58 protein-coding genes (2 of these 58 cut by a window edge) are annotated in these 54,306 nt (G+C 68.8%); 31 read left to right on the top strand and 27 right to left on the bottom strand.

Annotated features, from left to right (window positions below):
• Together ACFWN2_RS29595 and ACFWN2_RS29600 are read left to right on the top strand one after the other, a co-directional pair.
• Positions 1–369, top strand: the 3' portion of a protein-coding gene (locus tag ACFWN2_RS29595; protein WP_382432889.1) for a molybdenum cofactor biosynthesis protein B. 111 nt of this gene lie to the left of the window's left edge; 369 of the gene's 480 nt are visible here — the last part of the coding sequence; its start codon lies off the left edge, out of view; its stop codon occupies positions 367–369.
• Complete coding sequence (locus ACFWN2_RS29600) at positions 366–791, top strand: molybdenum cofactor biosynthesis protein MoaE (RefSeq protein ID WP_382432891.1); 426 nt, start codon at positions 366–368, stop codon at positions 789–791. Before ACFWN2_RS29595 ends, ACFWN2_RS29600 begins: the two co-directional genes overlap by 4 nt.
• 380 nt (positions 792–1,171) lie before the next feature.
• Here ACFWN2_RS29600 and ACFWN2_RS29605 read toward each other — a convergent pair whose 3' ends face one another.
• The gene (locus ACFWN2_RS29605; protein WP_382432893.1) at positions 1,172–1,807 is read right to left on the bottom strand and encodes a transglycosylase family protein; all 636 of its coding nucleotides are present in this window, start codon (positions 1,805–1,807) and stop codon (positions 1,172–1,174) included.
• Positions 1,808–2,254: 447 nt separating this feature from the next.
• Between ACFWN2_RS29605 and ACFWN2_RS29610 the strand changes: the two genes are divergently transcribed.
• Positions 2,255–4,720 carry an ATP-binding protein gene (locus tag ACFWN2_RS29610; protein WP_382432895.1) on the top strand — a complete coding sequence of 822 codons (2,466 nt, stop codon included), beginning with the start codon at positions 2,255–2,257 and terminating at the stop codon, positions 4,718–4,720.
• On the opposite strand, the gene ACFWN2_RS29615 is transcribed toward ACFWN2_RS29610, so the two are convergent.
• A complete protein-coding gene (locus ACFWN2_RS29615) occupies positions 4,684–4,950 on the bottom strand; it encodes a MoaD/ThiS family protein (RefSeq protein WP_382432897.1) in 267 nt (88 codons plus the stop codon). The two genes, ACFWN2_RS29610 and ACFWN2_RS29615, sit on opposite strands and share 37 nt — an antisense overlap.
• A complete protein-coding gene (gene moaA / locus ACFWN2_RS29620) occupies positions 4,947–6,005 on the bottom strand; it encodes a GTP 3',8-cyclase MoaA (protein ID WP_382432899.1) in 1,059 nt (352 codons plus the stop codon). Before moaA ends, ACFWN2_RS29615 begins: the two co-directional genes overlap by 4 nt.
• Positions 6,006–6,120: 115 nt before the next feature.
• On the opposite strand from moaA, the gene ACFWN2_RS29625 reads away from it, so the two are divergent.
• The 5 genes from ACFWN2_RS29625 to ACFWN2_RS29645 all read left to right on the top strand — a co-directional run bounded on the left by ACFWN2_RS29625 (position 6,121) and on the right by ACFWN2_RS29645 (position 10,312).
• The gene (locus ACFWN2_RS29625) at positions 6,121–6,567 is read left to right on the top strand and encodes a MarR family winged helix-turn-helix transcriptional regulator (RefSeq protein ID WP_382432901.1); all 447 of its coding nucleotides are present in this window, start codon (positions 6,121–6,123) and stop codon (positions 6,565–6,567) included.
• A gap of 4 nt (positions 6,568–6,571) precedes the next feature.
• Positions 6,572–7,363, top strand: a complete 792-nt coding sequence (locus ACFWN2_RS29630) for an HAD-IIA family hydrolase (protein ID WP_382432903.1) — start codon at positions 6,572–6,574, stop codon at positions 7,361–7,363.
• Positions 7,364–7,416: 53 nt separating this feature from the next.
• Positions 7,417–8,202, top strand: coding sequence for a metallophosphoesterase (locus ACFWN2_RS29635; RefSeq protein ID WP_382433306.1), 786 nt, complete (start codon positions 7,417–7,419; stop codon positions 8,200–8,202).
• 14 nt (positions 8,203–8,216) lie between these two features.
• Positions 8,217–9,812, top strand: coding sequence for an AMP-binding protein (locus tag ACFWN2_RS29640; RefSeq protein ID WP_382432905.1), 1,596 nt, complete (start codon positions 8,217–8,219; stop codon positions 9,810–9,812).
• A gap of 107 nt (positions 9,813–9,919) precedes the next feature.
• Positions 9,920–10,312 (top strand): VOC family protein, encoded by a 393-nt coding sequence (locus ACFWN2_RS29645; RefSeq protein ID WP_382432907.1) that lies wholly within the window; start codon positions 9,920–9,922, stop codon positions 10,310–10,312.
• A 57-nt stretch (positions 10,313–10,369) separates the two neighbouring features.
• Here ACFWN2_RS29645 and ACFWN2_RS29650 read toward each other — a convergent pair whose 3' ends face one another.
• Complete coding sequence (locus ACFWN2_RS29650; protein ID WP_382432909.1) at positions 10,370–10,744, bottom strand: YccF domain-containing protein; 375 nt, start codon at positions 10,742–10,744, stop codon at positions 10,370–10,372.
• Between the two features lie 22 nt (positions 10,745–10,766).
• Between ACFWN2_RS29650 and ACFWN2_RS29655 the strand changes: the two genes are divergently transcribed.
• On the top strand, positions 10,767–11,723 hold the full coding sequence (locus tag ACFWN2_RS29655) for a Gfo/Idh/MocA family protein (RefSeq protein WP_382432911.1): 957 nt from the start codon (positions 10,767–10,769) through the stop codon (positions 11,721–11,723).
• Here the strand turns inward: ACFWN2_RS29655 and ACFWN2_RS29660 are convergent.
• Positions 11,702–12,907, bottom strand: coding sequence for an Nramp family divalent metal transporter (locus tag ACFWN2_RS29660; RefSeq protein ID WP_382432913.1), 1,206 nt, complete (start codon positions 12,905–12,907; stop codon positions 11,702–11,704). The two genes, ACFWN2_RS29655 and ACFWN2_RS29660, sit on opposite strands and share 22 nt — an antisense overlap.
• Before the next feature lie 55 nt (positions 12,908–12,962).
• Positions 12,963–13,505, bottom strand: a complete 543-nt coding sequence (locus ACFWN2_RS29665; RefSeq protein ID WP_382432915.1) for a TetR/AcrR family transcriptional regulator — start codon at positions 13,503–13,505, stop codon at positions 12,963–12,965.
• A 52-nt stretch (positions 13,506–13,557) separates the two neighbouring features.
• Between ACFWN2_RS29665 and ACFWN2_RS29670 the strand changes: the two genes are divergently transcribed.
• Entirely contained in the window at positions 13,558–14,175 is a 618-nt protein-coding gene (locus tag ACFWN2_RS29670) for an HAD family hydrolase (protein WP_382432917.1), read from the top strand.
• Here the strand turns inward: ACFWN2_RS29670 and ACFWN2_RS29675 are convergent.
• Complete coding sequence (locus ACFWN2_RS29675; protein WP_382432919.1) at positions 14,147–14,350, bottom strand: hypothetical protein; 204 nt, start codon at positions 14,348–14,350, stop codon at positions 14,147–14,149. The two genes, ACFWN2_RS29670 and ACFWN2_RS29675, sit on opposite strands and share 29 nt — an antisense overlap.
• A 124-nt stretch (positions 14,351–14,474) precedes the next feature.
• On the opposite strand from ACFWN2_RS29675, the gene ACFWN2_RS29680 reads away from it, so the two are divergent.
• Both ACFWN2_RS29680 and ACFWN2_RS29685 read left to right on the top strand, forming a co-directional pair.
• On the top strand, positions 14,475–14,864 hold the full coding sequence (locus ACFWN2_RS29680; RefSeq protein ID WP_382432921.1) for a cold-shock protein: 390 nt from the start codon (positions 14,475–14,477) through the stop codon (positions 14,862–14,864).
• A gap of 13 nt (positions 14,865–14,877) precedes the next feature.
• Complete coding sequence (locus ACFWN2_RS29685; protein ID WP_382432923.1) at positions 14,878–15,462, top strand: HD family hydrolase; 585 nt, start codon at positions 14,878–14,880, stop codon at positions 15,460–15,462.
• Here ACFWN2_RS29685 and ACFWN2_RS29690 read toward each other — a convergent pair.
• Genes ACFWN2_RS29690 through ACFWN2_RS29700 form a run of 3 tightly spaced genes read right to left on the bottom strand, consistent with a single transcriptional unit; the run spans position 15,459 to position 18,181 of the window.
• Complete coding sequence (locus ACFWN2_RS29690) at positions 15,459–15,893, bottom strand: DUF2771 family protein (RefSeq protein WP_382432925.1); 435 nt, start codon at positions 15,891–15,893, stop codon at positions 15,459–15,461. The two genes, ACFWN2_RS29685 and ACFWN2_RS29690, sit on opposite strands and share 4 nt — an antisense overlap.
• 31 nt (positions 15,894–15,924) lie before the next feature.
• The gene (locus ACFWN2_RS29695; RefSeq protein WP_382432927.1) at positions 15,925–17,424 is read right to left on the bottom strand and encodes an MFS transporter; all 1,500 of its coding nucleotides are present in this window, start codon (positions 17,422–17,424) and stop codon (positions 15,925–15,927) included.
• A 4-nt stretch (positions 17,425–17,428) separates the two neighbouring features.
• On the bottom strand, positions 17,429–18,181 hold the full coding sequence (locus ACFWN2_RS29700) for a glutaminyl-peptide cyclotransferase (RefSeq protein ID WP_382432929.1): 753 nt from the start codon (positions 18,179–18,181) through the stop codon (positions 17,429–17,431).
• Between the two features lie 58 nt (positions 18,182–18,239).
• Between ACFWN2_RS29700 and ACFWN2_RS29705 the strand changes: the two genes are divergently transcribed.
• A complete protein-coding gene (locus ACFWN2_RS29705; protein WP_382432931.1) occupies positions 18,240–18,977 on the top strand; it encodes a DUF3027 domain-containing protein in 738 nt (245 codons plus the stop codon).
• The gene (locus ACFWN2_RS29710) at positions 18,974–21,748 is read left to right on the top strand and encodes a sacsin N-terminal ATP-binding-like domain-containing protein (RefSeq protein ID WP_382432933.1); all 2,775 of its coding nucleotides are present in this window, start codon (positions 18,974–18,976) and stop codon (positions 21,746–21,748) included. Before ACFWN2_RS29705 ends, ACFWN2_RS29710 begins: the two co-directional genes overlap by 4 nt.
• Before the next feature lie 353 nt (positions 21,749–22,101).
• On the opposite strand, the gene ACFWN2_RS29715 is transcribed toward ACFWN2_RS29710, so the two are convergent.
• Complete coding sequence (locus ACFWN2_RS29715) at positions 22,102–23,385, bottom strand: D-arabinono-1,4-lactone oxidase (protein WP_382432935.1); 1,284 nt, start codon at positions 23,383–23,385, stop codon at positions 22,102–22,104.
• Positions 23,386–23,471: 86 nt separating this feature from the next.
• Between ACFWN2_RS29715 and ACFWN2_RS29720 the strand changes: the two genes are divergently transcribed.
• Positions 23,472–24,653 carry an amino acid deaminase/aldolase gene (locus ACFWN2_RS29720; protein WP_382432937.1) on the top strand — a complete coding sequence of 394 codons (1,182 nt, stop codon included), beginning with the start codon at positions 23,472–23,474 and terminating at the stop codon, positions 24,651–24,653.
• Here the strand turns inward: ACFWN2_RS29720 and ACFWN2_RS29725 are convergent.
• Complete coding sequence (locus ACFWN2_RS29725; protein WP_382432939.1) at positions 24,650–25,294, bottom strand: TetR family transcriptional regulator; 645 nt, start codon at positions 25,292–25,294, stop codon at positions 24,650–24,652. The two genes, ACFWN2_RS29720 and ACFWN2_RS29725, sit on opposite strands and share 4 nt — an antisense overlap.
• Positions 25,295–25,376: 82 nt before the next feature.
• On the opposite strand from ACFWN2_RS29725, the gene ACFWN2_RS29730 reads away from it, so the two are divergent.
• From ACFWN2_RS29730 to ACFWN2_RS29740, 3 genes are read left to right on the top strand one after another with little or no spacing between them, the layout of a single operon-like run.
• Positions 25,377–26,624, top strand: coding sequence for a GH1 family beta-glucosidase (locus tag ACFWN2_RS29730; protein WP_382432941.1), 1,248 nt, complete (start codon positions 25,377–25,379; stop codon positions 26,622–26,624).
• Between the two features lie 40 nt (positions 26,625–26,664).
• Entirely contained in the window at positions 26,665–27,825 is a 1,161-nt protein-coding gene (locus ACFWN2_RS29735; RefSeq protein WP_382433308.1) for an MFS transporter, read from the top strand.
• The gene (locus ACFWN2_RS29740; RefSeq protein WP_382432943.1) at positions 27,825–28,607 is read left to right on the top strand and encodes an SDR family NAD(P)-dependent oxidoreductase; all 783 of its coding nucleotides are present in this window, start codon (positions 27,825–27,827) and stop codon (positions 28,605–28,607) included. The genes ACFWN2_RS29735 and ACFWN2_RS29740 overlap by 1 nt, the downstream gene beginning before the upstream one ends.
• A gap of 244 nt (positions 28,608–28,851) precedes the next feature.
• Here ACFWN2_RS29740 and ACFWN2_RS29745 read toward each other — a convergent pair whose 3' ends face one another.
• A complete protein-coding gene (locus tag ACFWN2_RS29745) occupies positions 28,852–29,211 on the bottom strand; it encodes a hypothetical protein (protein WP_030480258.1) in 360 nt (119 codons plus the stop codon).
• A 13-nt stretch (positions 29,212–29,224) separates the two neighbouring features.
• Complete coding sequence (locus ACFWN2_RS29750; RefSeq protein ID WP_229905106.1) at positions 29,225–29,500, bottom strand: hypothetical protein; 276 nt, start codon at positions 29,498–29,500, stop codon at positions 29,225–29,227.
• 207 nt (positions 29,501–29,707) lie between these two features.
• On the opposite strand from ACFWN2_RS29750, the gene ACFWN2_RS29755 reads away from it, so the two are divergent.
• Entirely contained in the window at positions 29,708–31,090 is a 1,383-nt protein-coding gene (locus tag ACFWN2_RS29755; RefSeq protein ID WP_382432946.1) for a helix-turn-helix domain-containing protein, read from the top strand.
• A 99-nt stretch (positions 31,091–31,189) separates the two neighbouring features.
• Positions 31,190–31,522 carry a hypothetical protein gene (locus tag ACFWN2_RS29760; protein WP_382432948.1) on the top strand — a complete coding sequence of 111 codons (333 nt, stop codon included), beginning with the start codon at positions 31,190–31,192 and terminating at the stop codon, positions 31,520–31,522.
• Positions 31,523–31,613: 91 nt separating this feature from the next.
• Here ACFWN2_RS29760 and ACFWN2_RS29765 read toward each other — a convergent pair whose 3' ends face one another.
• Positions 31,614–32,324, bottom strand: a complete 711-nt coding sequence (locus tag ACFWN2_RS29765; protein WP_382432950.1) for an SDR family oxidoreductase — start codon at positions 32,322–32,324, stop codon at positions 31,614–31,616.
• An 87-nt stretch (positions 32,325–32,411) separates the two neighbouring features.
• Here ACFWN2_RS29765 and ACFWN2_RS29770 point away from each other — a divergent pair, with 87 nt between their 5' ends.
• Entirely contained in the window at positions 32,412–33,239 is an 828-nt protein-coding gene (locus ACFWN2_RS29770; protein WP_382432952.1) for a LysR family transcriptional regulator, read from the top strand.
• Here the strand turns inward: ACFWN2_RS29770 and ACFWN2_RS29775 are convergent.
• The 4 genes from ACFWN2_RS29775 to ACFWN2_RS29790 are packed head-to-tail and all read right to left on the bottom strand — an operon-like array spanning position 33,232 to position 36,077.
• On the bottom strand, positions 33,232–34,251 hold the full coding sequence (locus ACFWN2_RS29775; protein WP_382432954.1) for a copper resistance D family protein: 1,020 nt from the start codon (positions 34,249–34,251) through the stop codon (positions 33,232–33,234). The two genes, ACFWN2_RS29770 and ACFWN2_RS29775, sit on opposite strands and share 8 nt — an antisense overlap.
• On the bottom strand, positions 34,248–34,778 hold the full coding sequence (locus ACFWN2_RS29780) for a copper resistance CopC family protein (protein ID WP_382432956.1): 531 nt from the start codon (positions 34,776–34,778) through the stop codon (positions 34,248–34,250). The genes ACFWN2_RS29775 and ACFWN2_RS29780 overlap by 4 nt, the downstream gene beginning before the upstream one ends.
• A complete protein-coding gene (locus tag ACFWN2_RS29785) occupies positions 34,775–35,509 on the bottom strand; it encodes a YcnI family protein (protein ID WP_382432958.1) in 735 nt (244 codons plus the stop codon). The genes ACFWN2_RS29780 and ACFWN2_RS29785 overlap by 4 nt, the downstream gene beginning before the upstream one ends.
• Before the next feature lie 52 nt (positions 35,510–35,561).
• Positions 35,562–36,077: a hypothetical protein gene (locus tag ACFWN2_RS29790; RefSeq protein ID WP_382432960.1), complete on the bottom strand. Its 516-nt coding sequence runs from the start codon at positions 36,075–36,077 to the stop codon at positions 35,562–35,564.
• 59 nt (positions 36,078–36,136) lie between these two features.
• On the opposite strand from ACFWN2_RS29790, the gene ACFWN2_RS29795 reads away from it, so the two are divergent.
• On the top strand, positions 36,137–37,786 hold the full coding sequence (locus ACFWN2_RS29795) for a BCCT family transporter (RefSeq protein WP_382432962.1): 1,650 nt from the start codon (positions 36,137–36,139) through the stop codon (positions 37,784–37,786).
• On the opposite strand, the gene ACFWN2_RS29800 is transcribed toward ACFWN2_RS29795, so the two are convergent.
• Entirely contained in the window at positions 37,764–38,198 is a 435-nt protein-coding gene (locus ACFWN2_RS29800; RefSeq protein ID WP_382432964.1) for a DUF6474 family protein, read from the bottom strand. The two genes, ACFWN2_RS29795 and ACFWN2_RS29800, sit on opposite strands and share 23 nt — an antisense overlap.
• Positions 38,199–38,281: 83 nt before the next feature.
• Here ACFWN2_RS29800 and ACFWN2_RS29805 point away from each other — a divergent pair, with 83 nt between their 5' ends.
• On the top strand, positions 38,282–39,925 hold the full coding sequence (locus tag ACFWN2_RS29805; RefSeq protein WP_382432966.1) for a TM0106 family RecB-like putative nuclease: 1,644 nt from the start codon (positions 38,282–38,284) through the stop codon (positions 39,923–39,925).
• Positions 39,926–39,961: 36 nt separating this feature from the next.
• On the opposite strand, the gene ACFWN2_RS29810 is transcribed toward ACFWN2_RS29805, so the two are convergent.
• A complete protein-coding gene (locus ACFWN2_RS29810) occupies positions 39,962–40,720 on the bottom strand; it encodes an SDR family NAD(P)-dependent oxidoreductase (protein ID WP_382432968.1) in 759 nt (252 codons plus the stop codon).
• A gap of 337 nt (positions 40,721–41,057) precedes the next feature.
• Here ACFWN2_RS29810 and ACFWN2_RS29815 point away from each other — a divergent pair, with 337 nt between their 5' ends.
• Entirely contained in the window at positions 41,058–42,839 is a 1,782-nt protein-coding gene (locus tag ACFWN2_RS29815) for a gamma-glutamyltransferase family protein (protein ID WP_382432970.1), read from the top strand.
• On the opposite strand, the gene ACFWN2_RS29820 is transcribed toward ACFWN2_RS29815, so the two are convergent.
• The 3 genes from ACFWN2_RS29820 to ACFWN2_RS29830 form a co-directional block, all read right to left on the bottom strand.
• Positions 42,836–43,048: a hypothetical protein gene (locus ACFWN2_RS29820; protein ID WP_382432972.1), complete on the bottom strand. Its 213-nt coding sequence runs from the start codon at positions 43,046–43,048 to the stop codon at positions 42,836–42,838. The genes ACFWN2_RS29815 and ACFWN2_RS29820 overlap by 4 nt on opposite strands.
• A 130-nt stretch (positions 43,049–43,178) precedes the next feature.
• Positions 43,179–43,523: a hypothetical protein gene (locus ACFWN2_RS29825; RefSeq protein ID WP_382432974.1), complete on the bottom strand. Its 345-nt coding sequence runs from the start codon at positions 43,521–43,523 to the stop codon at positions 43,179–43,181.
• 65 nt (positions 43,524–43,588) lie between these two features.
• Entirely contained in the window at positions 43,589–43,846 is a 258-nt protein-coding gene (locus tag ACFWN2_RS29830; protein ID WP_382432976.1) for a hypothetical protein, read from the bottom strand.
• A 73-nt stretch (positions 43,847–43,919) separates the two neighbouring features.
• On the opposite strand from ACFWN2_RS29830, the gene ACFWN2_RS29835 reads away from it, so the two are divergent.
• Both ACFWN2_RS29835 and ACFWN2_RS29840 read left to right on the top strand, forming a co-directional pair.
• Entirely contained in the window at positions 43,920–44,729 is an 810-nt protein-coding gene (locus ACFWN2_RS29835) for a helix-turn-helix domain-containing protein (protein WP_382432978.1), read from the top strand.
• 7 nt (positions 44,730–44,736) lie between these two features.
• Entirely contained in the window at positions 44,737–44,925 is a 189-nt protein-coding gene (locus ACFWN2_RS29840; RefSeq protein WP_382432980.1) for a DUF397 domain-containing protein, read from the top strand.
• Between the two features lie 66 nt (positions 44,926–44,991).
• Here the strand turns inward: ACFWN2_RS29840 and ACFWN2_RS29845 are convergent, their stop codons facing one another.
• Entirely contained in the window at positions 44,992–45,366 is a 375-nt protein-coding gene (locus ACFWN2_RS29845) for a hypothetical protein (protein ID WP_191302224.1), read from the bottom strand.
• A 348-nt stretch (positions 45,367–45,714) separates the two neighbouring features.
• Here ACFWN2_RS29845 and ACFWN2_RS29850 point away from each other — a divergent pair, with 348 nt between their 5' ends.
• Both ACFWN2_RS29850 and ACFWN2_RS29855 read left to right on the top strand, forming a co-directional pair.
• The gene (locus ACFWN2_RS29850; RefSeq protein ID WP_382432982.1) at positions 45,715–46,458 is read left to right on the top strand and encodes a class I SAM-dependent methyltransferase; all 744 of its coding nucleotides are present in this window, start codon (positions 45,715–45,717) and stop codon (positions 46,456–46,458) included.
• Between the two features lie 20 nt (positions 46,459–46,478).
• On the top strand, positions 46,479–49,634 hold the full coding sequence (locus ACFWN2_RS29855; RefSeq protein ID WP_382432984.1) for a glycosyltransferase: 3,156 nt from the start codon (positions 46,479–46,481) through the stop codon (positions 49,632–49,634).
• Positions 49,635–49,704: 70 nt separating this feature from the next.
• On the opposite strand, the gene ACFWN2_RS29860 is transcribed toward ACFWN2_RS29855, so the two are convergent.
• Positions 49,705–50,559, bottom strand: coding sequence for a class I SAM-dependent methyltransferase (locus ACFWN2_RS29860; protein ID WP_382432986.1), 855 nt, complete (start codon positions 50,557–50,559; stop codon positions 49,705–49,707).
• Positions 50,556–51,722, bottom strand: coding sequence for a hypothetical protein (locus tag ACFWN2_RS29865; protein WP_382432988.1), 1,167 nt, complete (start codon positions 51,720–51,722; stop codon positions 50,556–50,558). The genes ACFWN2_RS29860 and ACFWN2_RS29865 overlap by 4 nt, the downstream gene beginning before the upstream one ends.
• Positions 51,723–51,911: 189 nt before the next feature.
• On the opposite strand from ACFWN2_RS29865, the gene ACFWN2_RS29870 reads away from it, so the two are divergent.
• The 3 genes in view from ACFWN2_RS29870 to ACFWN2_RS29880 are tightly spaced (at most 28 nt apart) and all read left to right on the top strand, a layout consistent with a single transcriptional unit that may run on beyond the window.
• Positions 51,912–53,018, top strand: coding sequence for an acyltransferase family protein (locus ACFWN2_RS29870; RefSeq protein ID WP_382432990.1), 1,107 nt, complete (start codon positions 51,912–51,914; stop codon positions 53,016–53,018).
• Positions 53,019–53,030: 12 nt separating this feature from the next.
• Entirely contained in the window at positions 53,031–53,996 is a 966-nt protein-coding gene (locus ACFWN2_RS29875; RefSeq protein WP_382432992.1) for a hypothetical protein, read from the top strand.
• A 28-nt stretch (positions 53,997–54,024) separates the two neighbouring features.
• Positions 54,025–54,306, top strand: partial view of a hypothetical protein gene (locus tag ACFWN2_RS29880; protein ID WP_382432994.1) — the 5' portion only. 168 nt of this gene lie beyond the right edge of the window; the window shows 282 of its 450 coding nt (coding positions 1–282); its start codon is at positions 54,025–54,027; its stop codon lies off the right edge, out of view.

Consider the following 54,306-nt stretch of genomic DNA (forward strand, 5'->3'; position numbering starts at 1 on the left):
TCGGTCGCCTCGCCGGTCGTCGTGCCGGACGGGGAGCCGGTTCGGCTGGCCTTGGTGGACGCGGTGGCGTCCGGTGCCGACCTGGTGGTGACCACCGGCGGTACCGGGATCAACCCGACCGACGGGACGCCCGAGGCGACCCGTGCCGTCGTCGACTACGAGGTGCCCGGGCTGGCGGACGTGATCCGGATGTCCGGGTGGCCGCGGGTGCCCGGCTCCGTGCTGTCGCGCGGGGTGGCCGGCGTCGCCGGTCGGACGTTGATCGTGAACCTGCCCGGCTCGACCGGTGGCGTGCGGGACGGGCTGGACGTGCTGGCTTCCGTTGTCGAGCACGCCCTCGACCAACTGCGTGGAGGTGACCACCGATGAGCGTCGTGCTGAGGGCCGTCGTGACTTCGGAGCCGTTGTCGGTGGAGGAACACGCTTCGCTGGTCGAGTCCGACCGGGCAGGGGCCGTCGTCACCTTCTCCGGCGTGGTGCGGGACCACGACGGCGGGCGTTCGGTGGTGGAGCTGGAGTACCACTCGCACCCGTCCGCCGGGGACGTGGTGGCCGAGGTGGTCGCTTCCCTCGCCACGAAGTACTCCGGGGTGCACGGGATCGCCGTGTCGCACCGGGTCGGGCCGTTGAAGATCGGGGACGTCGCGCTGGCCTGTGCGGTGGCCGCGGAGCATCGGGGGGAAGCGTTTTCCCTCTGTGCTGACCTGGTGGACGAGGTCAAGGCCCGGTTGCCGGTGTGGAAGCGGCAGGTGTTCGTCGGGGGCGACGACGAGTGGGTCAACTGCCCCTGAGGGGTTGGTCGCGTTTCGCGGGGTGGGTCGCCTTGCGTTGCCGGCTGTCCGGTCGGCACCGCGCGCCGGGCCTGCGTGCGCGGCCACCTTGCTCGGGGCGACTGCGGACGGAACCGCGTCCGGCGCTGCCCGACACGGGCTCCGCGCCTCGTTCTGCCGCGCCGCTCTCCGTCGCGGCCGCCCTGCTCGCGTTCGCCTGGGTTCTGCCGCGCCCGCCCCGCTCGCGTTCGCCTACCTGAGCCCCGCCCGCTCCACCTGACCCGGAAACCCAGGCAGGGACCTCACCGTCGGGGGGTAACGGTGAGATCCCTGGTCCTGTGTCAGCCCACGTCAGAAGGGCCGGCGGTCATGCGGCCGATCCGGTCCGAGCCTGAAGAGGCTCAGATCAGGATCTTGTGGCCCGGGAAGATCAGGTCCGGGTTCGTGAGGAAGCCCTTGTTCTTCTCCACGATGGCCTGGTAGCCGCCTTCGACCTTGTTGGCGTCGGCGATCTTCGACAGGGTGTCGCCCGCCTTGATCTCGTAGTTGCCGTCCGGGTTCGTCTTCGACGCCGGGGCGGCGGGGGCCTGCTGCACCGGGGCAGCGGCCTGGCGCTGCTGCGGCTGGGCCTGACGCTGCTGCGGGGCCGGGGCGGTCTTCGGGGCGGTGCCCGACGTGGCGCCCAGCTTGCGGCTGCAGGCGGGCCAGGCGTTGCTGACGCCCTGGCCGGCGGCGACGCGCTCGGCGACAGCGATCTGCTGTTCGCGGGAGGCGTTGGCCGGGTTGCCCTGGCCGCCGTAGGCGTTCCAGGTCTGCTGGGTGAACTGCAGGCCGCCGTAGTAGCCGTTGCCGGTGTTGGCGCCCCAGTTGCCACTCGCCTCGCACTGCGCGAGGGCGTCCCAGTTCACGGGGGCCGCGTTGGCGGTGCCAACGGCGAGGCCCAGAGGGGCGCCGGCGATGATGCCGGCGACCGCGACCTTGGCGATAGTGCGAGCTGCGGAACTCTGCTTGCCCTGCTTGCCTCGGTTGAAAGCCATGTGCCTCTCGGTCCACCACACCTGCTGCCAGGAACTCGGGTTCGGGGCCCGGTGCGTTCCTGCGTCCCAGTCCGGCGGTTTCTCTCGCTCGGGGTTGTTCCGGAGGACCCGTCGGACTGGGTTCGGTGCTGGGTCTTCCGGTGGAGCTCGTGGCTGGTTCGGGCCAGCCGAGGAGCGACCGTACGTAACCGCCGAGGCCGAATCCAAATGTTTCGAGCTGTGATGCGTGCCACAGTAACAGTTCGGAAAGTTGTGCTGGGGCTACAAAACGGCAGCTCAAAGGCTTCGTTATCGGTCCGTTTCCAATCTGAGATCGGCCGAGATCTATCACGGAAAGTGAGGCGTGGCTCACGCGTGTTGGGCCATCGGGGACGCCTCGCTCACGGTCGAGCGACGCCTCGCGGGCCGCGATCTGACCGCCGGCGCGGGCTGGTTGATGATGGCCGGATGAGCAGGGAGTCCCGGCAGGCCGCACTGCACCGCGCGCTGCTCGCCCGAGCGGGCGAGCCCGTGTTGTTCGGTGATCTCGTCCGCGAGGTCTGGGGTGACGAGCCGCCGGTGAGACCGCTGCCCGCGCTGCGCAACCTCGTGCGGCGGCTGCGGCAGTCGGTCGGGGACGAGATCGTCACGGACGCCTCCGGCTACCGGCTCGTCGTGCGCAGGCCCGGTCCGGCGCAGCTGCCCGCCGACCTGCCTGACTTCGTCGGACGGGAGCGGGAACTGGCCGCGCTGGCCGGGTCGGACGCCCGCGTCCTCGCTATCACCGGGCCTCCCGGCGTCGGCAAGACCGCGCTCGCGGTGCGGCTCGCCCACCGGATCCGCGACCGGTTCCCCGACGGGCAGCTGCACGTCAACCTGCGCGGGTTCGCCACGGGGCCGCCCGTCACGCCCGAGCAGGTCCTCGGCCGGTTCCTGCGCGCGCTCGGCGTGGCTCCGGAGAACGTTCCGCTCGACCTCGGCGAGCAGGTCGCGCTCTACCGCGAGACGTTGCGCGGACGGCGTGTGCTGGTGCTGCTCGACAACGCCGTCGAACCGGGACCGCTCGTGCCGGACGTCGAGGGCTGCACGGCCATCGTGACCAGCCGAAACGCGTTGCGGGCCGACGAGGTGAGGCTCGACGTCCTGACCGGTGGGGAGGCCGCGCGGCTGCTCGACCGGCTCGGAGTCGCCGGCTCACCGCACGAGCGCGCCGACCTGATCGGGCTCTGCGCGCACCTGCCGCTGGCGTTGCGCATCGCGGCCGCGCACCTCGCCGACCGTTACCTGCCCGACTACCTCGCCGAGCTGCGGGGCGGAGGCAGGCTCGACGCGCTGGAGATCGAGGGCGACGCGGCGGTCCGGGCGACCTTCGAGCTCTCCCACCGGACGCTGCCCGAGCGCGCCCGCGAGCTGTTCGGACTGCTCGGCCAGGTCCCCGGACCGGACTTCGGCGTCGAGGCGGCCTCCGCTCTGCTCGGCGAGGACGCGCACGGACCGCTCGACCAGCTGGTCGCCGCGAGCCTCGTGCACCGCGCCGGCACCCGCCACAGCCTCCACGACCTGCTCAGGGAGTACGCCCAGGGCCTCGGCGCTCCCGTGACGGCGAGGCTGGACGAGTACTACCTCCTCAACGCCGACGCGGCCGCCCGCAGCCTGAACCCGGAGCTGCACCGCCTGCCGGTGCCCGCACTGCCGGCCGACCTCCCCGCCCACGACCTGAGCGACATGCCGGGCGCCCTCGCGTGGTTCGAGGCGGAACGGGCCAACGTCGTCGCGGCCGTGCTCTCGGCGGGCGCCCGTCCGATCGCCTGGCAGCTCACCGACGCCATGCGCGCCTGCTTCCTGCACCACACCGGCAACGTGATCGACTGGTTCACGACCGTCCGCGCCGGGCTGGCGGCCGCCAGAGCCCTCGGAGACGTCGGCGCGGAAGCGGCCATGAGCGGCTCCCTCGGTCTCGCGCACTGGCGATCCGGCCAGTTCGCCGAGGCCCTGCCCGAGTACCGGCGGGCCGTGGAGCTCACCAGGCAGCGGGACGACCCCGAGGCGCTCAAGTCGTTCCTCGGCAACCTCGGGATCATCCACTGGGAGCTGGGCGACCTGGCCGAGGCGGCGGAGGCGATGCGCGCGTCGCTCGCCATCGAGCCGAGCCCGAACGCGCTGTACAACCTCAGCTGCGTCCTGCTGGACCTGGGGCCGCTGGACCTCGCCGTGCACTACGCGGAGGAGGCGCTGCGGGTGTCGACGGAGCTGGGGCTGACCGCGGGCATCGTGTTCTGCCTGCGGGGCCTCGCCGTCACGCACCTGTTCACGGGCCGGTTCGACCTCGTCGCCGAGTACCAGGACAGGGTGGCGGCGACGGCGACCGCCGAGCTCGGCCCGGTGTTCTTCGCCAGGGGCACCGAGACGCAGGCGTTCCTCCGCCTCGAACAGGGCCGCCTCGACGAGGCCGAGGCCCTGGCACGCAGGACGGTCGAGCTGGCCGTCGAGTGCGCGGACGACATGGTCGAGGTGGACGGACGCATCACGCTCGGCATGGTCCTGGAGCAGCAGGGCCGTGCGGAGGAGGCGGTCGAGCAGCACGACCAGGCCCTGGCGATCAGCAGGAAGTCGGCCTTCGCGAGGGGCGAGGTCCAGTCGCTCACGTGCCTGGCAGCCGACCACCGGGCGCTGGGCGACCTGGCCCTGTCACTGCGGTGCGCCACCGAGGCCGACGAACGCGCCGAGCGGGGGCAGCTGCGCGTCCGCCAGGTGCAGGTCGCGGGGGAGCTCGCACTGACCTACCAGGCGCTGGGAGACCGCGAGGAGGCCGAACGCCAGCGGCTGCGGGCGGTGGAACTGGCGCTCGCGACCGGCCGCCGGGGAGTGGGGGCGACGGTCGCCCGGCTCGGCCTCGCTCAGCCGCCCGCGAACGGCGGCAGCACGTCGAGCTGAGAACCGGCGGGCACGCGCGTCGAGGTGTCGCGCACCGCGACGCCGTCCAGCAGGAAGCTCGACGCGGCGAGGACCTTGCCGAGCTTGTCGCCGTGCCGTGCGCCGATGGTGCTCACCACGAGCGCCACGGTCGGTTCGGACGAGTCGAGCAGCAGGTCCTCGTCGGCCACCCCGGCCGCGGCCCGCGCACCCGCGAAGTAGCGGATGTTGACGGCGGTGCTCACTGTCATCCTCCGATGGCGCTCATGGGGCGGTCGGGCTGCGAGAAGCCCGCGTCGTTGATGCCGTGACCGGCCGCCTTGGCCCACATCGTGGCACGCCAGGCGTCGGCGATCGCGGCGTCGGGGGAACCGTCGCGCAGCAGCGCGCGCAGGTCCGTCTCGCCATTGCTGAACAGGCAGTTGCGGATCTGGCCGTCCGACGTGAGCCGGGTGCGGTCGCAGGCGGCGCAGAACGGCCTGGTCACCGACGCGATCACCCCGACGACCGCGGGACCGCCGTCGACCAGCCAGCGCTCGGCCGGAGCGCCGCCGCGAGGGGCCTCCGACGGGGTCAGCGTGAACGCCGACGAGAGCATCGTGAGGATCTCATCGGCCGTGACCATGTTCTCGCGCGTCCAGCCGTGCTGCGCGTCCAGCGGCATCTGCTCGATGAACCGCAGCTGGTAGCCGTTCTCGACGCAGAACCGCAGCAGCGGGACGGCCTCGTCCTCGTTCATGCCGCGCATCAGCACCGAGTTGACCTTCACCGGCTCCAGCCCGGCCTCGCGGGCGGCGTCGAGGCCGTCCAGCACGTCCGTGATGCGGTCGCGCCTGGTCAGCGTGGCGAACCGGTCGGGGTCGAGGGTGTCGAGCGAGACGTTGATCCGGTTCAGGCCGGCGTCCTTCAGCGACCGCGCGCGCCGCTTGAGTCCGATGCCGTTCGACGTCATCGACATGCGCGGACGCGGTTCGAGCTCGGCCGTCGCCGCGATGACCTGCTCCAGGCCGCGGCGCAGCAACGGCTCGCCGCCGGTGAACCTGATGTCCGTGACGCCCAGGTCGACCACGGCGATGCGCATGAGCCTGATCAGCTCGGCGTCGGTGAGGAGCTCGTCCTTCTGCAACCAGTCGAGGCCCTCGGCGGGCATGCAGTAGGTGCAGCGCAGGTTGCAGCGGTCCGTCAGCGAGACCCGCAGGTCCTTCGCCACCCGTCCGAACCTGTCGACGAGCAGAGGCGAGTCCGGTCGTGCGGACGCGTCAGGCGTGCCGCGCACGACGGGTAGTCCCAACTCCACTGCTGTCACCTTATTTAGCTTAATGAACAACCCGTTGTAGATGACTCCACAAACGAGGAATCTCACGTTCCGCCCGTTTGGAGCACTCTCACAAGGAATTGTCTTACTGGCTAAGATGTTCGACATGGAACCAGAAGTGCTGGAGAGGTTCACCTGGTACATGCGGGAGCAGAGCGCTCTGACCGTCATGTTCCACGCGCGGGTCGCCGAGCAGATGGGCCTGTCCGCGACCGACGAGAAGTGCCTCGATCTCGCCATGCGGGCGGACGGACCGCTCACCGCCGGCCGGATCGCCGAGCTCTCCGGCCTCTCCACCGGTGCCGTCACGGGCGTCATCGACCGCCTCGAACGCGCCGGATATGTCCGCCGTGTCCGTGACCCGCACGACCGCCGCAAGGTCCTGGTCGAGGTCACGGTGGGGGACGTCGACAAGTTCGGCGCGCCGTTCGAGAAGGCCCGCGACAGCCTCGTCGAGGTCCTCGGGCACTTCGACGCCGCCGAGCTCGACGTGATCGAGCGTTATCTCAAGCTCCAGATCGGTACGTTTCGCAAGCGCGTGATCGATACTTAGACCCATGTGGCACTACTTGATGGACATGGACGGCGTCCTCGTGCACGAGGAGCACCTGATCCCGGGAGCGGACGAGTTCGTCGCGGAGCTGCGCGCGTCCGAGACGCCGTTCCTCGTGCTCACGAACAACTCCATCTACACGCCACGGGACCTGCGGGCACGCCTGCAGCGCACCGGCCTGGACATCCCCGAGTCGTCCATCTGGACGTCCGCGCTGGCCACGGCCCGGTTCCTCGACTCGCAGCGCCCGAACGGCTCGGCGTTCGTGATCGGCGAGGCCGGCCTCACCACCGCGCTGCACGAGATCGGCTACGTGCTGACCGACCGCGACCCGGACTACGTGGTGCTCGGCGAGACCCGCACCTACAGCTTCACCGCGATCACCAAGGCCATCCGGCTGGTCGAGGAGGGCGCGAAGTTCATCGCGACCAACCCCGACGCCACCGGGCCGTCGAGGGAGGGCTCGCTGCCCGCGACCGGTGCCGTCGCGGCGCTGATCGAGCGCGCGACCGGCCGTGAGCCCTATTACGTCGGCAAGCCGAACCCGTTGATGATGCGCTCGGCCCTGCGCGCCCTCGGCTCGCACTCCGAGCAGGCGCTGATGATCGGCGACCGCATGGACACCGACGTGCGATCGGGCCTGGAAGCGGGCCTGTCGACCATCCTCGTGCTGTCCGGGGTCTTCAGCGCGGAGTCCGCCGAGATGTACCCGTACCGGCCGACGCGCGTGCTGAAGTCGATCGCCGAGCTCGTCGGTCATTCCCAGGAACCTTTCGGCGAGTGGACGAACCACTGACGCGCGACGTTTCATCACCTATCGTCGCGGAGGTGGACACGGATCGACGCCCGATGTACGTCGTGGGTGACGTGCACGGGCACCTCTCGGAACTGATCAGAGCCCTGCACGTCGCCGAACTGTGCGACGAGGAAGGGCACTGGATCGGCGGAGAGGCCGAACTGTGGTTCCTCGGCGACTTCGTGGACCGCGGGCCCGACGGCGTGGGCGTGATCGACCTGGTGATGCGCCTCGGTGACGAGGCCGCGGAGGCCGGTGGCTCGGTCAACTCGCTGATCGGCAACCACGAGGTGCTGCTGCTCGGCATGTACCGGTTCGGCGACGAGCAGGTGCCGGACAGCCTCGGGCCGCGGTCGTTCGCGCGCAGCTGGCTGCTCAACGGCGGCCTGCGCAGCGACCAGGACCGGCTGACCGAGGCCCACGTCGAGTGGCTCACCAGCCGGCCCGTGCTGAAGCTGCGCGACGACCACCTGCTGATGCACTCCGACACGGTGGCCTACCTCGAATGGGGGGCCTCGATCGAAGAGGTCAACGAGTCCGTCCGGCAGGTGCTCAAGGGCGACGACCTCGTCGACTGGTGGGAGTGCTGGCGGAAGATGACGACCCGGTACGCGTTCCGGGGTCCGCAGGGACCGGAGATCGCGGACGAGCTGCTCGCGACCCTCGGGGGCGGCCGGATCGTGCACGGGCACAGCGTCATCGCCGACCAGCTCGGGGTGCCGCCGGACCAGATCGACGGGCCTCTCGTGTACGCCGACGACAAGGTGCTGGCGATCGACGCGGGCCTCTACAGCGGCGGTCCGTGCCTGGTCGTGCCCTTGCCATACGCCGAAGCCTGACTACCGTCTGGGGGATGACCTCCAGCTACTCCTCGGGCACGTCCGCCGCCCCGCTGCTGGGCGACACGATCCACGCGAACCTCGCGGCCACGGTCGCGCGGTTCGGCGACCGCGAGGCACTTGTCGACAAAGCCACAGATCGACGGTGGACGTACGCGGAGCTCTCGCAGGAGGTCGACAGGGCCGCCGCCGGGCTGCACGCGCTCGGGGTGCGCAAGGGCGACCGCGTCGGGATCTGGGCGCCGAACTGCGCCGAGTGGGTGTTCGTGCAGTACGCGACGGCCCGGATCGGCGCGATCCTGGTCAACGTCAACCCGGCGTACCGCGTGCACGAGCTGGAGTACGTGCTCAACCAGGCCGGCATCCACACGCTGGTGTCCGCGCGGTCGTTCAAGACGTCGGACTACGCGGCCATGATCGAGGAGGTCCGACCGCGCTGTCCTGAGCTGAAGAACGTCGTCTTCACCGACGATCCGCAGTGGACTCCGGGTGAGCTGCCCGTCGTCGAGCTGGACCGCGACGACCCGATCAACATCCAGTACACGTCCGGCACCACGGGCTTCCCCAAGGGCGCGACGCTCTCGCACCACAACATCCTCAACAACGGGTACTTCGTCGGCGAGCTGATCAACTACACCGAGCACGACCGCGTCTGCGTCGTGCCGCCGTTCTACCACTGCTTCGGCATGGTCATGGGCAACCTCGCCGCCACCAGCCACGGCGCGTGCGTCGTGATCCCGGCGCCGACGTTCGACCCGGCGAAAACCCTTGCGGCCGTTCAGGAGGAGCGCTGCACCTCGCTCTACGGCGTGCCGACGATGTTCATCGCGATGCTGGACCTGGTCGACGGCTACGACCTGTCGTCGTTGCGCACCGGCATCATGGCGGGCTCGCCGTGCCCGGTCGAGGTGATGAAGCAGGTCGTCGAACGCATGGGCATGAGCGAGGTGTCGATCTGCTACGGCATGACCGAGACCTCACCTGTGTCAACGCAAACGCGCGTGGACGACTCCCTCGACCGTCGCGTCGGGACGGTCGGCCGAGTCGGCCCGCACCTCGAAGTCAAGATCGTCGACCCGGAGACCGGCCTCACGGTGCCGCGCGGCGAGCCGGGGGAGCTGTGCACGCGCGGCTACTCCGTCATGCTCGGCTACTGGAACGAGCCGGAGAAGACCGCCGAGGCCGTCGACCGCGCCGGCTGGATGCACACCGGCGACCTGGCGGTGATGGACGACGACGACTACGTCAACATCACCGGCCGCATCAAGGACATGGTGATCCGCGGCGGCGAGAACGTGTACCCGCGCGAGATCGAGGAGTTCCTCTACACCCACCCGGACGTGCTCGACGCCCAGGTGATCGGCGTGCCCGACGCCCGCTACGGCGAGGAGCTGATGGCCTGGGTGCGCCTGCGCGACGGTGTCTCCGGGCTGACCGCCGAGGCCGTCCGCGAGTTCTGCACCGGCAAGCTCGCCCACTACAAGATCCCGCGGTACGTGCACGTGGTGGACGAGTTCCCGATGACGGTCACCGGCAAGATCCGCAAGGTGGAGATGCGGGCCAAGTCCGTGGAACTGCTGAACCTGGACGACAGCGCGAAACACGCGTAGCCGGACGGAACGTGTCCGCCGCGCTACAGCACGATGAGGCGTAAAGACCCTGGTGAACGGGAGTGCGACGGGCGCAGCATCAACAGTCCCCGTCGAAGGAGGCGAGCATGCTCACCGCCACCAGGACCACGACGATGCTCCCCGTCGAAGACCCCGAGCGCGCCGGCCGCTTCTACGCGGACGCGCTCGGCCTCAAGCCCCTCGGCACTGCCCCGGACGGCACGCGGATCTTCGCCCTGGGCCAGGGCGACGCGCTGGGACTGAGGCCTGCGGAGAAGGGTGCGCAGAGCAAGCAGACGGCCCTCAGCTTCGAGGTGCCCGACCTGGAAGCCGAGATCCGCGAACTGGAGAGCAGGGGCGTGCTCTTCCAGGACTACGACCTGCCCGACTTCAAGACCACCGGCCACATCGCGGTCATGGGCGACGAGCGCGCCGCGTGGTTCACCGACACCGAGGGCAACATCCTGTGCCTGCACGAGCTTCTGGGCGACGAAGCCTGAAGGCCGTGCTGCCGAGGAAACCTCCCGCGTCTCGCCCCGACGGGGCGCGGGAGACCCTCACGGGACCTCGACGATCTCCTTGCCCAGCGGCACCAGCGAGACCTTGACGAGCTTGAAGTTCGCGACGCCGAGCGGGATCCCGATGACGGTGATGCAGAGCGCGATGCCGGTGACGATGTGGCCGATCGCGAGCCACAGACCGGCCACGATGATCCAGATGACGTTGCCCAGCAGCGAGCCGGTGCCCGCGCCCGGCTTCTCCACGACGTCGCGTCCGAACGGCCAGAGCGCGTAGTTCGCGATCCGGAACGACGCGATGCCCCACGGGATCGTGATGATCAGGATGCAGCAGATGATGCCGGCGACCGCGTAGCCGACGGCCATCCAGAAACCGGCGAGCACCAGCCAGATCACGTTCAGGATGAGGCGCATACCTCCAATCTAAGCTGATCGCATGAAGTGGGGTGTGATCGCAACCGGTGGAATCGCGCAGACCGTGACCGCCGACATGCTGAAAGTCGAGGGCGTCACAGTTCTCGCGGTGTCCTCCCGCGACGTCACGAAGGCGCAGGCGTTCGCCGACAGGTTCGGCATCGAGCGCGCGTACGGCGACTACCGCGACCTGCTCGCCGATCCCGACGTCGACGTCGTCTACGTGGCCACGCCGCACGGCCAGCACCACGAGGTCACGCTTGCCGCGCTCGACGCCGGCAAGCACGTGCTGTGCGAGAAGGCCATCGCGCTGACGGTCGCGCAGGCCGAGGAGATGGTCGAACGGGCGCGGTCGAAGAACCTGTTCCTCATGGAGGCCATGTGGACGCGGTTCAACCCGCTGATCCGCAAGGTGCAGGAGGCGGTGGCCGGCGGCGAGATCGGCGAGGTGCGGATGATCCGCGCCGACTTCGGCTTCCGGCACGCCTTCAGCGACGGCGATCGCCTGTGGGCCAAGGAAGCGGGTGGCGGCGCGACCCTCGACCTCGGCGTCTACCCCGTCGCGTTCGCCCACCAGATCCTGGGCGTGCCCACGCACGTCCACGCGCACGGCAGCCTCGCACCGACCGAAGTGGACGCTGACGCGGGCATCTTCCTGGCCTACGCCAACGGTGCGCACGCCCTCCTCAGCTGCTCGCTCGTCGCCAACCTCGGTGCGCGCGCGGAGATCGTCGGCACGCTGGGCCGCGTCGAGGTCGTCGACCCGATGTTCAACCCGACGGCCGTCGTGATCAACGGCATCGAGCACGCGATCGAGGACGAGGGCTACCAGCACCAGATCCGCGCGGTCGAGGAGTGCGTCGCCGCGGGGCTCACCGAGAGCCCGCAGGTCACCTGGGCGAACACCCTGGAGGTCATGCGGACGCTGGAAGAGGCGTTGCGCCAGATCGGCGTCAGCTACGCGGACACCGTCAAGTAGATCAGCGCCACGTTCAGCACCACCACCGCGAACGCCACCACCCAGGCGGCGAACGTGACGGCGCGCCGGTTCGCGTACGAACCCATCACGGACCGGCGCGCGGTCAGCCACACCAGCGGCACCAGTGCGAACGGGATGCCGAACGACAGCACGACCTGCGACAGCACCAGCGCGAACGTCGGGTCGACCCCTAGCGCCAGGATCGCGAGCGCGGGCACCAGCGTGACCAAACGCCTTACGAGCAACGGGATCCGCACCCGCAACAGGCCGTCCATCACCACGGCGCCGGCGTAACACCCGACGGCCGTGGACGCGAAACCCGATGCCAGCAGGCCCAGGGCGAACAGCAGCGCGATCCCGCCGCCCAACGTCGAGCCGACGGCCGCGTGCGCGCCTTCCAGCGTGTCCACGCCTTCGCGACCCTGCAGGGCGGACGCCGCGAGCAGCAGCATCGCCATGTTGACCGCGCCCGCGAGCACCATCGCGACCACGACGTCGACCTTCGTCGCGCCGAGCACCGACGGGTTGCGCCCGTGCCGGTCGCGGGCGAGCGCGGAGTGCAGGTAGACCGCGTGCGGCATCACGGTCGCGCCGAGCATGCCCGCCGCGAGCAACACGCTGTCCGCGCCGTCGAACCGCGGCACCAGACCGGAGACCGCGCCGGAAACCGATGGTGGCGCAACGAAAAGTCCCGCCATGAACCCGACCGCGATCACGACCAGCATGGTGGTGATCACGCGCTCGAACGGCTTCTGCCCGCGCTTGTCCTGCACCAGCAACAGGATCGTCGACACCACACCGGTGATCACGCCGCCGAGCAGCAGCGGCAGGTCGAAGAGCAGGTGCAGCGCGATCGCGCCGCCGAGCACCTCGGCCAGGTCGGTCGCCATCGCCACGACCTCGGCCTGCCCCCAGTAGGCGAGCCGCACCGGCCGCGGCAGGTGGTCGCGCACCGCCTCCGGCAACGACCTGCCCGTCACCAGGCCGAGCTTCGCCGACAGGTACTGCACGAGCCCCGCCATGACGTTCGCGACGACGAGCACCCACACCAGCAGGTACCCGTACGTCGCGCCCGCCGCGGTGTTGGTGGCCACGTTGCCGGGATCGACGTACGCGATCGCGGCGACGAACGCCGGACCGAGCAACGCCGCACCCGCGCGCAGACGCGCCGACACAGCGACCACCAGGACACCTCCCCTTGTTGCCAGATTATGGCAACAAGGGGCCGGGAGGTCTAACTCATGCGTCCATCGTCACTCGGGCGACCCGCACGACGGCGTCCATCGCGCCGTCCAGGTCCCCGCTGGGCATCAGCAGGTGGCTCAACGCGAGCCGCACGGTCGTCTCGGCCGTGAACCGCACGTGCCTGCCGGGGAAGTGCCTGCTGAGGTGCTGTTCGACGACCTCGGTGGCGTGGAACAGGATCGGATGGCCGCGGATCGTGATGAACGGCAGCAGGTCCTCGGCGTTCTGGCCGGTCAGCACGGCCGAGACCAGCCGGTCCTTCTCGGTCTGCTCGAAGGTGAAGCGGAACGCCGACCGCATCGCCTCCCACGGGTCGGGGTCGTCCTGGAGCCGGGTCGCGATCCCGGTCAGGTACTCCTCCGTCTTGTGGACCGCGACGGCCTGGACGAGTCCCTCCTTGTTGCCGAACTCGTTGTAGACGGTCTGTCTGCTCACCCCGGCGCGACTGGCGACCTCGATCATGCGCAGCCCGTGGAAGCCCCGGGCCGCCAAGAGGTCGGCGGCCGCGTCCAGTAAGAGCTCGGTGATGTCGCTCACCCGTTCACCTTTACACAATTACACTTGTTGTAAAGACGTAGAGTCGGGTTCCGTGCCGTTCACCGTGGGTTTCGACCTCGACATGACCCTCATCGACCCGCGACCGGGTATGGCCGCCGTGCTGAACGAGGTCGGCGTGCGCACCGGCCACCAGCTCGACGGCGAGCACTTCGCGTCGAACCTCGGTCCGCCCCTCGACATGGTCTACCGCGAGATGGGCGTGCCCGAGGAGAAGATCCCCGAGATGGTCACGCTCTTCCGCGCGCTCTACCCGGACGTCGTGATCCCCGCGACGGTCGCGCTGCCCGGTGCCGCGGCGGCGTTGCAGTGCGTGCGGGAACTGGGCGGCAGCACCATGGTCGTGACCGGCAAGTACCGCAAGAACGCCGCGCTGCACCTGGAGGCCATGGGCTGGGAGGTCGACCACCTCTACGGCGAGCTGTGGTCGACGGGCAAGGCCGAGTCGCTCAAGCTGCACGGTGCGAGCGTCTACGTGGGCGACCACGTCGGCGACATGCGCGGTGCCGAGGCGGCCGGAGCGCTGGGCGTCGGGGTCGTCACCGGGCCGTGCTCGCGTGCCGAGCTGACCGGGGCGGGCGCGGCCGTCGTGCTGGAGGACCTGCGCGAGTTCCCTGAGTGGCTCAGGACCTCTTCTGCCGTGACTTCCTGATCACCGCGATGATCCCGAGCCCCAGGCCGATCGCCGGCAGGTAGGTGGCCGCGACGTTCAGCGCCACGGGCAGGTCGCTGTGGCCCGTGAGGAACAGCGCGAAGACCACGATGATCGCCAGTACGCCCACGGCGAACAGGCCGATGGCCAGCGGCATCAACTTCGGAGCGGTCATACGTGCAGGGTAGTCGCGCTAACGGAGGTGCCTTCGCCCTGGTGTTCTGGCTACTCTGGTGAGACGCGTCCTGGGTACGCCCCGGGCGCGTTCGTTGTGCAGAAGTAAGGGAATGGTGAGCGCGGTGCCGACCGGCAAGGTCAAGTGGTACGACACGGAGAAGGGCTTCGGATTCGTCACCCAGGACGGTGGCGAGGACGTCTACGTCCGCAAGGCCGCCCTGCCTCCCGGCGTCGACGGCCTCAAAGCCGGCCAGCGCATCGAGTTCGGCATGGCGGAAGGCCGCCGCGGACCGCAGGCGCTGTCCGTGCGCCTGGTCGACCCCGCGCCGTCCGTCGCTGAAGCACGCCGCCGTCCCGCGGAGGAGCTGCACGGACTGATCGAGGAAGTGATCAGGCTGCTGGAGACCAAGGTCCAGCCCGACCTGCGCCGCGGCCGCTACCCGTCCGACAAGAAGACCATGAAGCTCGTCGCCGAAGCCGTCCGCGTGGTGGCGCGGGACCTCGATCCGTAAAAGGATCGGCGTCATGTCTGACGCGGATCGCATCGTCGAGTTCGTCTACGAGGTCGGCCAGCTCAAACGCCTGCCCAGAGCGGGATGGCTCTTCGCCGGGGTGCAGCACCCCGAGTCGGTGGCCGCCCACTCGTTCCGGGTGGGCGTTCTGGCGTTCGCGATCGCCGTGCAGGAGGGCGCGAACCCCGACAGGGCGGCCACCCTGGGTCTCTTCCACGACGTGCCGGAGACGCGCATCGGCGACATCCCGTACGTCGGCAAGCTCTACCTCGACGTGAAGGTGCCGCCGGAAGCCGTGGCGCGCGATCAGGTCTGCCACCTGCCCGCACCGCTCGCCGCGCACATCGAGGCGTTGGTGGCCGAGCACGAGGCCGCCAAGGACATCGACCACACGCCAGAGGCGCGCTGTTCGCGTGACGCGGACAAGCTGGAGTTGTTGTTGCAGGCCAGGGAGTACCAGGCCGCGGGGATCTCCAAGATGGAACGGTTCATCCAGACCATGCAGGGCTCGGTGGTCACCGACACCGGCAAGGCGCTGATGGACTCCGCTCTGCGGATCGCTCCCACGGAGTGGTGGGAGGCGTTCGGGCGCCGTTAGTTCGTGATCTCGACGGCCCAGTAGCCGCGCAGCAGCGGCTGACCGGTCTCCAGGACCGCCGCGGCCGCCTCGTGGATCTCGATGCCCTGGAGCTGGTCGGCCTTGTCGGGCAGGGAGAGGGTGTAGGTGAAGTTCTCTCCCTTGCCCAGCAGGCCGGTGCCCGTGGTCGTCTGCTCGCCGTCCGCCTTCTTGTAGAGGAACACGGCTTCCCACAGGCCGTCGGCGAGCTGGCCGTCCACCGAGATCTGCACGACCTTGCCCGCGGGGACCTTCAGCGTCGCGGGCTTGTTCAGCTCCGCGCAGTTGTCGCCCCCGAGGTCGCAGTAGACCGCCGGCTCGACCCTGATCGTCTTGCCGTTCGCGTGGAACGTGACCTCGGGGTAGTGGCGGGGCATCGCGCACCCCGTCAGCACGAGAACGCTGGCAGCCATCACAGAAGCAAGTCGACGCACGTCAAGCAGCCTACGGGGTCACCGGAGCCGGCCTGCGGACCAGCCTGTGCAACGAGGTTCCGTTGCGGTACATCCACGTCTGCGTGAGACCGAGCGCGAGCAGCACGGCGAGCACCAGGAAGCCGACCCAGAACGTTGCGGGCAGCAGCACCCCCAGCGCGCCACCGAAGACCCACGCGAGCTGCAGGATCGTCTCGGAGCGGCCGAACGCCGACGCGCGCGACTCCTCCGGGAGGTCGTCCTGGATCACCGCGTCGAGGCTGATCTTCGCGAGCGACGACGCCGTGGCGCCCAGCAGGCCGACGATCGCGGCGGTGACGAGACCCGGCAGCGCGGCGGCGACGATCGTGGCCACCAGTGCCGTGGCGACGCAGGCGATGATCACCTCGTCGGGCTTGCCGAAGTGCTGGCGCGCGCCGATCGCGTTGCCGAGGAAGCTGCCCACGCCCGCGGCGCCGGCGATCACGCCGAGCAGGAGCAGCTGCCGCACCGCGTCGCCCTCGGTCTGCTCGCGGATCACGAACGCCGCGAACAGCGTAAGGAAACCGGTCAGCACGCGGATGGACCCGTTGCCCCACAGCGAGACCACGACGTGCCGCGACACAGGTTGCTTGGCGGGCTTGGCCGTCAGCGTCGCGGGGACCTCGCCCTCGGTCACCTCGACCCACGACGGGATCTTCATGCACAGCCACGCGTTCACCAGGCACAGGACGGCGGTGAACCACAGCGCGCCCGGCGAGCCGAACAGGTTCGCGAAGCCCGCTGCGAACGCACCGAACACGCCACCCGCCGCGAGGCCGAAGATGGTCATGCGGGCGTTGGTCTTGGACAGCGTGATGTCCGGCGGCAGCACGCGTGGGGTGATCGCGGACTTGAGCACGGTGAACGACTTGGACAGCACCATGCTGCCGAGCGCCGCCGGGTACAGCAGCCAGTTGTCGAAGTTCAGCGCCATCACGACCGACAGGCCGACCCGCAGCACGCACGACGCCGCCAAGGCGAGCCGCCGGCCGCGCTGGATCTTGTCGAGCAGCGGGCCGATCACCGGCGCGATCAACGCGAACGGCGCGACCGTGATCAGCAGGTAGAGCGCGACCTTGGTCTTGGACTCCGCGGACGCGGCGGAGAAGAACAGGGTGTTCGCCAGCGCGACGGCCATCGCGGCGTCGGCGGCGTAGTTCATCATCACCGCGTAGGTGACCGACGTCATGCCGGACTTCCCGGCGCCGTCCGCCCTGGCCGCGCGCCGGAACGCCGCGACCGCCTGCTGTGAGATCTGCTTGCTGCGGAACCACGCGACGCGCGTGACCGTGAGCTTGCGCGGCGGCTTGGGCGTCGGGGTCGTCTGCTGGTCCTGGTTCGGCAGCGGACGGGTGTTCTGCGGCCGGGGCGGCGGCTGGAAACCGTGCTCGGACGGCGTCCTGCGACGCTCCCGCGGCCGGTACTCGTCGTCCTGCCACGGGTAGCGCTTCGGAGTCTCGTCGTCACTCCACCCGCGGTCGCCCGTCACACCGTCAATCCTGCCCCATCCCGTTGAACCTCACCCGGAAGATGGTGGGCCAGTTCTTGCCTGTGACCAGGAACTCGTCGGTGCCGGGGACGTGCGCGATGCCGTTGAGGACGTCCACGTCGCCGCTCGGCTTGAGCGAGGACAGGTCGTAGGTGCCGGTCACCTGGCCCGTGGACGGGTCGATGCGGACGATCTCGTCGGTCTTCCAGACGTTCGACCAGACCTTGTCGCCGACGCACTCCAGCTCGTTGAGCTGGGTCAGCGGCTTGCCGTCCCGCGTGACCTGCACGCTCCCGGTCTCCGCGAACGTCTTCGGGTCGCGGAACGTCAGCTTCGCGGTGCCGTCGCTCATCACGAGGCGCTTGCCGTCGTCGCAGATGCCCCAGCCCTCGCCCTCGTAGGAGACGCGGCGGAGCTCGTTCAGCGTCTTGCGGTCGCGCTCGATCGCGATGCCGTTCTGCCACGTGATCTGCCAGATCGTGTCGTCGACGACCGTGATGCCCTCGCCGAAGAAGTCAGGGGGCAGGTCGACCTTCTTCTGCACGTTCCCGGTCGACGGGTCGAGCGCGCGCATCGTCGACTCGCCCTCCAGGCCGGTGCCCTCGTAGAGGACGCCGTCGACCAGTTCCAACCCCTGGGTGAACGCCGACGTGTCGTGCGGAATCTTCTGCAGGACTTCTACCTGGGGTTTTGTTTCCTGAGGCGTCGAACACGCGGCCAGGACCGCGACGAGAACTAGCCAGACGGGTGAGCGCACCCAACGGAGGGTGGCACGAGTTTTCGTCCCCGCGAAGTCCTGCGGCACAATTCATGTCGTGACCGCGACTGAGATGCTCCTCGACGCCGTTGACCTCGCCCGCGCAGCCGCGCAGGAAGAGGCCGGTATGGAACGTGTGGGCGCTCATGTCGGGGTGTCCGCCGAGGACGAGTTCTCGGTGACGCACCTGTTCGACGCCGAGCACGCCGGCTACCGCGGCTGGACCTGGGCGGTGACGGTCGCCCACGCGGGCGAGGGCACCCCGGTCTCGGTCAGCGAGGTCGTGCTGCTGCCGGGCCAGGACGCCCTGGTCGCCCCCGAGTGGGTGCCGTGGAGCGAACGCGTCCGCGCCGGTGACCTGGGCGTCGGCGACCTGATGCCGCCCCGCGAGGACGACCCGCGCCTGGTCGAGGCGTACGTGCAGTCCGACGACCCCGCGGTCGAGGAGGTGGCGCTGGAGATCGGCCTCGGCCGCACCCGCGTCCTGTCCCGCGAGGGCCGCCTCGACGCGGCGGACCGCTGGGCGACCTCCGACTTCGGCCCGCGCTCCGACATGGCCCGCAGCGCCCCCGCGCACTGCGGCACCTGCGGTTTCTACACCCGCGTGGCCGGCGCGTTCGGCTCGGCGTTCGGCGTCTGCGCGAACGAGATCGCCCCGGCGGACGGCCACGTCGTGCACGTCGAGTACGGCTGCGGCGCGCACTCGCAGGTCGAGGTCGACATCAGCCCGATGGTGCCCGTGGCCGACCTGGTCTACGACGACGCGCAGCTGGAAGTTCTGGACGTCTCGGAGTGACCGATCCGTTCGGCACCGAGGCCCTGCGCACCTCGGTCCTCTCGGCGTGGCGTGGTTCGCCCACCCGCTTCCGCGAGGACGCGAACGCCGAGGAGGACCTCCGCCTCGGTGGTTACCGCGACCGCCTGCTCGTCGAGCTCGCCCAGAACGCCGCCGACGCGGCCGGTGCCGAGCCCGGTGTGTTGCGGATCACTCTCGTGGACGGCGAGCTGCGCGCGGCCAACACGGGCGCGCCGCTGACCGCCGCCGGTGTCGCCGCCCTGGCCTCGCTCCGTGCGTCCTCGAAGGAGTCCGGCGTCGGGCAGTTCGGCGTCGGCTTCGCGGCCGTGCTGGCCGTGTCGGACGCACCGCGCGTGATGTCTTCTTCCGGCGGCGTGGAGTTCTCCGCTTCTCGCACCCGTGCCGAGGTGCCGGAGCTGGCGTCCGAGCGCGGCGGTGACGTGCCGGTGCTGCGCCTGGTCTGGCCGGTGACCGAGACCGTGCCGGACGGGTTCACGACCGAGGTCCGGCTGCCGCTGAAGGTCGAGCTGTCCCTGGACGACCTGGCGTCGGAGGTGCCGGACCTGCTGCTGGCGCTGCCCGGTCTGCGCCGCGTCGAGGTCGGCTCCCAGTCGTGGGAGCGCTTCGTCACCTCAGATGGCGTGGTCACCGTCGGCTCGTCGCGCTGGCTGGTGGAGCGCACCGTCGGCGAACTGCCCGCGGAGCTCGTCGCCGGCGTAGAGCAGCGTCCTCAGTGGACGGTGTCCTGGGCGTTCCCGCTGGAAGGCGAGCTGGGCGAGGACGTGCTGCACGCGCCGACCCCGACCGACGAGCGCCTGTCGCTGCCCGCCCGTCTGATCGCAACCCTGCCCGTGGAGCCCTCGCGCCGCCGGATCCTGCCCGGCCCAGCCGCCTGGTCGGTGCTGGACGCCGCGGCCGCTGCCTACCCGGCCCTCGTGGCGCGGGTCCCCGCCGTCGAACGGACCGCGCTGGTCCCGTTGCCGGGCTTCCCGCTGTCCGAAGTGGACGATCGCCTGCGGACCGCGGTGATCAGGGAGCTGCGCACGGCGGAATGGCTGCCGCTGGCGTCCGGCGAGTGGATCGCTCCCGCGCGCGCCCGCGTGCTCGACGTCGGTTCCGAGGAGCTCGTCGACCTCGTCGAGGACGCCCTGCCCGGCCTGCTGGACGCCGAACTGTCCGCTCCGGTGCACGCACGAGCCCTGGCCGCACTGGAAGTTCCCCGCGTCACGACCGCCGAGGTGGTCGCTGCGTTGACCGAGGTCTCCGGCGATCCCGGCTGGTGGCACGACGTCTACGCGGCCTTGTCTCCGTTGGCCGAGGTCGACCCGGACGTGCGCGAGGCACTGGCTTCGCTCCCCGTGCCGCTGGCCGACGGCCGCGTCGTCACCGGCCCGCGCACGACCCTGATCGCCGACGAACCGCTGCCCGGCCTGCGAGTGGTGCACCCGGACGCCGTGCACCCGCTGCTCGTCCGGCTGGGTGCCGTCGAAGCCGGCGCGGCCGAGCTGCTCGCCGATCCGTCTTTGCGCGAGAACGTGGCCCGGTCGCTGGAGGACGCCGAGGCCGGGCTCGACGGGCTGGACCTGGTCGAGACCGTGCTGCGCCTCGTCGACCGCGCTTCCGTTCGCGCCGGCGAGGAACCGTGGCTGGGAGCCCTGGCCCTGCCCGACGGCTCCGGCGAGTGGCACCGCGCGGACGAGCTGCTGCTGCCCGACTCACCGCTCGTGGGCGTGCTTGAGGCTGACGCGCTTCCGTTGCTGTCCAAGGAAGTCGCCGAGTCGTACCCGCGTTCCGCGCTGGTCGCTGTTGGAGTTGTGGACGGGTTCTCGGTGGTCGTCGACGACTCGCCTTCCGGGCCGGACCACGATCTGGCCGACGAGTCCGCGTGGTGGTCGTCCGTGCCGGACGAGCCTCGCCGGGTTGTCGCCGTTCGCGACCTGGATCTTGTGGCGGACTGGCCTGCGGCGTTGCGGTTGCTGGCCTCGGATCCTGTTACTTGGCGTGCGGTGGCTGAATCCGACGGGTATACGGGTTGGTGGATCGCCCGGTATGCGTCGCTTGGCGGTGCTGCGCCGCGTTCCTACCGGCTCGCTGACGCCTCGTTGCTGGACGGGCTGTTCGACGTCGTTCCGGATGTCGAGTTGCCGGAGCACGTGTTGCGGGCCGCTGGTGTTCGGTCGTCGTTGGAGGTTCTGGACGACGACGATGCCGAGTTCGTGCTGGACCGGTTGGGGGATGCGGACCGGGTCGTCGCCGACGCCGTGGTGTTGCGGGCTTATGCGGCGTTGCCTGAAGGGGATTTCGCGCCGCCCTCGCGGGTTCGGGTGTTGTCCGGGGACGTTGTTGATGCTGACGACGTTGTTGTGCTGGACCATCCGTGGTTGCTGGGGGTTGTGCCGGCTGCTCGGGTGTTGCTCGCGGACGGGTCCGAGGAGTTGGCCGATCTGTTGGATCTGGCTTTGGCTTCTGAGGAGTTCGACGGGTCGCCTGATCATGTCGGTGAGGTTGTTGCCTGGTCGGAGCTTGGGGCCGTTCGGATGGCTTGCGAGCTGCTTGAGGTTTCGCTGCCTGACGGGGTTGTTGTTGTGCATGAAGCCCTGGTCGTGGATGGGTCCCGGGTTGAGTGGTGGATGGCTGATGGGGTGCCGCATGCTGCGGACACTCCTGAGGGGTTGGCTCGGGCTTTGGCTTGGGTTTGTGGGCGGTGGGGAGATCGGCACGCCTTTGCTGCGCTGATCACTGATCCTCGGGCTGCGACTTTGTTGGGCTGACTTAGTTTTGTGGTTTTGTTGCGGGCGGCCTGTTTCTGCTGCGTGCTTCCCCTGGGGGCTCTGCCCCCAGACCCCCGGCAATCTGAAATGGGGGGTAGCGCTGCCTGCGGGTTGATGGCACGCCTGTTGCGTAGAGCGGCTGCCTGTTTCGTATGAGGGTTGCGTTGGCGGTGGGGTCCCATCACGAGCCGCACCAAGAGCGGGCCACAGTCAGGTAGGGGTGTCAACTCGACGAAAAGCGTGTCGAGTTGACACCCCTACCTGACTGCAGCAAGAGCTATGGCGCGACTCGTGACGGGACCCCACCGCCGGTTCCTCTTGGTAAGGACGGCTCGCCTTCGGCATCGCAGCTGTCAGGCTCCTAGCACGCGGTCCAGGTAGGCGTTGCTGAACGTCCTGCCTGGGTCCACCTCGTCCCGTACCCGCAGGAAGTCGTCGAAGTGCGGGTACAGGGGGCGGAGCTCTGTTGCCGTGAGGTCGTGCATCTTGCCCCAGTGGGGGCGGCCGCCCACTGACGCCGCGATGCTTGCGTACGCGTCGAAGAAAGTCTTGTACTGCATGCCCAGTGCCTGGTGCATTGAGATGTATGCGGTGTCGCGGCCGTTTGCTGTGGAGAGCCAGATGTCGTCGGCCTGGGCCACTCGTACTTCGCACGGGACGATCAGGTGGTCGCGTTCGCCCAGCTTCGTTGCTACTGCTCGGAGTTCGCGGATCACGTCGAGGAGCGTTTCTCGGGGGATGGAGAACTCCGTCTCCACGAAGCGGACTCGGCGTGGGGTCACGAAGACGTTGTGCGAGTAGTCCGAATAGGACCGTTCTGAGATCAGGGAGCCGCAGAGTTCGTTGAGGCGCTTGGTGTAGCGGGGGAAGGTCTTCGCCACCTTGGTGACCACGCCGAACGCTGCGTTCTCCATCACCTCGTACTCCCAGGTCTGGCGGAGTTTCGAGAGCGGGCGGGCGTCGTCGGTGATTCTGTTGTTGCGCTTGAGGATCACGCGGTCCGAGTGCGTGAACCAGTGGAACTCGACGTGGTCTTCCACTGCGCAGAGGTCGTCGAACTGTTCCAGCACGGTGTCGAGGCGGCCTGGGGATTCGGACGCTTGCAGGACGAACGACGGGACGCAGCGGAGGGTGAGGGTGCTGATGATGCCTAGTGCGCCTAGGCCCACCCTTGCTGCGTTGAAGAGGTCTGGGCGTTCTGTTCGGGAGCAGGTGACGGTGGAGCCGTCGGCGAGGACGAGTTCCAGTGACTCGATCGCTGTGGCGAGCACTCCCAGTTTGGCGCCTGTGCCGTGGGTCGAGGTGGAGACCGCGCCGGCCACTGTCTGGGCGTCGATGTCGCCCAGGTTCGGCATTGCGAGGCCGAGGCGGTGGAGGTCTGCGTTGAACTGCCACAGGGGAGTGCCCGAGCGGACCGTCACGAGGCCGGTTTCGGTGTCCGCTCGTACGATTCCCGTCCAGCGGTCCAGGTCTAGCGCCGTTTCTGGCGCTACCGCGATGTCGTTGAACGAGTGGCCGCTGCCTCGGGCGCGGACTCGGCCTGCGGAGAGTACGGCCGCGGCGATCTCGTCCGTGCTGGACGGGTGGACCACTCGCACCGGGGTGCAGGATGCGGTTTTAGCCCAGTTCGTCCACACGCGAACCTCCACGAGAGAGTGTGACCTGCGAGTAACGTAAGTGAAAGCTCTTCACGTTTCAAGGGTTGAGCACGTACCGTCAGAGCATGCGCAGAACTCGACTCGACGCCGCGACGAAGGATTTGGATCCTCCGTTCGCGATCGTCGACCTGGACGCCTTCGACCACAACGCGGCGGACCTCGCCCGTCGCGCTGCCGGTCATCCGATCCGGGTCGCGAGCAAGTCGATCCGCGTGCGCGAGCTGGTGAGCCGGGCTCTTGAACGGCCCGGTTACGCCGGTGTCATGTGCTACTCGCTGGCCGAGGCGTTGTGGTTGTCGGAGCAGAACGTCAGCGAGGACCTGCTGGTCGCCTATCCCACCGCGGATCGTGCCAGTCTGCAGAAGCTCGCTGCCAACGAGACCGCGCGACAGCGTGTCACGATCATGGTCGACTCGTTGGAGCACCTCGACTTCGTCGACGCCGCGATCGGGCCGCACGCCGACATCCGGGTCTGCCTGGAGCTCGACGTGTCGTGGCGGCCGTTGCCCGGTGTCCACATCGGTCCGCGCCGTTCGGCGATCCACACGCCGCAGCAGGCGAAAGCGCTTGCGGGCAGGATCGTGCAGCGCGCCGGGTTCAAGCTCGTCGGTGTCATGGCGTACGAGGGGCAGATCGCCGGGCTGGGGGACAACCCGCCCGGTCAGCCGTTCCGCGCGCTCGGGATCCGGTTCATCCAGTCGAAGTCCGGGCCCGAGCTGATCCAGCGGCGGACGGCTGTGGTCAGCGCGGTGCGGCAGGTCGCCGACCTGGAGTTCGTCAACGGTGGTGGTACCGGCAGCCTGGAGCTGACCGGGTCGGACCCGTCGGTCACCGAGCTCGCGGCGGGCAGCGGGCTCTTCGGGCCGACGCTGTTCGACGCCTACCAGGCGTTCAAGCCGGAGCCGGCCGCGCTGTTCGCGCTCTCGGTCGTGCGCAAGCCGACGAAGCGGGTCGCCACGCTGTTCGCCGGCGGTTACATCGCGTCCGGTACGCCCACGCCCGACCGCCAGCCGTCGCCGTACCTGCCGGAAGGGCTGAAGACGCTCGGGCTGGAAGGCGCGGGCGAGGTGCAGACGCCGGTCACCGGCAAGGCGGCGGAACAGCTCGCGATCGGCGACCGGGTCTGGATGCGGCACGCCAAGGCGGGAGAGCTGTTCGAGCGGTTCGACGAGGTGCACCTGGTGCACGGTGACACCATCGAGCGCACCGTGCCCACGTACCGCGGTGAGCGCAGGAACTTCGGTTAGTCGGGCAGGCGCGACGACAGGTAGCCCCTGACCAGCGCCTTCGCCTCGACCAGGATCGCCTGGTCGCCGTTCGGGTTGTTGCGGAACGCCATCTTCAGCACGGCGTCGGCGGCCTCGACGGCGATCGCGATCGGCAGGCCGACCTCGCCGAACGGGATGCTGAACTTGCCGGAGATCAGCTCCGAGATCTTGTCGGAGATGACGGCGTTGTTGTCACGGCGGTCGTCGAGCAGGCGCATGTCCACGACGTCGCCGAAGTGCAGCTTCCCGAACGCGGGGATCTCGCGGTGCATCGTCACGTACACGTCGAACACCGTGTCCACGGCGTCCCACCAGTGCTCAAGCGTCGCCTGCTCAAGCCTTTCGGTGATGCCCTGGGAGAACTTGTCGACGTTGCGCAGCGTCAGCGCCTGCACGACGGCTCTCTTGTCGGGGAAGAACTGGTAGAGCGAGCCGACCGCGACGCCCGCTCTCTCCGCGATCAGCGTTGTGGTGACGCCGTCGTAGCCGACCTCGTCGATGAGAGTCGCGCAGGCCTCCAGCATGCGCTCGACTCTCTTGGCGCTGCGCTGCTGGACGGGCTGGCGGCGAAGCGGGGTGGTGCTCGTCACGGCGACTCCCAGTAGTTCGGGGACTTCCATCTTGCCCGTTGTACGGCTCTTTCACTTCCCTGAACCTGTCAACACGCCTACGATCCGAACAAGTTTCACATTTGGAGGATCGATGAGCGACTTCCTGTGGGGAGTGTCGACGTCCGCGTTCCAGATCGAGGGCGCGTTCGACGCCGGCGGTCGAGGTCCCTCCGTGTGGGACGAGTTCACTCCGGTACACGAGAACCAGAACGCTTCCGTTGCGTGCGACCACTACCACCGGTGGCGCGAGGACGTTGCGCTCATGACGCAGCTCGGCGTGAACGCGTACCGGTTCTCGATCGCGTGGCCGCGCATCCAGCCGTCCGGCAAGGGACCTGTCAACGCCGAGGGCCTCGACTTCTACGACCGCCTGGTCGACGCGCTCGTCGATATCGATATCGCCCCCGTGGTGACGTTGTACCACTGGGACACGCCCTTGGCACTGGAAGCTGAGGGAGGGTGGCTGAACCGCGACATCGCCGACAGGTTCGCCGACTACACGGCGCTGGTCGCGGACCGCCTGGCCGACCGCGTGAAGCTGTGGATCCCGGTCAACGAACCCGCGATGGTGACGTTGCAGGGCTATGCGATCGGTGAGCACGCCCCTGGCAAGACGTTGCTCTTCGACGCGTTGCCCACCGCCCACCACCTGAACCTGGCGCACGGCCGTGCGGTCGAAGTGCTCCGTGCGCACAACGCGCAAGCGGTTGGCACGGCGAACAACCACACTCCCGCGTGGCCGGTTGGGCCGGAAGACGTAGCAGCCGCCGAGGCGTACAGCGAAATCCACAACTGGATCTACGCGGACCCCATGTTGTCGGGCCGATATCCCGACGCAGTCGCCGATCTTCTGCCTATCGCCGATGGTGACCTGGCCACGATCCACCAGCCGCTCGACTTCTACGGCGTCAACTACTACAACCCGACGCGCCTCAGGGCGCCGTCCGAGGGCAACCCGCTGCCGTTCGAACTGGCCGAGATCGACGAGTACGAGCGCACCGGGTTCGGCTGGCCGATCGTGCCGGCAGGGCTGACCGAGATGATCAACGCGCTGCGCGAGCGCCACCCGTCCCTGCCGCCGGTCCACGTCACTGAGAGCGGCTGCAGCTTTCCGGAAGGCCTCCAGGACGCCGAACGGATCTCCTACCTCGACGGACACCTCAAGGCGGCCCAGGCGGCGGACGTATCCGGGTACTTCGTGTGGTCGCTGCTCGACAACTTCGAGTGGGAGGCCGGATATTCGCAGCGGTTCGGCCTGGTCGAGGTCGACTACGAGACGCAGGTCCGCACGCCGCGCGACTCGTTCCACTGGTACAGAAAGGTGATCAGTGGTGAGTGAGGCCCTCGCTGAGCCGGTGGTGCGGGTTCGCCGCGGCTGGATGACCTGGCTGTTCCTCGCGAACCTCGGGTTGTGGCTCGCGATCTACGCGCCGATCCAGGTGCTGTTGCCCCAGCAGGCCGAACTGCTCGACAAGGCGAACAAGGAACTGGTGTTCGGCATCGTCACCGGCTTCGGCGGCCTGGTCTCGCTGCTCGTCGTACCGCTGATCGGGTTCCTGTCCGACCGCACGACCTCGCGGTTCGGCCGCCGGCACCCGTGGACGCTCGGCGGTGCGGTCATCGGCGCCGTCGGTCTCGCCGTCCTGGCCACCGCGCCGAGCGTCGTCGTCATGACCGTCGGCTGGTGTCTGGTGCAGGCGGGGATCGGCGGCATGCTGGCCGCGCTCACGTCCGCGGTGCCGGACCGCGTGCCCGTCGAGCAACGGGCGCAGGTCGGCGGGCTCATCGGCATCAGCCAGATGCTCGGCACGGTGCTGGGCGCGGTCGTGGTGACGTTGCTGGTCAGCGGCCTGACCAACGGCTACCTGGCGTGTGCGGTCATCGTCGTGGTGGGGGCACTCTTCTTCGTGTGGCGAACGCCGGACACGCAGCTCATCGCGAAGCCGGTGAAGCCGACGTTCTGGATCTCACCGCGTGAGCACCCCGACTTCGCCTGGGCGTGGCTCGGCCACCTCATGATCAACCTCGGCAACGCGTTCGGGACGCTCTACCTCCTCTACTTCCTCGGCGACGTCGTCCACCACCCGTCTCCGGAGGACGGCCTCCTGGTGCTGATGGCGCTCTACGGGGTCGCGCTCGCCGCAGGAGCGGTGCTGTTCGGCGCACGGAGTGATCGTTCCGGCCGCCGCAAGCCCTACGTGTACCTCGCGTCGACCGTCATGGCCGTCGCGGCGCTGTTGCTCGTCGTCTGGCCCACCTGGACCAGCGCGCTGGTCGCCGCACCCCTGCTCGGCGTCGGCTTCGGCACGTACTGGGCGGTCGCGATCGCGCTGCTGACCCAGGTGCTGCCGGCCGCGTCCGACCGGGCCAAGGACCTGGGCGTGCTCAACGTGGCCAACGCGTTACCGCAGGTCATCGCCCCCTTGCTGACGGCGTTGATCCTGGCGAACCTGGGTGGCTACCGCGGTCTGTTCGCGGTGTCGGCGTTGGCGACGACGCTGGCGGCGGTGTTGATGAGTCGAGTGCGATCGGTGGTCTGATGCGGGTCGAGGGCAAGAAGGTTCTGGTCACGGGCGCGTCCCAGGGCATCGGCGCGGAGGCGGCCTTCCGGTTCGCCGCTCACGGCGCACACGTCCACCTTGTGGCCAGGAGCGCCGAACTGCTCGATCAACAGGTCAAGCGGATCACGGAGTTCGGCGGCTCGGCGACCGCTCACCAGGCCGACCTGGCGGACGCCGCGCGGATCCGCGCACTCGCCGAGGAGGTCCCGGCACCCGACGTGCTGGTCAACAACGCGGGTGTCGGGCGCTGGCTGTTCCTCGACGACACCGAGCCGGAAGAGCTGGTCACGATGACCGCGGTGCCGTACATGGCCGCGTTGTTGCTGACCAGGGAGTACCTGGGCGCCATGCGCGCTCGCGGGTCCGGCTGGATCGTCAACGTGAACTCGCCGGTCTCGCGCGTGCCGATCCCCGGCTGCGTGGGTTACCAGTCGGCGCGGTGGGCGTTGCGCGGACTGACCGCCTCCCTGCGCCTTGACCTGCGAGGGACCGGGATCGGCGTGAGCGAGGTCGTGCCGGGCAAGGTGAGCAGCGAGTACTTCGTCAACAACCCCGGTGCGGAGGAACGGATCCCCGGCGCCGCCCGGCTGATGATCCCGTCGGTGACGCCGGAGCGGGTCGCGAGGTCGATCGTCGACGCCGTGGAGAAGGAACGCGCCGAGCACCTGTTCCCGTGGCAGCTCAAGGCGTTCGAGATCTCCGGCCGGCTGTTCCCAGGGCTGACGAGCTACCTGGCGTGGAGGACCGGTACCCACCGCTGAGCATGGAAACGGCCCCCTACCTGCGCGGGAGGTGCAGGCAAGGGGCCGATGTGGTGACCGCGGGCCGACGGCGGTCGGGGAGGGTGGGTGCACGCCACCGGCCCGCGGGAATCCGTGGAGTTGTAAAGCTGACCGGGGCTCGCGATGTCGCGGTCGGGGGTTCGCACATCGCGAGCCACCGGTCAGTAGGCGGTTTGCAGACCTGGTCGTGTCGGGGGGACGCCAGGTCAGTCGCAAACGCCCGTTAGTGGGCTCGAGCCACCGCGCGGCGGGACCTGGTGACAGGAGGGGTCACCGGGGCCTCGCGCAGGTGGCGAGCCGGGCGCGGGGCGAGTCCGCCCGCAACCAGGTGTTCGTACGCGGCGCGCCACACCGAGCAAGGTGACTTCTGCTGGCGCCAACGGCCGGAGCACTCAGGGCAGTTGCCCTTCTCGTCCGGCTCGTGCGCTGCCAGCAGAGCACGCCATCCCTCGGTCAGCCGAGGGAGCTCGGATCGAGCCACCGACAGGAGGGACGGGGCGTCAGCGCGGCTCGCCAGCTCTGTGAGCAGGTCGAGGCGTTCCCACACAGCGTTGCGAAGAACCTGTCCGAGGATCGCGTCCATCGAAACGTCACCGTCACCTTTCCGCCTGGTCGGCGGCTTCGCGTAGCGCAGCCCTGAGCTGTACGAGCTGGTCGTGGGACAAGACTGCCGTCTCCCCGGGAGGTCCCACCAGAACCACTTGGCCCTGAACGACCTTCACGGTGAGCTGGCGGTCCCGGTCGACCACGTCGCCGCAGCTGATCTGCCACGTCCGACGCTGCCCGGTCGTGCCGCGCCATGTGGAGTCGGTGTCACCCGTCTCCACAATGGAGGTGGAGTACGAGGAGGAGCTGTCCATCTGATTGGTCATTCCTCTCCGTGCTCACTCGCTTACCGGAGTCCAGATTGCGATGATTCATGCCGGAACGGGACGTCACAGCGCCCACCGGTAAGGGTCTTACGGTGAGCGGTAAGCGGTTATCGGTAGGGCCGATCAGCTCCGCCGAAGAGGACTTCTCGGGCTCGGGGACCTGCCCCTAGTCTGCCGATGACGCCCAACGGACTGTGAGGGTGCGCGATGAACACCATTAGTTCCCAGGGCTCTCCGATCCCCACCGAGGTGTGGGACCACCAGGAGATGCGGGACGCACTTGCCCGACGAGAGATCAGCTCGGTCTACCGGCTGCTCCGAAGGCACGGCGTGTCCCAGCGCCAGATCGCGGCGCTCACTGGGCAGTCGCAGTCCGAGGTCTCGGAGATCCTCAAGGGACGCCAGGTGATGGCATATGACGTCCTGACCAGGATCGCCGTCGGCCTGGGTGTCCCACGTGGATACATGGGTCTCGCCTATGACGAGACAACGGCAGTACGGGTGGCCGCAGCCGCGGACTCACCCCATCCTGAGGAGGAAGAGTCGGTGAAGCGTCGGAAGTTCCTCGCGCACGCCGCCGCCGTGACAGTCGGCGCGGCCGTGTTCGGAGCGGACTCCGGGTCGTGGGTTTCACACCCCACACAGACTCCGGCTCCGGGACGCATCGGCATGACCGATGTGCGCCAGGTCGAAGCGGCGACTCGTGCGTTGCGGGCCCTCGACTACCAGTACGGCGGCGGTTCCTGCCGCGACGCGGTGGTCGCCCAGCTGTCCTGGGGCCAGCAGATGCTCGGCGCCAGCTCCACGGACATCGTCCGCCAGCGGCTCTTCGTGGCACTGGCCGACCTGCACAACCTCGCCGGTTGGACGTCGTTCGACACCGGTTTGATGGACTCCGCCCGCAACCACTTCGGGCAGGCTCTCGACCTCGCCAAGCAGGGCGACAACGAGGCCCTGATGGCGAACATCCTGTACCGCATGGGCCGCGTCTACCTGCACCAGAACGCCCCTGACGACGCGCTGAAGGTGTTCCAGCTGGGTCAGCTGGCCGCGCAGAACTCCGGTTCCGAACTGGCCGTCGGCATCCTCTGCGCGAACGAGGCCTGGGCCTACGCGAAGATGGGCTCCGACGAGCAGGCGCTCAAGCTGCTCGGACGCGCCCGTGACGAGTTCTCCCGCTCGAACGTCGCCGAAGCGCCGGCCTGGGCGCGGTTCTTCAACGAGATCGACCTCTCGTCCATGATCGGCACGGTGCACACGGAGCTGGCCCAGTCGGTGGATCCCAAGTACGCGCGGACCGCGATCCCGTACCTCTCCAAGGCGATCAACAGCTTCGGCGACGACATGGCGCGCAGCAAGTCGTTCAACCTCACCTCGATGTCGATCAACCACCTGATCCAGGGCGACATCGACCACGGCGCCAAGGTCGGTGGCCAGGCCGTCGACCTGTCCGAGGGACTGAAGTCGGTGCGCACGAAGCAGCGCATGGAGCCGTTGCAGAAGGAAGCCGAGAAGCGCCGCAACAACCCCGAGGCACGCGAGCTCGCGGACCGCGTCGCACGCTTCACCGGAGCCGACAGCGCCGCCTGATCCGGAACTCGTTTGGGTCCTATAGCACCCCTTTTGGATGGCGTGGGACACGAAGCGGTAACGCCAGGACCTCCCCACACGAATGCAGCATCGACGGGCGTGCAATCCACGCCTAAGGTGCGGCAGGTCGGGGCGGAGGACGAGGTGCGCGTGAGCCTTACTCGGAGGTGGCGTTCCAAGCGAGCGCTGCGGTCCGCGCAGTTGCTCGACGAGGTGGTGGACACCCAGCTGCCGCTGCTCGCGGGCTTCGACGAGGAGCGCCGGCGGAGGTCCGCCGACTACCTCGCCGAGCTGGTGGAGCTGGCCCAGGACTACCGCTGCTACGCCAACGGCTGGATCGACAGCCGCGAGCTGGACCGCCGCGGTCAGCGGACGATGAACCGGCTGGCCCGGATGCGCGAGGAATCTTCGGCCCGACTGATCACCGATTAGTCCGTTCGTGGGCAGCTCGTCGCGCCGATCGGACCACTCGCCGAGTCCGGTCGAAGTCGTGGATGTTTCACGTTGAACATTCGTCCCGCTCTCACCAGGGCACGGTCCCGGCGTCGTCGAACAGGCCGCCGGTCGGACCGTCGTCGGGCAGCGTGGCCAGCCTGATCGCGACCTTCGCCCCTTCCGCGGGCGTGCTCGTCCCCTGGAAACCGTTGAGGTCGGTCGCGACGTAACCGGGGCAGGCGGCGTTGACCTTGATGCCCGTGAGCTCCTTGGCGTACTGCACCGTGAGAGCGTTGAGGAACGTCTTCGACGGTGTGTAGGTGCCGTTGACCTCGCCGAACTCCACCTCCGGCGTGGTCTGCAGGGTCAGCGACGCGAGGTGGCTCGACTGGTTCACGATCCGCGGCCGTGCGGAACGGGCCAGCAGCGGCAGCATCGCGTTGGTGACCCGGACGACGCCGATCACGTTGGTCTCCAGCACCTCCCGCAGGCTCTGCGGTGTGGCGGCGGACGGCGCCGCGGGCCACGCACCGGCGATCGCCGCGTTGTTGACCAGCACGTCCAGACGGCCGAATCGTTCCTCGAACAGCGCTGCCGCCGCTAGAACGCTCTCGTCGTCGGTCACGTCCAACGTCACGGCGAACGCGTCGACACCGTTCGCCCGCAGCTTCGCCGCTGCCTCCTCGCCGCGCCGGGCATCCCTCGCACCGACTCCCACCGTCATCCCGAGACCGGCCGCGATCTCGTAGCCGATGCCCTTGTTCGCGCCGGTGACCAGCGCAATCGTCTGTTCGCTCATGCATTTGATCGTGGTCGGAGGCGTCGCGGGAACCAACACCACTCAGGTCTGGCACCGATACCCGGCTGATATGGATACGGTGGTCGGGTGGAGACCCGAGAGCTCCGGTACTTCGTCGCCGTGGCGGAAGAACTGCACTTCGGCCGCGCCGCCGACCGTCTCGGCATCGCCCAGCCGCCGTTGTCGAGAACGATCGCCCAGCTCGAACACCGGCTGGGCGTCGCGTTGCTGACCCGCACCAGCCGCAAGGTCTCGCTCACGGACGCGGGCGCGGTGCTCCTGGCCGAGGGCAGGGCGATCCTCGGGGCGGTCGCCGCGGCGGAGAGGCGGACGCGGACCGTCGACCGGCCGTCGCTGGTGCTGGCCGCCAAGGCGGGTGGCTCCAGCGAACTGCTCGCGAAGCTGCTCGACGCCTACGCCGCCGAACCCGGTGCGGTCGCCGTCGACCTGCTGCTGTGCGAGGCCCACACCTCGCAACCGCTGCTCGACGGCAGGGCGGACGTGGCGCTCCTGCACGAGCCGTTCGACTCGACCGCTGGCCTCGACGTCGAGCCCCTGCACACCGAGAGCCAGTTCGCGATCGTCGCGAGCTCGCACCCGCTGGCCGGCGCCGAGCGGCTGCGGATGGCCGATGTCGCCGACCTGCCGGAGCTCGTGCGCTGGCCGGAGCCCGACGGCAGTTACCTGCCCGGTCCCGGTGTGGAGGTGCACAACCTGACGCAGCTGTTCCAGCTGATCGCGCTGGGCCGCGCCGTCGCGGTCATGCCGGAGGTCGTCCGCCCCGGGCTGGGCGAAGGACTGGCCGCGGTGCCGGTCGTGGACGCGCCGAAGGTGACGACGGTGATCGCGTGGCCACCGCACAGCAGGTCGCGCGCCGTCGCCGACCTGGTCAGGGTCGCGACGGGCTTCAGCTGACCGGCGCGCGGCTGAGGATCACGGCCAACCCGAACGCGACGCCCATGATCGTCACTTCGAGGACCGCCCACTGCACGATCGCGGTGACCTTGTGCTGGGCGATCTTGGGCAGCAGCCGCCAGCGGACGTGCGCGCCGAGCACCGCGATGAGGGCCGCGCACACGAGCTTGCCCAGGAACAGCAACCCGTAGCCGGTCGTGAACAGCGACCGCGGGAACGGCACGACCGGGTTGAGGACGAGCTCCAGCAACCCGTTGAACAGGCCCGTCACCGCGACGACGATCAGGCTGACGGTCGCGATCTTCGAGAACTTCGGCAGCGCGACCGCCAGCAGTCCCTTGCGGTGGGCGACCAGCGCGATCAACGCGCCGAGGCCGCCGGTCCACGCCGCGGCGCCCAGCACGTGCAGCTCCATGGAGACCATCGAGTAGTCGTGGTACTTCCAGTTGGAGGCGTGCCCGGTCACGGGGATCGGCAGCAGACCGAACATCGAGACGAGGATGCGCAGCTCAGCGGGTACGGACTCACCGCTGCGGACGGCCATCACGCCGACGATCAGGTAGACGAACGCGCAGGCCGCGCTGAACAGCAGGCCCTTCCCGGCGCCCACCGTCGAGACGTAGTCGACGGCGTTGCCGATGCTGACGTCGCTGCCCGGCCGCAGCTCAGCGGCCTGCAGCACGATCGCCAGCAGTGCGGAGACCACCCAGACGGCGGCCGCGACCACCGCGGCCGGCCGGGCGATCCGCATGACGGGTTCGGTGTGGGTGGGCCGGTCGAAGCCGAGCAGCTTCGGCAGGATCGACAGCCCGACGACGACGGTCGCCGAGATGTCGAGCAGCACCCGCGTGACCGGAAGGCCGTACCGGACCGCCGCCCCGGCGTCGACGACCCCGGTGACCACCACGGGTGGTGCCAGCACGAGGCCGAGCGCGACCCCCGCGAGCGCGCCGAGGCCGAGCCCGGCGAGCACGCGGTAGTGGGTCGGGGCGGTGGTCCGGACTTCGCTCATGCCTTCGCGTTCCCGCCGCGCAGCGCGAAGAACACGCCACCGCCGAGGAGCACCACGGCACCGACGATCCACACCCAGATCGGCAGCCCGCCGCCCGAGCCCGAGTCGCCGGACGAGGCGTCGGCGTTCGCCGGAGCGGTGGGCGTGCCCGCGCCGTCCTTGGTGAGCGTGAAGGTCAGCTCACCGGAGACGGGGTGGCCGTCCGCGGACAGGATGCGGTAGCCGATCTTGTACTCGCCGGCCTTGCCGAGGGCGTTGACCTTGGCGGACACCGCCGTGTCCTTGATCGTCGGATCGCCCGCGACCTCGTAGTGGCCGCCGTTCGAGTCGACGACCGTGATCTCGTTGATGCCCTGCCCGCCCTGCACGTCCTGGTCGAACGTCAGGGTGATGGACGACGGACCGACCTCCAGCGAGGACTTGTCCTTCGGGTCGCTGCCGATGAGTGCGTTGTGCGCCGCCGCGGGGGCGGCCGTGGCGAGCACGGCCGCACCGGCGAACAGGAACGCGATCAGGGCGCGCTTCACGCCTTGCGCCTCGAACGCAGGATGGCACCGACGCCGAAGCCGAGGCCGAGCGCGCCGACGGCCAGACCGGCGCCACCGAGGTAGCGGGCGGTGTTGTCGGCACCGGCGGCGGACGCCTCGTGGGTGTCACCGCTGGTGGCGGCCGTGTTGGACGCGCCGTGGCCGTGGTCGTCGGCACCGGCGGCCTTCGGGGCGAGCTTCAGCGCGGGGGCCGGGTGCTCCGGCTCCTTGCCGTCGGCGCCGGGCGCCTGCGACCAGTCGACGACCTCGCCGTTCTCGTAGGTCTGCTTGGTCGGGAGCAGCAGGGTGTCCTTGCCCTCCGGCAGCGTGCCGAGGGCGACGTAGAACTCCTGGTACTCGTTGACGCCGATCTTGGTGCCGGCCTCCGCGGTCCAGGTGATCGAGGTGAACGCCTCGGTGATCTCCTTGCCGGCGACCGTCACGGACTTGTCGAGCTTGCCCTTGACGACCTCGGCCTTCCAACCGGTCAGCGGCTTGGTGCGCACCGACGTGAGCGGGGTGTCCTGCGGCAGCGTCACCTCGATCTTGGTGGTGCCTGCGTTGTCCCGCTCGTTCGGGACGCGGAACGCGAAGGTGGCGCGGCCGCCCTGGGTGAACTCCGCGGGCTGGGCGCTGACGTGCGCCGATGCGATGGTCGGGGTGCCGAGCACCGCGATACCGGCAACGGCGAGGACGGCGAGCGTGCGCACGCCGAATCGATTCGTCGACATGAAGTTGTGGCTCCTGATTGCCAAAGGGGGTTCGTACGAGGGATACGGATGATCAGGAGTCACAGGGCGGGCCGCGCCGCCGATTCGCGCGCACGACGTCCAGGTAGTGGGCGTTCTGGACGTACGGCGTGCGGGGGAACGTCCGCGCCGGCGTCGAGACCGGCAGCGGCGTGAGCCTGCGGGGGATCAGGCGGGTGACGGCGGCGAACAGCCTGAACAGGGCGTTCTCGGCGTGGAAGAGCAGCAGCCCGGTCAGCGTCGCGGCGACGAGGTGCGCCACGAACATCTGCCAGGTCAGCGTGTTGTTGTGCTCGTGGTTGACCCAGGTGAGCAGCAGGTGCTGCGCGAGCTGGGCCGTACCGAGCCCGGCGATGACCGAGAGCCTTCCGGTGCGCTTGTCGGCCAGCGATGCCGCCGCGAACGCGATCAGCACCACCAGCGGCAGCGCGTGGACGAACTCACCGATCTCGCCGCCGCCCAGCCCGTGGGCGGCGATCGTGAGGGCCGCGGACGTCAACGCGAGCGCGGCACCGCGAAGGGTGCGCAACTCATTCGTCCGTGTACTCACGAGGATTGAGGGTAATCGGAGGAGTTTGGTCTGGTCCACGAACGGGTAGTCCGGGCCGCATGACCGTTCAATGCGACAAGCCGGGGAAGACCGACCGGGTAGTTTTCGGCGTTGCCGCAGGTCTCACGCTTGCGTTCGTGACCTGGGGGATCGTCGGTACTGACTCGTTGGCCTCTGCTTCGAAGGCCGCGCTCGGCTGGATCATCCAGCATCTCGGCTGGGCTTTTGTGCTCTCGGCCACTGGTTTCGTCGTCTTCGCGCTGTGGCTCGCGTTCAGCCGGTACGGGAAGATCCCGCTCGGCCAGGACGACGAGAAACCCGAGTTCAAGACCGTGTCCTGGGTCGCGATGATGTTCAGCGCCGGCATGGGCATCGGGTTGATGTTCTACGGCGTCAACGAGCCGCTCACGCACTTCGTGACGCCGCCGCCCGGCTCCGACGGGGACCCGTTGGAGACCGCGATGGCGACCACGCTCTTCCACTGGACGCTGCACCCGTGGGCGATCTACGCCATCGTCGGCATCGCCATCGCGTACAGCAGCTTCCGCCGGGGCCGGTCCTCGCTGATCAGCTCGGCCTTCGCGCCGCTGCTCGGCAAGCGCGCCGCCTCCGGCTGGGGCAGGGCGATCGACGTCATGGCGATCTTCGCGACGTTGTTCGGCTCGGCGGCGTCGCTGGGCCTCGGCGCGCTGCAGATCGGGTCGGGCCTGCAGGCCGCCGGCTGGGCCGGTGACGTGGGCAAGGGCGTGCTGGTCGCGATCATCGCGATCCTGACCGTGGCGTTCGTCGCGTCCGCCGTCTCGGGTGTCGCCAAGGGCATCCAGTGGCTGTCGAACATCAACATGGTGCTGGCCGTGACGCTGGCGCTGTTCCTGTTCGTCGTCGGACCGACGATCTTCATCCTCAACCTGGTGCCCACGGCGCTGGGCGACTACTTCCGCGAGCTCGCGACCATGGCCGGCCGCACCGCGGCCTCCGGTGGCGACGCGACCGAGACCTGGCTGTCCGGCTGGACGATCTTCTACTGGGCGTGGTGGATCTCGTGGACGCCGTTCGTCGGCATGTTCATCGCGCGCATCTCGCGCGGCCGCACGATCAAGCAGTTCGTCGCCGGCGTGATCCTGGTGCCGTCCGCGGTCTCGCTGGTGTGGTTCGCGATCCTGGGCGGCACGGCGATCTTCGAGCAGCGGTCGGGCGCGGACATCGCCGGTCAGTCGACGCCGGAGTCGCAGCTCTTCACGCTGCTGGGCCAGTTCCCGCTGGCGGCGGTCGCCGGTGTGGTCGTGATGATCCTGGTCGCGATCTTCTTCGTGTCCGGCGCCGACGCGGCGTCGATCGTGATGGGAACGCTCTCGCAGGAGGGCACCATCGAGCCGAAGAAGCCGGTGGTGATCTTCTGGGGCGTGCTGACCGGTGCCGTCGCCGCGGTGATGTTGCTGGTCGGCGGGTCGAACGCGCTGACAGGACTGCAGAACCTCACGATCATCGTGGCTCTGCCGTTCATGGTCGTGATGGTCGGCTTGTGCATCTCGCTCGCCAAGGACCTGCGTTCCGACCCGATGATCAGGCGTGAGGAACGCGTCGCCGAGGTGATGGAGGAGGTCACCGCGCACCTCGACCCCGGTCAGGTGGTCGAGGAGGCGGCGGTCAGGGCGGTCGCCGAGGTGACCGGGAAGGTGCCGAACGTCAGCGAACGTTCAAACGCCTGAGCAATTCCTGCTCCAGCACTTCCAGATCTGTCGCGACGGCCCGGTGCGCTGCTTTGCGCCGGGCCGTCGGCATGCGTTCGGACGCGCGGACGGCGGCGAGCAACTGCGCGAGCCGCGCCTCGGTCTTCGAAACCCAATCGGAATCTGCCGCCCGGACCGTCTCAAGCGACTCCGAAAAGCCGACAATTCGCGCGTGCAGCCGGGCTCCGTACCCGGAGTACTTCCCGATGTCGGCGACGTCGATACCGAGCCTTCGAGCGCGATAGCGGTCGTACTGCTCGCTCAAAACCCCAGCTCCGCGGGCGATCACCGGGGCCAGCACCGGAATGAGCGCGGGAGCCACCACCTTCGCGACACCGACCAGGTTCTTCGCCCTGCTGGGCGTGAAGCCGGCCTTCGCTTTGCGCGCCATTCGGGTACACCTCCTCCGTCACGTGAAACTTACTGCCCAGGTTGCCGACACAGCAGGTGGACGCGCGACATACCCTGCATCCTGTGACTTCCCAGGTGCAGCTAGACGCCGGCGTGGTCACTCGTTGTCGGCGGCGGGTGCACCTCGAAAACGATCCGGAGATGCGCGACGCTCCCAAGGCGGCGCCGGATCCGGCTTCGGAGCAACGGAAAGCGGACGCGACGAACCACCGTCGCGCGGTGGCGGACGCGCTCGGAAGAATTGTCGGCTCGAATCTCTTCGAGGTGCCGAGCGGACCCGACGTGCGCAGTGCGGACCGCGAACGGGTGACGCTCGCGGCCATGGAGATGGGCGCGCAGTACATCTGGGGCGCCGCGCTGCCGCGTGATCCGCGCGGTGGCCGTCGAGGCGGAATCGACCTGCTGGTCAAGGACACCACCGGCTACGTGCCGGTGCTCGTGGTCCGGCACAAGATCACCGACCCCGGCCACGGCGCGAAGACGAGCCCGTTGACGATGCCGTTGCCCGACGGCAGCCGCACGGACCCGCACCGCAAGGTCCGTCCCCAGCCCCGTGACCAGCTGCGACTGGCCCACGCGCAACGACAGCTGCAGGCCGCCGGCCACGCGAGGGCGGGCCGCGCGACCGGCGGCGTGATCGGCATGGACGCCGACGTGGTGCTGTGGCACGACCTCGAAGCCCCGACGTGGCCGGGCGGCCGCACGGCGCTGGCCGAGTACGACGCGCGGTTCAGCGACAGGCTGTCCGTGGCGCTGGCGGCGGCGAACGAGAAGGAACCGCTGGCCCGTCCGTCGCGGATCGTCGACTGCAAGACGTGCCCGTGGTGGCCGACCTGCGACAGCGATCTCAAGCAGGGCAGGGACGTCAGCCTCGTCGTGCGCGGCGAGGACGCGGTGGCGCTGCGCAAGATCGGCCTGTCCACAGTGGACAAGCTGGCCGAGCTCGACCCCGCGGCGCCCGGCCCGATCCAGCTCGTAGGCATGCCGTTCGGCGACGCCGTGGTGCTCGCGCGGGCGTGGCTGCGCGACCTGACACTGGTGCGCCGGGTGCCCGAGATGAGCGTGCCGCGCGCGGACGTCGAGGTCGACGTCGACATGGAGAGCTTCGGCGACCTGGGCGCGTACATGTGGGGCTGCCTGCTGTCCGGAAAGGACATCGACGAACCCCACGGCTACCGCGCGTTCGTGACGTGGGACGCGCTGCCGTGCGACGACGAGGCCCGTTCGTTCGCCGAGTTCTGGACCTGGCTGACCGGCATCCGCCTGCGCGCCAAGGCACGCGGCCTGTCGTTCCGCGCCTACTGCTACAACGAGCTGGCCGAGAACCGCTGGCTGCTCGCCTCGGCGGAGCGGTTCGCGGGCAAGCCCGGCATCCCGACCGTCGCGCAGATCAAGGAGTTCATCAACTCCGACTCCTGGGTGGACCTGTTCGGCATCGTCCGCGAGCAGTTCCTGTGCGCGCACGGCAAGGGCCTGAAGGTCATCGCGCCGGTCGCGGGCTTCTCGTGGCGCGACCCGGAGGCGGGCGGCGAGAACTCGATGCGCTGGTACCGGTCGGCCGTGGGGCTGAACGGCGACGCGCTCGACGTGGAGCAGCGGCAGCGGTTGCTGGAGTACAACGAGGACGACGTCCTGGCCACCCACCGCCTTCGAGAGTGGATGACCTCGGACGCCATGTCCCGCCTGCCGTACGCCGGAGATCTCTGACAGTACTGTCATCGCGTTGACAGCACTGTCAGCGCCCTAGCGCGGTGCCATGCGGAGAGCGCCGTCCATGCGGATGACCTCTCCGTTCAGGTAGTCGTGGTCGATGATCGAGAGCGCGAGCTTCGCGTACTCCGACGGCTGCGCCAGGCGCTTCGGGAACGGGATGCCGGCGGCGAGACCTTCGCGGAACTCGTCGGAGACCGTGGCGAGCATCGGGGTGTCGACGATGCCGGGCGCGATGGTCAGCACGCGGATGCCGACGTTGCTGAGGTCGCGGGCGGCCGGGAGGGTCATGCCGACGACGCCGCCCTTGGACGAGGCGTAGGCGACCTGGCCGATCTGGCCGTCGAACGCGGCGATGGACGCCGTGTTGATGATGACGCCGCGCGCGCCGTGCTCCAGCTCCTCGGTCTTGCCCATGGCCGCGGCGGCCAGGCGCAGTACGTTGAACGTGCCGATGAGGTTGATCTCGATGACCTTGCGGTAGAGGTCGAGGTCGTGCGGGCCGGACTTGCCGACCGTGCGCGTCGACGGGCCGATGCCCGCGCAGTTCACCGTGATGCGCAGCGGTGCGCCGGAGCCGGCGGCCGTGTCGACGGCGGCCTGGACCTGCTCGCCCGAGGTCACGTCGGCCGACAGGTAGGTGACGTTCTCGATCGCGTCGGCCTTCTCGATGGCGCCGGGCAGGTCGAGCGCGAACACCTGCGCCCCACGCTCCGCCAGCGCGCGTGCGGTCGCGCCGCCGAGGCCGGACGCGCCACCGGTCACGATGGCCGCGGTACCCGAGATCTCCATGCCTTCATCCTCCTCGAAGCGGACTGCTCGCGAGGAGGTTAACGCTCGTTACCGCGAACCCACACGGTCGGTCAGGTGGAGCAGGGCCACCAGCGGCACCGCTGCCAGGAGCGCGAGGCCGATGAAGATCGTCGCGGTCGTCAGAATTCCCATGCTCAGAACTGTGCCGTTCGAACGTGTTCGAAACATCGGCCGCGCCGGTAGACCTCTGGTAGGAGATCTGTCACGGTCGGCTACGACCAAAGTCGTACCCCTCTCAGGGTCTGCTCCGTTCGGGTGTGGGGCATGGGTCACTTGGAGTCACGCAAGATAGTTAGCCTCGCGTACCTTTATGGACGTGTTCACCACGCGCCCCGAACTCGTCGGCACCTTCGGCATGGTCGCATCGACCCACTGGCTGGCCTCCGCCTCCGCCATGGCGGTCCTGGAGGACGGCGGCAACGCCTTCGACGCCGCGGTGGCGGCCGGATTCGTGCTGCAGGTGGTGGAACCGCACCTCAACGGCCCCGGCGGCGAGGTGCCGATCATCTTCTCGGCTGCCGGAGCGGCCCCTCGGGTGCTCTGCGGCCAGGGCGTGGCGCCCGCCGGAGCGTCGATCGAGCACTACACCGACCTGGGGTTGGAACTGATCCCCGGCAGCGGGTTGCTGGCCGCGACCGTGCCCGGCGCGTGGGACGGCTGGCTCACCCTTCTGCGTGACCACGGCACCAAGACTCTGCGTGAGGTGCTGGACCGGGCGATCGGTTACGCGCGCGACGGCTTCCCGTTGGTCGAACGCGCCGTGCACACCATCGGGATGGTCTCCGACCTCTTCCGCGACCACTGGCCGACCTCGGCCGCGCAGTGGATGCCCGACGGCGTCCTGCCGGCCCCCGGTGGCCGTTTCCGCAACCCGAAGCTCGCCGACACGTGGGAGTGGCTGCTGGCCGCCGCCGAGGCCGCAGGGGCCGACCGCGAGGCGCAGATCGAGGCCGCGCGCCGGGCTTGGTCGCAGGGGTTCGTCGCGGCGCAGATCGACGAGTTCTGCCGCTCGGAGTTCCGCGACGACTCGGGCCGTGATCACGCCGGCGTGCTGACCGGTTCCGACATGGCGTCGTGGGAGGCGTCGTACGAGGACGCCGTCGTCGCCGACTTCGACGAGTGGTCGCTCGTGAAGGCCGGCGCGTGGACGCAGGGACCCGTTCTGCTGCAACAGCTCCGGCTGCTGGAGGGCCACGACCTGTCCTACGTGGACGGCAAGCCCACCGCGCAGACGCTGCACCTGGCCGTCGAGGCCGCGAAGCTCGCGTTCGCCGACCGCGAGGCCTGGTACGGCGACGCCCCGGACGTGCCGCTGGAGACCCTGCTGTCGCGCTCGTACGCCTCCGAGCGCCGTGCGCTGATCTCCGAAGAGGCTTCCTTCGAACTTCGTCCCGGCTCACCGGACGGCCGGGAACCGTTGCTGCCCAAGCACATCACCAGCGGACCCTCCGCGTTGGTGTCCGACCCGACCGGTGCGATCGGCGAGCCGACCGTGGAACGCTCCGGCGTGACGCGCGGCGACACCGTGCACGTGGACGTCGTGGACCGCTGGGGCAACATGGTCTCCGCGACCCCGTCCGGCGGCTGGCTGCAGTCGTCGCCGACGATCCCGTCACTCGGCTTCTGCCTCGGCAGCCGCGCCCAGATGTTCTGGCTGGACAAGGGCCTGCCGAACTCGCTGGCTCCCGGCAAGCGCCCGCGGATCACGCTCTCACCGTCGATGGCACTGCGCGACGGCCGTCCGGCGCTCGCGTTCGGCACTCCCGGCGGCGACCAGCAGGACCAGTGGCAGCTCGGCTTCTGGCTGGCGCACCGCGCGGGCCTGAACCTGCAGGAGGCGATCGACTCGCCGATGTGGCACTCGAACGCGTTCCCGAGCTCGTTCTACCCGCGGGCCTGGACGCCGGGTGAGCTCGTCATCGAGTCCCGAGTCGGCGCGGACGTGCTGGAGGAGCTGCGGTCACGCGGCCACCAGGTCGTGGACGCCGGCGAGTGGACTCTCGGCCGGATGTCCGCGGTGGCAAGGGATTCCTTCGACGGACTCCTGCGCGCCGGGGCGAACCCGCGCGGCACGCAGGGCTACGCGGCAGGCCGCTAGCCGTCGACGACCTTGGTGCCGTCGTGGATCACGTCCACGTTGCCACCGAAGTTGTGCAGCGTGCTGACACCGGCGGCACCGGCGACGTCGCTGACCTTCTCGACCGGGTCGACCTGAGGGATCTCCGGGCTCGCGCTCGCGCTGCCGGCCATCGCGGCGAGAGCACCGGCGGCGATCCCGGCGGAAGCGACGAACTTCTTGATGCTCACGGCGTTCCGCTCCTGGAGGTCCGGAGAAAGTGGAACGGCGCCCGATTCGAGGGGGAGGGAATCGGGCGCCGCCCCGGCCAGGGAAGTCTGGTCAGATCAGGTGTCTGGTCAGATCAGGTGTCGACGCGGATCAGATGTCGACGTGAGCGAAACCGCTCGGGTTGCCCTGCGGCTCGTTGAGGCCGAGCAGCGTCGCGGCCGGCAGGCCCGTGGCACCGGCGTCGACGTTCTCGACGAGCGCGGTGACGTCGCCGTCCTGCGCGTTGATGGCCTGGATCTTGCCGTTGACGTCGGAGGTGTCGACCTTCGCGAGGTCGCCGACGGTCGCGATGTCACCCAGCTGCCCACCGAGGTCGGGCTGCGTGTGCGCGGTGGCGTCCGCGGTGTCGGCCATAGCGGTACCACCCAGGCCGAGCATGAGGGCGGTGCTGCCGAGGGCGACAGCGGCCCCCGCGACGGACTTCCTGAGGTTCATGGGCGCGAACGTTTCGTGTCCGGGCCCTCTACATCAAGCTGCGTAACTCAGGAGAGGGAAGTTCTTCATCCTTTGGAGGGACGCCACTCCATCCCGACCGTGCAAACGCGGATGTCGTTCCGCCACACCGTGATCGCGTACGTGCCCGCTTTCGTTTCAGTGCGCGCCAGGAAGTCGACAGCGCATTCGAGGGTGTAGCGGCGACGCCACTCCTCGCCTTTCTTTATGTACCAACCGTGGTCGAGAACTTCCTCGACGTGGTCGAGGTCCAGCGCGCCGCCGGACTGCCGGCGGTGGTACTCGATGCGGTGGAGGTGGTCCATGACCAGGACGTTCCTCACTGCACCCGTGGAGTGAGAATCTCAACTTCCGGATCCTGCCTCTACCGTTTGGACCGTGGCTGAACCCACGTTCCGGCAGAAGCGCCTAGGCGAGGCGCTCCAATTGCTGCGCGAACGTGCGGGCATGAGCCAGAAGGAAGCCGCGGACCGCCTCGACTACAACGTCCCCAAGCTCAGCCGCATCGAGAACGGCCAGGTTCCCGACATCCACGCGATGCGCGCGATGTTGGACATCTACGGCGTGATCGGCGACGAGGAGACGCCGTACGTCGAGATGTGGGAACTGGCCAAGGAAAAGGGTTGGTGGCGCGCCTACAACCTCGACGGGTACGGCTACCTGAGCCTGGAACACGACGCTTCGCGCGTCCGGGAGTTCCAACTCGGCTACATCCCAGGGCAACTGCAGATCGTGCAGTACATGCGTGAGTTGTTCGCAGGCTCCGTGACACAGCGATCAAAGAAACGGATCGAAGACGACATCGCTATCCGCGTGCGTCGGCAGCAGCGCTTGGTCAGCGACCGTCCGCTCCTTTTCCACGCGATCATCGCGGAGGCCGCCCTGCAGCGGGCCGGTCGGGAGCAGCTCCTGCATCTGGTCCAGACGGGTCGCCTTCCGAACGTCACCATCCAGGTGCTGCTCGACTCAGCCGGTCTGCACGAGGGGCAGAGCGGATCGTTCACAGTCCTGGACATGCCGTTCACCGGTGATCCGAAGGTCCTCTACATCGAGCACATGGGTGGCTCGATCCACATCGAGGACCCGCAGCGAATCAGGAGCGCTACGCTGGTCTTCAAGCACCTCTCGAAGTTGGCGATGACCCATGATGAGTCCGCCGCTTGGATCGAGAGGTTGGCTGAGAGGTAGTGATCAGGTGTCCACCTACTGGCGGAAGAGCAGTCGGAGTTCCGGGGGCCATGACGCCAACTGCGTCGAGATCGCCCTGAACGGCTCCGCCGCGCGCGTGCGCGACTCCAAGGGCCGGACGAGCTCCGAAATCGCCGCGCCGCACTGGGCAGCGTTCATCAGCGCCGTGAAGCGCGGCGACTTCGAAAAGAACTGACCGCTACCGACCGTCACTATTCTGGTCGTATTGGACACGCATTCCGGTGACCGAACGAGCCAGAACCTAGGCGATCGCTCCCGGCGGGAGCTTCAGCTTGAACGGCAGCGTCGTCACGACGGCCAGGTCGGAGGCCGTCGCCTTCATCAACGTGGGAGCGTTGCGCGCGCCGGGTTCAGGCAGGTCCAGCAGCCTGTCCACGGCCTCGACCAACGGGCCCTCGTAGATCCACACGGCCTGTGCCGGGCGAGCCGAGTCGCGGACCGCGGGCAAACGCCCCGCACGCGCCTCTGTCTCCGACCAGAACAGGATCGAGTCGATGAAGCCTCTGCGCTGCTTGAACGCCATGATCCTGTCGAGCTGCCCGGCGTCGTCCCTCAGGTGGAGGAACTGAAAACCGCTCTCGCGCAGCTCGATGACCTTGTTCAGTGCGTGGTCCATGGCGCACCTACCCCTGTGAGGTCCCCTTCGGGTGACTGATCAGTCATACGACCCGAAAGGATCGTACGTTAAGTCAACGTTCCGCCGTAAGACGTACTCCGAACGAGTATCTCAATTGGTGGACGTCTGTGGCGCAGGGTAATCGTTCGTCTTCTTGGAAGAGGAAACGGCCAGGAGCACCGTCACGGTTCGCACCAAGAACGCCAAACCGCCCAGTGTGACTAATGTCACGGTGATCAACATGTGCTGCCTCCGGATGGGTGACCTACACAGTTAGACGTCTAGCACTGCCCGGGGGTTGTACGTACCCGCCACGCCGTGGGTGGGCGGTCAGGCAGAATCCCAGGCGTGGACTTCGAGGGTGTGAAGAAGCAGGCTCTGGCCTTCCGGCAGGAGCTCCTCACGCGCAAGGAGCAGCTCGACGTCGACTTCAGTTGGTACCCGTACGACACGATGGCGAACATCTTCCACCTCGACGCCATGCTGACCGGGGAGCGCCGGGATCTGTTCTCGCAGATCGAAGGCCGCACGGTCGCGGACGTCGGTGCGGCGGACGGCGACTTCGCCTTCTTCCTGGAGCAGCGGCTCGGCTGCTCGGTCGACCTGATCGACAACCCGCTGACGAACTTCAACGAGGTGCGTGCCGCGCGGCGGTTGCGGGAGGAGCTCGCCTCCGAGGTGCAGATCCACGAGATCGACCTCGACACCCAGGTCAGGTTGCCGCGCGACCACTACGACATCATCTTCTTCCTGGGAATCCTGTACCACCTGAAGAACCCGTACTACGTGCTCGAAGAGCTGGCGAGGCGCGCCGACCGCCTGGTGGTGTCGACGCGGATCGCGCAGCTCTCGCCGGACCACGGCACCGACTTCGCGCACCTGCCGGTGGCGTACCTGCTCCACCCGACCGAGGCCAACGACGACCCGACCAACTTCTGGATCTTCTCGGAGGCGGGGCTTCGCCGGATCTTCGAGAGAACCGGCTGGGTCGTCGAGGACTACGTCAGCCTCGGTGCCACGGAAGGCTCCGATCCCGCTCACGGCAACCGGGACGAACGCGCGTTCGCCCTGTTGCGCAGCACCCGCCGATGAACAGCGCTGGAGACAGACACATGGAGTTGGACCGCCGGATCGAGTGGACCGGGGAGCGCCTCGTTCCCTGGACCGACGACTTCCAGTTGGTGTACGAGCACTACCACCGCTACGCGCTCGCGCGGGACTTCGCCGCCGGCAAGCGGGTGCTCGACCTCGCCAGCGGTGAGGGCTACGGCGCGGCCATGCTCGCCGAGGTCGCCGCGGAGGTGGTCGGGGTCGACATCGACGCGCCGTCGGTCGAGCACGCGCAGGTCAACTACGGCGGCTCCGGGGCGAGGTTCGTCGTCGGCTCCATCACCGACACCGCGCTGCTCGCCGACGCGGGCCGGTTCGACGTGATCACCTGCTTCGAGGCGATCGAGCACGTCACCGACCACGAGTCGCTGATGGAGCTGATCCGGACGCGGCTCGCTCCCGGCGGGTTGTTCCTGGTCAGCACGCCGGACACCGACGTCTACAGCCACGAGCACCACAACGACAACGAGTTCCACGTCAAGGAGCTCACCGAGCGCGAGCTGGGCGAGCTGTTGCGGGGGCGGTTCGCGAACGTCGCGATGTTCCGGCAGAACTTCGCCGTCGGGTCGGTCATCACGGCGACCGGTGACGTGCAGGGCGCGGTCGTCGGGCACACCGCGAAGTCGGACGGCGAGAAGCACTCGGTCGAGCCGGGGATGCCGCACACCTACCTGTTCGCGGTGGCGTCGGACGCCGAACTGCCCGCGTTGCCCGTCGCGGCGGTCATGCTCGACCCCGAGCAGACGCTGGTCCAGAAGAACACCGACCAGCTGCACGCCCTGTACGCCGACAGCCGGGCCGAGGTGGAGCGGCTCAAGGCGACGATCCGCGAGCTGGAACGGCTCCGCCAGACCGAGGAACGGGACAAGCTCGCCGCGCAGGAGTCGGTGGGGGACTCGCAGGCCGAACGCGAGCGCCTCTCCGGAGAGCTGCACCGGGCGCTGCGCACCGGCGACCGGGCGACGGCGATGGTCGAGTGGATGCAGGACTCGTCCGCCGCGCTCGAACAGCGCGCGGTGCGGGCAGAGGCCGAGGTGCAGCAGCTGCGCAAGCAGGTCGACGAGCAGAACGCGCTGGTGCAGCGCGCGCTCGGCAAGTACCGCAGCGTGGTGGAGAAGGTGGCGCCGCGCGGCAGCACGTTGCGCGACGGCTACGAGAAGGCGCTCGGCCGTCAGCCCGGTGTCGTGCCGGCGCAGCCGGTCGAGCCGAGGACGCCCGTCGCGGTCCACACCAGTGAGAAGCCGCTGGTCAGCATCATCATCCCGGTGCACGGCAAGTGGTCGTACACGCGGCAATGCCTGCTGAGCATCAACAGCGTGCACTCCACGGTGCCGTTCGAGGTCGTCGTGGTCGACGACGCCTCACCGGACGACAGCGCAGCGAAGCTCGCGGAGTGCCCCGGTGTCCGGCTGGTCCGCACGCCGCGCAACCTCGGGTTCATCGGCGCCTGCAACCTCGGTGCGGAGAAGGCGCGCTCCGAGCTGCTCCTGTTCCTCAACAACGACACCGAGGTGACGCCCGGCTGGCTGGAGGCGATGGTCGAGACCGTCAACTCGGACGACCGGATCGGCCTCGTCGGCGCCAAGCTGGTCTACCCGGACGGCTCTCTGCAGGAGGCCGGCGGCATCATCTGGTCGGATGCGACCGGCTGGAACTACGGCCGCAACGGTGACGCGAACGACCAGGCCGTCAACGTCCTGCGCGACGTCGACTACTGCTCCGGCGCCGCGATCCTGGTGCGGCGCGACCTCTTCGAGCGGGTCGGCCGGTTCGACACCCGGTTCGCGCCCGCCTACTACGAGGATACCGACCTCGCGTTCGCGATCAGGGCCTCCGGGCACCGGGTGGTCGTGCAGCCCAAGGCCGTGGTCGTCCACCACGAGGGCATCTCGCACGGCAAGGACGTCGCCACGGGCGTGAAGCGGCACCAGGAGCTCAACCGCACGGTGTTCGCGGAGAAGTGGGCCGACGCGCTCAGCCGCCAGCTTCCGGGCCCGAGCGAGGCGAACCTCTGGCTCGCCCGCCAGCGCGACCCGTTCGACCGCGGTGGTCCGCTCGTGCTGGTGATGGACCACCAGGTGCCGCTCACCAGGATGGACTCCGGGTCCGTGCGCATGCGCGCGGTGCTGGAGGAGCTCGTCGGCCTCGGCTGCCGCGTGGTCTTCTTCCCCGCCAACGGTGGTGAGCACCAGCCGGACACCGACGAGCTGCGCCAGCTCGGCGTCACGGTGCTCACCCAGAACGAACGGCAGTGGCAGTTCGTGCGCGAGGCGGCCTCCGAGCTGTCGTTCGCGTTGCTGTCCCGGCCGAACGTCGCCTGGATCATGCTCGAGGAACTGCGCACGCGGGCGCCGCAGTGCGTCATCGCCTACGACACGGTGGACCTGCACTTCCTGCGCCTGGAGCGGCAGGCGGCGGTTGCCGAGCGCGACGGCGAACCGGCGACCGCGCTCGGGTTGCGCCGCAAGGCGGCCGCCGCGCGCGAGCTGGAGCTCGGCCTGGTGCGGGCGACCGACGTGACGTTCGTGGTGTCCGAGGCGGAGCAGGACCTGCTGTGGCAGCTGGTGCCGACCGCCGACGTGCGGGTGCTGTCCAACGTGCACGCCGTCGACTGGACACCGTCCTCTGTGGACGGTCGCACCGATGTCGTGTTCATCGGCGGGTACGACCACGTGCCGAACCGCGACGCGGCGCAGTGGCTGGCCAAGTCCATCATGCCGTTGGTGCGCAAGCAGATCCCCGACGCCGTGTTGCGCATCGTCGGCTCCAACCCGACGAAGGACGTCGAGGCGCTGCACGACGAGGACGCCGGCGTGGAAGTGGTCGGGTTCGTCGCCGACCTCGGTCCTGTCTACGCCCAGGCGCGGATCACGGTGGCGCCGTTGCGCTACGGCGCCGGGGTGAAGGGCAAGATCGGGCAGAGCGTCAGCGAGGGCGTGCCCGTCGTCGGCACCACCCTCGCGCTGGAAGGCATGCACCTCACGCCGGAGCAGGACGTGCTCGTCGGCGACACCGAGGAGGACATCGCCGCGGCGATCGTGCGCCTCCTGCGCGACGACGACCTCTGGTACCGGCTCTCCCGTTCCGCTAAGGAACAGGTCGCCGCCCAGTTCGGGCCGCAGGTCGCGCGAGCCGTGCTGGAAGGCCTGCTCAAGTAGGACCACGTGAAGAAGGGCCCCGAGAACGTTCTCGGGGCCCTTCTTCACATGCGTGCGATCCCTTGCGGGATCAGGAAACGCGTTCGAGCCAGAGGCTGCCGCCGCCGAACGACCGGCGGCCGGGCAGTTGCAGCGCGTTCGCCACCAGGTTCGCGTGGCGGTGGTGCGCGTACGCCGAGCCGTAGAGGACGCGGAAGTCCTTGTTGTACATGAGGAACGCGCGCACCAGGTACTGCTCGTTCCAGCTGCGGTTCTCGGTGATCACCCAGTCGTGCGGGTACTCCGTCGGCAGGAAGATGTCGTGGATGTGGATCCGGACACCGGGGCGCAGCCGCGGGATCACCTCGAAGTACAGGTGGTTCACGTCGCTGCCGGTCTTCGCGACGTGCGACGAGTCGATGAACAGGATGTCGCCCGCCTCCAACTCCTCGAAGACGCTCATCGGGACGTCCTGCACCTTCGCCTGGATGAGGCGCGAGATGCCGTCGAGACCGTCGTTGAGGAACGCCCGCGGGTACGGCTCGACGCAGGTGAACTCCAGCGAGCCGTCCAGGAACCGCCGGTTCACGTCCGCCACGAGCAGCGACGAGAACCCGGAACCGACCTCGATCATCCGCTTGGGCCGCCAGTGCCGCAGCAGCACGAAGAGACTGCGGGCGTCGAGCCAGCTGAACTGCGAGTTCTTCGTGTAGAAGTCGGTGAGGTCCGGCGTCTCCTCCAGCTCCTCGGGGTAGTCGTACGCCCCGAAGTACTTGGGGAAGAGCTCCGTCAGGACGTGCTCGTGCATCTCGTCGTTGAAGTCGATGCCCAGCACTTCCGGCTGCGACGGCCACAGGCGGTGTGCCTGCATGGCCAGCTCGGCCGGATCCGTGACGGGCGAGTAGAAGTGGCCGTTCGGGTGCGACGCGTTGATCACCCGGTTCACCGCACCGTCGGAGGTGCGAACTCGACCTGGTTCTTCAGCAGTTCCTTGAACTGGTTCTCCGCCGAGGAACCCGACTCGGAGGTGAAGACCTCCACGACGATCATCTTGTTGTAGTAGACGTAGGTGGCGCGCAGGACCTTCTTGGCGGGGTCGGTGACGACCTTGACACCCTTGTACGAGAGGTCCTTGTTCTCCTTCAGCGCGGCCTGGTCCTGCAGGTACGCGGCGACCGTCTTGCTCGCGGCGGCCTCGTCCGTGACCGCCATGGCCATGATGCTGAGGGTGTTCTTGTCGTCGACCGACGTGGAGAGCGTCGCCTCGGTCATCCCGCCGGCGGTGAGCGCCTCGGTGGTCTTGCCGACCATCAGCTTCTGCGCCGCCATCTTCGGCAGGTCGAACTGACCGCCACCTGCCCGCTCGATACCGGGCAGCGGGCCGAACACGGAGTCCGCGGTCGCACCGGCGTCCGGCTTCTTCGCCGGCGGCTCCGGGATCGGCTTCGTCGTCGGCGTGGCCGGCGTCGAGATCTGCTCGGGCGGCGGCTGGGCCTCGTTGTCCTTCTTGCCGGTGAAGTAGAAGAAGCCCGCCACGCCGAGGCCCGCGAGGAGCAGCACGACGATCACGATGCCGACGATCTTCTTGCCCTTGCCCGACGATCCGCCCGCCGAGTCGAAGACCTCGGGACCCTGGTTCCACGACGGCGTCGAGAAGGAGTCGTCACCACCCGTCAGCCACGGCGGGGGCGGTGCGCTCCCGCCGCCCTGCTGCTGCCAGCCGCCGCTCTGGGGGAACTGCTGCGGCTGGTTGTAGTTGGGGTGGGGCGTACCGCCGCTGTTCGGGACCACCTGCGTGGCGTCCGGGTTCGGGTTCGCCTGCGCACCGCCGTTGACCGACACGACCTGGGTCTTGTCGGAGTTCTGCGCGGGCTGCGCCGTCTGCTGGGGCGGCACGGGCTGGATGTACTGCGTCTTCTCCGGGGCCTTCTCCGTCGCCGGCGGCACCGCCTGCCACTGCAACGGCCGCGGAGGGGCGAAACTGCCACCCTGCGGTGATGAGGTGTCACCGGACAGCAGAGCATCGCGGCGCTGCCGGTACTCGTCGGCGGACACCCGGCCGCTCGCCAACTCAGCGTCGAGCTTCTGCAGCTCGTCCTGCCAACTCACAGTAGCCCCCTGCTGACGCGTCCAACATGAAACCGCGTCATTGTCGCACCTGCTCACGAGAGACTTCGGGCAGAGGGTAGTTGTTCCGGCGAATCGATCCGGATGGTTCGCAGATGCAGTTATCGTCTCGTAGTGATGGGGGGACGTATGCCTGTTTCTGATCTGCCGACTGGGGGAAGGGTTCGGGCGGTGTCTTCCAGGCGGCCCTTCACGCAGGGGTTCACGTGGGTGCGCCTGATCGCGGCGTTGTGGGTGGTTTTCTGTCACAGCGCGCCGCTCGCCGGTGCGTCGATCATGTACCCGGGATGGTTCTTCGTGCCCGAGCACATGGGCCTGACCGCGTTCTTCGTGCTCAGCGGCTACCAGATCGCGGGTTCGTGGGCGGACGACCCGTCGATCGGCCGTTTCGTGTTCAAACGGTTGCTGCGAATCCTGCCGCCGTTGATCGTCATGTCGATGGTCGCCGCACTCGTCATTGGCCCGTTGGTCACGAACTGGCCACTCGACTACTACTTCGACGCGTCGAAGACGTGGGCCTATGTGCTCAACAACGCGACGGTGTTGAACCTTCAGCACACGCTTCCCGGTGTTTTTGATTACAACCCGTATCCGTACTCGGTGAACGGTTCGATCTGGACGTTGCCGATCGAGCTGGTCGGATACGTGATCGTCCTGATTCTCGGTGTGGTCGGCGTGATCAAGCGCTGGCGTTCCGTGACGGTCGTTCTGCTCGTCGCCGTCATCGCGTTCAACGTCTGGCTGGCGCTGGACCCGCGGACGGGCACCGCGCACTGGCTGCAGCTGTCGCTCGGCAGCACGGCGAAGTTCATGATGCCGTTCGTGCTCGGCGTGACCCTGTACGCCTACCGCGACAGGATCCCGTTGTCGCCGAAGGTGGCCGGCGCGCTGGTCGCGGTCCAGCTCGTGATCAACGCGACTGCGGCCGGCGAGTTCCTGACGACGCTCACCATCGCGTACGCCGCCCTCACGCTGGCCGCCCGCTGGCCGGAGCGGCTCGCGGCGCGCGACAAGGACTGGTTCAGCTGTTCGTACGGCACCTACCTGTACGGGTTCCTCATCCAGCAGACGCTCGCGTACCTGGGCGTGTGGGACAAGTGGATGCTCGCCGTCCTGGCGGTGCCGCTCGCCTATGCGGCCGGCCTGACGTCGTGGCACCTGGTGGAGAAGCCGACCATGAAGCTGCGTTCCCTGCTGCCGAAACCGGCCAGGACGCCGGTGCCCGCCCTCGTGCGCGAGGTCGCGCCGACCTACTGGCATCCCGCCCAGAGCCGATAGGGGATCGTTTCGGTGAGCGCCAAGGTCGAGTTCTTCGCCGACGTCGTGCAGACCGGCACCGTCCTCGGGCTCGACGCGAACCTCGGCCCGGACGTCGCGGCCGAGGTCATGGGCGGTCTGGGCGGTGAGAACCGCAGCGGTCGCACGTACCTGCGGTCGTACGGACTGGTCGAGGTCGGCTGGTACCTCAGGCAACGCGAGTTGGGCTGGCAGGGCGTGCATCTCGCCGTGCAGGCGCATCGGCTCAAGTACGGGGCCGACTGGCTGGACGACGCCGTGGCCGCGAAGTACGGCCGGTTCGACGGGCTGCTGATGTTCGACGAGTTACAGGCCGAGCTCGCGTCTCGCCGGGTCGAGCTCGTGAAGATCGGCGGGCCGGAGTTCGGCAACCAGCAGTACTGGCAGCCGGACGCCCAGGTCACGTTGTACGTGGGGGTGGATCCCGAGTTCGGTCCTGGCAGCGTGCAGAAGGTCTTCACGGCGTTCGGGCAGGACCTCAGCATCTCGTTCCGCGGTGATCACCGGGTCGTGTGGCGGCAGGTGAAAGCGGTTGCCGAGATGCCGGAGGAACGGCGGATTCGCTGGGCCACAGAGGAAAGTCCAGAGGACTTCCGGTCGTGGTGGCGTTACTGCACAAGGCTTGCGGCCGGGACGACGGCGTCGCACGACGAGGTGTCCGAGCGGGCCAGGTTCGTGGAGCTCGTGTTCTGGATGTGGGAGCACGGCCTGCGCGAAGGCGTGTACACGGCCAAGGAAATCGCTTACCTGCGCGCCGAGTTCGTGGCGCGGCTGGAAGAGCTCTACCCGGAACTGGCGCTGCCGAGCCACGACGAGGTGGTCGGCGCTTGTCTCGACCACGTCGGCGAACCGATGAGGCGGGACGACAAGAACCTCGTCGACGCGGCCCGGTTGTTGCGGCACGGGCTCACGGACACCAGCAGGTTCGACGCGGTCTACGAGCGCCGCAGGAACGGCTGATCAGCAGAAGATCAGACCGCACGGCTTCGTGGTCGTCGTGGTGGTCGGTCTTGGACGCGTGGTCGTCGTGGTCACCGGTGGCGGCGCATTGGTCGTTGTGGTCGTCGTGACCGCGACCGTCGTGGTGGTCGTCTTCGTCGTAGTTGTTGTCTTGGAAGAAGAAGACGGCTGCGACGACGAGCTGGACGCCACTGTCTGTGACGGAGGCTCGGATTCCGTCGGGAGCAACGAAGGCGTGTTGATGAGCGAGACGCGCGCCGGTCTGTCGTTGCCGGGATCTGCCGGATCGCCCGCTCCGAGCGATCCGACA

Source organism: Lentzea sp. NPDC058436 (assembly GCF_042721515.1).
Lineage (GTDB): Bacteria > Actinomycetota > Actinomycetes > Mycobacteriales > Pseudonocardiaceae > Lentzea.

What these genes read in the sequence shown, in the direction of transcription:
- ACFWN2_RS29795 (WP_382432962.1), top strand. Translation starts at nt 36,137, where the DNA reads ATGACCGTTCAATGCGACAAGCCGGGGAAGACCGACCGGGTAGTTTTC.
- ACFWN2_RS29675 (WP_382432919.1), bottom strand. Translation starts at nt 14,350, where the DNA reads ATGACCGCTCCGAAGTTGATGCCGCTGGCCATCGGCCTGTTCGCCGTG.
- ACFWN2_RS29655 (WP_382432911.1), top strand. Translation starts at nt 10,767, where the DNA reads ATGAAGTGGGGTGTGATCGCAACCGGTGGAATCGCGCAGACCGTGACC.
- ACFWN2_RS29635 (WP_382433306.1), top strand. Translation starts at nt 7,417, where the DNA reads ATGTACGTCGTGGGTGACGTGCACGGGCACCTCTCGGAACTGATCAGA.
- ACFWN2_RS29730 (WP_382432941.1), top strand. Translation starts at nt 25,377, where the DNA reads ATGAGCGACTTCCTGTGGGGAGTGTCGACGTCCGCGTTCCAGATCGAG.
- ACFWN2_RS29720 (WP_382432937.1), top strand. Translation starts at nt 23,472, where the DNA reads ATGCGCAGAACTCGACTCGACGCCGCGACGAAGGATTTGGATCCTCCG.
- ACFWN2_RS29785 (WP_382432958.1), bottom strand. Translation starts at nt 35,509, where the DNA reads ATGTCGACGAATCGATTCGGCGTGCGCACGCTCGCCGTCCTCGCCGTT.
- ACFWN2_RS29725 (WP_382432939.1), bottom strand. Translation starts at nt 25,294, where the DNA reads ATGGAAGTCCCCGAACTACTGGGAGTCGCCGTGACGAGCACCACCCCG.
- ACFWN2_RS29690 (WP_382432925.1), bottom strand. Translation starts at nt 15,893, where the DNA reads ATGGCTGCCAGCGTTCTCGTGCTGACGGGGTGCGCGATGCCCCGCCAC.
- ACFWN2_RS29755 (WP_382432946.1), top strand. Translation starts at nt 29,708, where the DNA reads ATGAACACCATTAGTTCCCAGGGCTCTCCGATCCCCACCGAGGTGTGG.
- ACFWN2_RS29800 (WP_382432964.1), bottom strand. Translation starts at nt 38,198, where the DNA reads ATGGCGCGCAAAGCGAAGGCCGGCTTCACGCCCAGCAGGGCGAAGAAC.
- ACFWN2_RS29600 (WP_382432891.1), top strand. Translation starts at nt 366, where the DNA reads ATGAGCGTCGTGCTGAGGGCCGTCGTGACTTCGGAGCCGTTGTCGGTG.
- ACFWN2_RS29750 (WP_229905106.1), bottom strand. Translation starts at nt 29,500, where the DNA reads ATGACCAATCAGATGGACAGCTCCTCCTCGTACTCCACCTCCATTGTG.
- ACFWN2_RS29610 (WP_382432895.1), top strand. Translation starts at nt 2,255, where the DNA reads ATGAGCAGGGAGTCCCGGCAGGCCGCACTGCACCGCGCGCTGCTCGCC.
- ACFWN2_RS29640 (WP_382432905.1), top strand. Translation starts at nt 8,217, where the DNA reads ATGACCTCCAGCTACTCCTCGGGCACGTCCGCCGCCCCGCTGCTGGGC.
- ACFWN2_RS29855 (WP_382432984.1), top strand. Translation starts at nt 46,479, where the DNA reads ATGGAGTTGGACCGCCGGATCGAGTGGACCGGGGAGCGCCTCGTTCCC.
- ACFWN2_RS29845 (WP_191302224.1), bottom strand. Translation starts at nt 45,366, where the DNA reads ATGGACCACGCACTGAACAAGGTCATCGAGCTGCGCGAGAGCGGTTTT.
- ACFWN2_RS29810 (WP_382432968.1), bottom strand. Translation starts at nt 40,720, where the DNA reads ATGGAGATCTCGGGTACCGCGGCCATCGTGACCGGTGGCGCGTCCGGC.
- ACFWN2_RS29625 (WP_382432901.1), top strand. Translation starts at nt 6,121, where the DNA reads ATGGAACCAGAAGTGCTGGAGAGGTTCACCTGGTACATGCGGGAGCAG.
- ACFWN2_RS29735 (WP_382433308.1), top strand. Translation starts at nt 26,665, where the DNA reads ATGACCTGGCTGTTCCTCGCGAACCTCGGGTTGTGGCTCGCGATCTAC.
- ACFWN2_RS29765 (WP_382432950.1), bottom strand. Translation starts at nt 32,324, where the DNA reads ATGAGCGAACAGACGATTGCGCTGGTCACCGGCGCGAACAAGGGCATC.
- ACFWN2_RS29825 (WP_382432974.1), bottom strand. Translation starts at nt 43,523, where the DNA reads ATGAACCTCAGGAAGTCCGTCGCGGGGGCCGCTGTCGCCCTCGGCAGC.
- ACFWN2_RS29740 (WP_382432943.1), top strand. Translation starts at nt 27,825, where the DNA reads ATGCGGGTCGAGGGCAAGAAGGTTCTGGTCACGGGCGCGTCCCAGGGC.
- ACFWN2_RS29830 (WP_382432976.1), bottom strand. Translation starts at nt 43,846, where the DNA reads ATGGACCACCTCCACCGCATCGAGTACCACCGCCGGCAGTCCGGCGGC.
- ACFWN2_RS29630 (WP_382432903.1), top strand. Translation starts at nt 6,572, where the DNA reads ATGTGGCACTACTTGATGGACATGGACGGCGTCCTCGTGCACGAGGAG.
- ACFWN2_RS29775 (WP_382432954.1), bottom strand. Translation starts at nt 34,251, where the DNA reads ATGAGCGAAGTCCGGACCACCGCCCCGACCCACTACCGCGTGCTCGCC.
- ACFWN2_RS29645 (WP_382432907.1), top strand. Translation starts at nt 9,920, where the DNA reads ATGCTCACCGCCACCAGGACCACGACGATGCTCCCCGTCGAAGACCCC.
- ACFWN2_RS29615 (WP_382432897.1), bottom strand. Translation starts at nt 4,950, where the DNA reads ATGACAGTGAGCACCGCCGTCAACATCCGCTACTTCGCGGGTGCGCGG.
- ACFWN2_RS29650 (WP_382432909.1), bottom strand. Translation starts at nt 10,744, where the DNA reads ATGCGCCTCATCCTGAACGTGATCTGGCTGGTGCTCGCCGGTTTCTGG.
- ACFWN2_RS29605 (WP_382432893.1), bottom strand. Translation starts at nt 1,807, where the DNA reads ATGGCTTTCAACCGAGGCAAGCAGGGCAAGCAGAGTTCCGCAGCTCGC.
- ACFWN2_RS29745 (WP_030480258.1), bottom strand. Translation starts at nt 29,211, where the DNA reads ATGGACGCGATCCTCGGACAGGTTCTTCGCAACGCTGTGTGGGAACGC.
- ACFWN2_RS29685 (WP_382432923.1), top strand. Translation starts at nt 14,878, where the DNA reads ATGTCTGACGCGGATCGCATCGTCGAGTTCGTCTACGAGGTCGGCCAG.